The organism is Buchnera aphidicola (Floraphis choui), assembly GCA_039830045.1.
GTDB classification, from domain to species: Bacteria; Pseudomonadota; Gammaproteobacteria; order Enterobacterales; family Enterobacteriaceae; genus Buchnera_B; species Buchnera_B aphidicola_AX.
In genome coordinates, this window is record CP140044.1 from 57672 (window position 1) to 115342 (window position 57671).

The window sequence follows — 57671 nt, forward strand, 5'->3', positions numbered from 1 at the left end:
TTCTACTATTAATAATTTTTTAGGTTTTGGATTGTATTTTAAAATTTCAAATAGACCGTATAAATTTCGACTTTTTTGAAATATATTTGTTTCAGGAGAATTAATATATTTAGGAAAATTGTTGTTAGGTAATCTTCCTCCAAATCCAATAACTTTTCCGTTTTTATTACGAATTGGAAAAATTATTCTTCTTCGTAAACGATCATATTTATATCCTTTATTATTAATAATTAATACACCAATATCAATTAGTTCTTTTGTATTAAAATTATTAATTTTTTTTTCTGTATCAGACCAATTTGTAGGAGAAAACCCAATATTAAAAAATTGAATCATAGATTTGCTTATTCCACGATTAATTAAATATTGGTACGCGTGTTCCATGTTAAATATATTTTTATGATAGATATAAGATAACTTTTCTGTTAAATAATATAAGTTGTTACGTTGTTCATAGTTAAAGTCTTGAGAGAAATATCTTTTTTGATATGGTATTTTTAAACCATTAATATTTGCTAGTTCTTCTATACTTTCTACAAATGTTAATTTTTCATAATTTATTAAAAAATCAATAATATTTCCATGCGAATTACATCCAAAGCAATAATAAAATTGTTTTTCGTCACTTACAGTAAAAGATGGTGTTTTTTCTTCATGAAATGGACAATGTGTATTATAATTTTTTCCAATTTTTTTTAATGGAATTTTTGTGTTAATGACATTAACAATATTGGTTTGACGTAATAATTCATTAATAAAATATTGTGGAACTATTCCTTTCATGTTAATTTTCAATATTATATATGTATGTTGACCGAACTCTAAGGTAAGAACGGCCAGATAATTAATTTTTAAATAAATAAAAAAATTAATACATTCGAATTCGTTTTAGATTTTCTCTAGAAAGTTTTTTAGCTAATCTTTTTATTGCTGATGCTTTTGCGCGCTTTCGTTCAGTAGTAGGTTTTTCATAAAATTCTCTTCTTCGAATTTCAGCTAAAATTCCAGATTTTTCGCAAGATCTTTTAAATCTTCTTAACGCTACATCGAAAGGTTCGTTTTCTCGTATTTTAATAATAGGCATATATTAACCCTTTATTTATTGAAATGATGAATATTTTATATTTTTAAAAAAGTACGTTATATAAAGAAATCACATTTTAAAATATTAATGTTATGTAAAACAATTATAAATGAAAAGATGCAATAATTTATTGTACAATAATAATTTTAAATTAATATTTAATTGATGTATATATTATTTTTTATTTGTAAGAATTCTAATATAATATAAAGTATTAAATATTGTTGATTTCAACATAAAATTATAGTTATAAATATATATGCGAATACTAGGTATTGAAACTTCTTGCGATGATACTGGGATTGCGATATATGATAATATTAAAGGAATTATGTCTAATAAATTATATAGTCAATCTCATTTTCATAATTACTATGGAGGTGTTGTTCCTGAATTAGCTTCAAGAAAGCATCTTGAAATTTTAATTACATTAATTGAAGATATGTTAAAAGAATATAATATTGACAAACGTTCTATACATGCTATCGCTTATACTGCTGGTCCTGGATTAATAGGTTCTTTGTTAGTTGGTGCATCTTTAGCTACTGCATTAGCGTTTTCTTTAAATATACCTACTATTTTAGTTAATCATATGGAAGGTCATTTATTGACTCCTATGTTAGAACGTATAAAACCTAAATTTCCATTTGTAGGTTTATTAGTATCTGGTGGACATACTCAATTAATTAATGCATATGGTATTGGAAAATACGAATTATTAGGAAGATCTTTAGATGATTCTGTTGGTGAAACTTTTGATAAAATAGCTAAATTATTAGGATTAAATTATCCCGGTGGCCCTAGTTTGTCTAAATTAGCAGAGTCAGGAAAATTAGGTAGTTTTGATTTTCCAAGACCTATGATGAATCGAATAAATTTGAATTTTAGTTTTTCTGGATTAAAAACATTTATTTCAAATATTATAAAAACTAAAAATATTAATTTTCAAACGCGAGCAGATATTGCAAGAGAGTTTGAAAATTCAGTTACAGATGTTTTAGTTTTAAAAAGTAAAAAAGCTTTAAATAAATTAAACTATTCTACTTTAGTAGTATCTGGAGGTGTAAGCGCTAACGTAGTTTTAAGAAAAAAATTAAATGATATGGTTGAACATTTTAGAGGAAAAGTATTCTATTCAAAACCAGAATTATGTACTGATAATGGTGTGATGATAGCTTATACAGGCATGCTTCGATTTAAAAAATTTAGGACTTTTAATCTAGAAATCTCTGTATATCCTAAATGGTCTATTACTGATCTAAAACCAATATAATTATTTGAAATTATTACTGTATAAGAAAAAATTAATATCTTAAAAATTTTATTTTTTTAAACTTTTTTACTATGTATAATAGTAATATATTTCTTTAAATCTTGAATAGTTATAATCGGAATATTTTTTAGTTGTGAAAACTGAATAATTTCAGATAGTTTTGACATGGATCCATCTTTATTAGTTAACTCGCATATTATTCCAGCAGGTTTAAATCCAGCTAAAATTGCTAGTTCTATAGATGCTTCTGTATGCCCAGATCGTCCAAGTATACCATTTTTATGTGCTTGTACTGGAAACACATGTCCAGGTCGATTTAAATCTTGTGGTTTTGCATCATTTCGAATAGCTGTTCGAATAGTAGTTATTCTATCTTTAGCAGATACTCCAGTTGATACCCCTCGAGCAGCTTCTATAGTTATAGTAAAATTAGTTCCAAATTTACTAGTATTATTTTTCACCATAAATGGCAATCTTAGTTGTTTTCGTTTAGATTCAGTAATACATAAACATACGATTCCACTTCCATATCGAATAGTTAATGCCATTTGTTCTATAGTCATAGTTTCTGCTGGAAATATTAAATCACCTTCATTTTCACGATTAATATCATCTAGAACAATAACTCCGTTTCCTAATTTGAGAGATTTTATTGCATTTTCAATACGTTTTTGTGGAGTAATAGAAAAGAAAGATTGGTGCATTCTATTTAGCCTTTATGGTGATAATACTATAAATATTAAATAAATTAATTGATTATAAAGTGTATCTAAGAATTGTTTATTATGTATTTTAATATAATATAAATATTTATTTAAAACAAACATTTATTAGAAATATTGTTTAAAAAGTTATTAATTTGTTTATGAATTATATTGTTTAAAAGTATAAAGGATACGATTTATGAAAGTATATTTAGTTGGAGGTGCTATTCGAGATAAATTATTAAATATTCCAATTAAAGATAGGGATTGGGTAATTATTGGAGCTACGTCGGAAATGTTATTAAGTTTAAATTTTAGACAAGTAGGAAAAGATTTTCCTGTATTTTTACATCCAAAGAGTAAAGAAGAGTATTCTTTAGCAAGAATTGATAGAAAATATGGATTAGGGCATACAGGGTTTAAAACTAATTGTTCTAAAACAGTTACCTTGAAGGAAGATTTGATGCGAAGAGATTTAACAATAAATGCTATTGCTCAAGATAAAAATGGAAATTATATTGATTTTTTTAATGGTATACAAGATATTGAAAACAGAATTTTGAGACATATTTCACCTTCTTTTTGTGAAGATCCTTTAAGGATTTTTAGAGTAGCACGATTTTCTGCAGCTCTCAATCATTTTGGTTTTAAAATTGCAAAAGAAACTATGCAGATAATGATTGACATGGTTAAAACTAAAGAATTATTATATTTAACAAAAGATAGAATTTGGAAAGAAACAGAAAAAGCTTTAAAAACGCATAATCCTCATGTATATTTTCAAGTTTTATATAATTGTAATGCATTATCTATTATTTTTCCTGAAGTTAATTTAATTTGTCAATATGAATCAAAGTATGTTAATAAGTATCATCAACAAATTTATTTTAAATTTAATTTTTTTTTAGAAATTGCTAAAATTTCTAGTTTGAATAGAGAAATAGATATTAGATTTTCTTATTTATGTAATATAATTTGTCAGTATACGTCATTTAATTATAGTTTTTTTTCACATAAAATTTACAATGAAACTTCAAAAAAATTAGTTGAAACATTTTGTAGACGTTTAAATATTCCTTCTTATATAGGAGATTTATCTATTATTTTTTCTGGATGTTTCAAATTTTTGAGTTTGATTCATTTTCGATCTTCAAAAAGCATTATTATATTTTTTAATAAAATAGACGCATGGAGAAAACCTAATAGAATACGAAAATTATCTGTTCTAATTAATTTATATATGTTTTTTTCTATAGATATTAAAATTATAGATTCATATCAAAGTAATTTTTTAGAAAAAGTATTTGATGTTTCTAATAGAGTTTCTGTTAAGTCTATTTTACGTTTAGGATTTACAGGAATAAGAATACGAGATGAATTATTTCGTCTTAGGGTAATTGCAATTGATAAATGGAGAAAAGATTATAACAACTTAAGAACGATAAAAACATAAATAAATTATAATAGATAATATTAATCTGTAAATAATAAATGGTGTAAAAGAACAGACATTAATTATTTTTAAGAATTTGTTTATGCAAATTCTTGATGTAATAAATGAAGACAAAAAACCAACGCTTAAAATAAATAAGTTATGTAATTGTATAGTATGAATATTATTAATTATGTCTAAAATTGTTGCTCCAAAAAAAATAGGAACGGATATAATAAAAGAAAAATGCGTAGCTGTACGTTGATTAAGTCCTATTAAAACTCCTATAGAAATAGTAGAGCAAGATCGAGAAAATCCAGGCCATAATGCTAAACATTGAAAACAACCTATAGTTAGTGATTTAAATAAATTAATATTTTCATTTTTATATTTTATTTTTTTTTTGAATATTTCAGACAATGTTAGTAATATAGAACCAAATATTAATGATAACAATATACTTTTAGGATTAAATAAAGATTGTATATATTTGTAATAGTATGATCCGAGTAGTATTGTTGGAAATATCCCAAGAAATACGTGGTAACATGATAGATTATAATTATTAATACATTTTTTATGCGTCTTAAAAATAGAATCAAATAATTTAATAAATGTATTTTTAAAATATAGTAGTATAGATAACGATGCACCAAATTGCATAAATATATTTAAGAATTTTGCTTCGTTTTTATCTATTTGAAAAATATCAGAAAGAATAATGGTGTGGCTAGTTGATGAAATAGGAAAAAATTCTGTAATACCTTCAATAGTTCCAAGTATAATTACGATCAAAATGTGATAGATATTTAATATATGTGTATTCATATTATGTAAATGGTAATTTTCTTATTAGAGTTTTTGTAAAGATAGGTAAAACGGTATATATTAAAGTTATTCCGTTTTACCTATAAATGTTATTTTTCTATAGAAAAAATAATATTTTTTCCTGCAATAATTTGACCTGATCTTTTATATATTTTTTTAAATAATTCCATATTAGATATTACTACAGGTGTTAATATAGATTTAGCTGTATTTTTTAATAATGGTAAATTAAGAGAAATAATTGGATCTCCTATTTTTACAATTTGGTTTTCTTGAGCAATTTTTTTAAATCCAATACCTTTTAATTTCACTGTATCTATTCCAAAATGTACAAATAGTTCAATATCATCTTCTTTAGATTGAATTGAGAAAGCGTGTAATGTTGTAAATATTTTTCCAATTGTTCCATTAATAGGAGATAACATAATATTGCTATTTGGTAAAATAGCTATTCCATCTCCTACTATTTTTTTAGAAAATACAATATCTGGAACTTCTTCGAGATTAACTATGTCTCCAGATAGTGGAGCAAAAATATTTATTATTTTTCTGGATGTGATATTTTTGGTTTTAAAAAAATTAGAAAACAAATTCATATTTTTCCTGTTAACAATTTTTTGTTAATTATTTAAAACAAATTCATTAATAATATTTATTATTTCTTTTGATGTTGATTGGGATAAAACGTTTGTAGCTAAATTTTTAGCATCTAAAAAATTTGTTTTTCGAATTATTTTCTTCACTTTTGGAATAGTTGATGCACTCATGCTAAACTCATCTAAACCCATTCCTAATAATAATGCAGTAGCTTTTTCATTTCCAGCTAGTTCCCCGCACATCCCGGTCCATTTTCCAGCATTATGGGAAGCATTAATAACTTTTTTAATTAAATTTAATACAGAAGGACTCATAGGATTATATAAATGAGAAATCAAATCATTTCCCCTATCAACAGCTAGTGTATATTGTGTTAAATCATTACTTCCAATACTAAAAAAATCTACTTCTTTTGCTAAATGATTTGCTATTATAGCAGATGCTGGAGTTTCTATCATAATTCCTATTTCGATGTTAGAATTAAATTGTATTTTCTTGTTTCTAAGTATAACTTTTAATTTTTCTAGTTCTTCTTTTAAATTTCGTACTTCTTCTATGGAAATAATCATGGGAAACATTATTTTTACTTTTCCGAAAGCAGATGCCCTTAGTATTGCAGTTAATTGAGCATGTAAAATTTCTTTTTTATCCATTGCTATTCTAATAGCTCGCCATCCTAAAAATGGGTTATCTTCTTTAGGAATATGCATATATGAAAGATTTTTATCTCCTCCTATATCCATAGTTCTTATGATTATAGATTTTCCTTTCATTTTCTCTACTACTGCTTTATATGCATAAAATTGTTCTTCTTCAGTAGGAAAAGAACTGCGATTCATAAATAAAAATTCTGTTCGATATAGTCCGATACATTCTGCTCCGTTTTTTTTAGCACTTTTAACGTCTTGAATTGTTCCTATATTTGCTCCGATAATTACTTTATGTCCATCAATTGTAATTGCGTACAAATGTTTTAACTGTTTTAAATTGTTTTTTTCTAGTTCGTATTTTTTTTTTATTTTCTTTATTTGCTGTATTTTTGATAATTCTGGATTAATAAATATAGCATTGTTAATACCATCTAATATTAAAAAATCGTTATTATTTACCTTTTTTGTTATATTTCCAGTACCAACAATTGCAGGAATTTCTAAAGAACGAGCCATAATAGATGTATGTGATGTTTGTCCACCTAGATCTGTAATAAATCCTAATACTTTGTTTAGTTTTATTTGAGCAGTTTCTGAAGGAGTTAGATCTCTAGCTATTAAAATAACAGGGTTTTGAATATGATTTAGATCTATAATATTTAAATTAAGTATATTTCTAATTAATCTATTTCCGATATCTCTAATATCAATTGCTCTATTTCGTAAATATTCATCATCTAATTGCTCTAATGATTTAGCTTGTTTTTCTATTATAATTTGAGTTGCATATTCTGCTGACAAATACTTTTTTTGAATAAGTAATAATATACTTTCTTCTAGTTCTTCATCTTCTACTAACATTATATGTCCGTCGAAGATATCTTCTTTTCCGTTTTTAAAGGTTTTTTCTACTTGTAATTTAATACTTTTTAATTGGTTAATTGTTTTTAACCTTCCTTGAATAAATTTTTCAATTTCTTGATTAATTTCATTATTTTTAATTTTATTTGTATTAATAAAAATTTTTTCTTCTATTAGTAGTAATGCATGTCCAAAAGCGATACCAGGAGATGCTAAAATACCTGAAATCATAATATTACCCTTAACATAACAATGTGTTATATTTTTATGATAGTAATTTGTTGGTCTCAGGTAATATTATATTAATTAGTATATATTATCCGGAAGTAACGTTACACTTCCGGTAAAATTATACTATAAATAATATTTAATATTTTTAAGACACAAATTTTTTTATTTAAGTGTTGCTATAAATTTTTCTAGGCTTTCTACTGCTATTTTTTCATCTTCACCATTTGCTGAAATAGTAATTAAGCTATGTTGTACTAATCCTAACGTTTGTAATTTAAATAGGCTTTTTGCATTTACAGATTTTCCTTTGGAAATAATATTAATTTCTGAAACGAATTTTTTTGCTTCTTTTACTAATAGTGCAGCAGGACGAGTATGTAGTCCATGAGGATTAGTAATTGTAATTTCTTTTTGGAACATTTTTTCTCCTAAGTTTTATTGTAAATTGCTTAAATAGAATTATTATATAATATTCTAAAATATTTGTTGTTTTAATTTAATTAAATATAAATTTTATTATTTTGTGCTACTGTATTATTTTAACCTTTATATATATATGTTTTAAAATAATGTATTATTTTTAAAAGTAAACTATTTTAAAATATTATTAATTTTTTAATTTGAAATTTAGAAAACAACATTTTTTAATACATTTTATTAAAAGATAAAGGTAATAGTTGTATGTTTTAAATGAGTTTTTATAATTTTATACAATAAATGACTTTCCTACATGATGCATCTTGTAAAAAATCCCTTTCATGTTTTATTTATTTTTATTTAGTTAATGTATATTTTCTTAATTTGATAAAATAGTGATTGTAATTGATTAGATTCAGGATATATAAATTGTCTAGTATGAAACGTATATTTATCTTTTATATTTTATACGTTTATTTTAATTTCATAGAATTTAAGTATTAAATTTTTGTTAAGTAATTTTAAGTAATACTAATTAATATGTTTTTATACATTAAGGTATTTCTAAAATAGTATCTTTAATTTTAATATTTGATATGAAGACATTGCATTTTTTATTTACTCTGATTTACAATTTTTATTGTAAAGTTTATCTTAATTTATTTTTAGGTTTTTAAAGTTATTAATTTTCTTTATAAAGTATATATGTTTTAAAATGTTTTCATATGACATAGTTTACATATGATTTGATTTTTTTAAAGTTTTCCATTAATTTTACATCTATATTAAATATTTTAATATTTTATTAATTTAGTGTTTAGTGCATATATAATGTGATTTCATACTTTTCATAATGTGAAATAAAAATATTTATTTTTTTATTGTAATTGTTATTTTTAACGAGTTATTTTTATGAATTTTTTACATTTTTAAAAGTTATATATATTTATTTAATGATATATTTATATTAAATACATTTGTTTTAATATAATAAAATATTCATATTAAAGAGTGTTTATATATAAAGTTTTAAAATTAATTGACAATTATTTAAGCATATTTTTAATGATTCACACTATATATCGTATATCAAAGAACTGTAGTGCTTAGTGTTGTTTAATTAAGTATATAATAAAAAATATTATTATTAATGTAATTGTCAAATTATTAATTGAATATGTTATTTTTTTTATTTTATTATACGAGCTTTTAACTATATAAGAGATAAAAATATATTTTATTTAAAATATTTGAAAATATAATTATACCTGACTGACAAAAATGTATAGTTATAAAACTACGCTATGTTCAATAATATTGATTAGAATATTTTTTGTATTTTAGTTTAATAATCTGGAATTTTATGACATTTATAAAAAATTATATATTAAGATTACAAGAAAAAATTCGTTATTATGGATATTTATATTATTCTCTAGATTCTCCTGAAATTTCTGATTATAGATATGATTATCTAATAAAAAAGTTACATTATTTAGAAAACAAATATAAAGAATTTTTAGTAACAAAAAATTCTCCTACTCTTACAGTAGGTTCTCCTGGCATAGTTGGATTTAAAAAATGTAAACACATTACACCTATGTTATCTTTGAATCATGTAGTTAATGTTAATGATTATTTGGAATTTGATAAAAAAATTAAAATATTGTTATCAGAAGAAAAAGTGTCTTTTTGTTGTGAATTAAAGATTGATGGTGTAGCTATAAATTTAATATATAAGAAAGGAATTTTAATAAAAGCAATAACTAGAGGTAATGGAATTGAAGGAGAAGATGTTACTAATAATGTTCGGATGATTTCTTCTATTCCTAGTAAGTTACGCGGATTTAATATACCTAAAAAATTAGAAGTTCGAGGCGAAATTTTCATGTTAAAAAGTGATTTCGTTCAATTAAATAATAAAGCAATTAATAATTTTACGAAAATATTTTCTAATACTAGAAATGCCTCTTCTGGGTTGTTGCGTAAAAAGTACTCTAAAACTACTGCTATGAAAAATTTAATGTTTTGTTGTTATGGGTATGGTTATTATCCCAGATATATAAAAATTTTTAATCATTATGATAGGTTAGAACAGTTAAAAATCTGGGGGTTACCAATTAGTGGATATAATTCCGTATTTTTCTGTAGTCATGACATTTTAAATTTTTATGATAAAATTAAGAATATACGACAATTTTTAAATTTTGATATTGATGGAATAGTTATAAAAGTTAATTCTATTGTTTTACAAAATAAGTTAGGTTACATGAGAAGAGCTCCAAAATGGGCTATTGCATTTAAATTTTGTGATCAAGAACAAAATTCTAAAGTTTTAAATATTGCATACCAAGTTGGTAGAACGGGAGTAATTACTCCTGTAGCTAAAATTGATCCTGTTCGTATATCTGGTGTCATTATAAAGAGAGTGTCTTTATATAATTTTAATGAAATTAAAAGATTAGACTTGTATATAGGAGATATTGTTAGAATTAAACGTTCTGGAGATGTCATTCCTAAGATAGTTAGTGTTATTAAAAGTAATCGTTCTAATGACATAAAGAAAATAATGCTACCTAATTTATGTCCGTCTTGTAAATCTAAACTAAAGTTAGATGACCAATGTATTAAAGTACGTTGTATAGAAGGTATTAAATGTAAAGAACAACTTAAAAAGTTATTATATTATTTTTGTTCTAGAAAAGGATTAAATATTTATGGATTAGGTTTAAAAATTATTAGCAAATTAGTTGATAAGCATTATGTAAAAAATTTTTCAGATTTTTTTAATCTTAATTTTGATGTATTGGTTAAACTGAACGATTTAGGAAAAAAGACTGCACGAAATATCGCTAATTCCATTAATCAATCTAAAAATATTACTTTTTCTAAATTTTTATGTTCTTTAGGAATAAATGAGATAGGAATGATTAAATCAGAAATTATTGCTAAACATTTCATATCTTTAAACTCTCTGATGAATTCAACGTTTCAAGAGTTATCCTCATTAAAAGGAATTGGTCCTTACTCTGCACATAGTGTGTTCAGTTTTATAAATGAACAGTTTAATAAAGAGATTATTTTATACTTATCGAACAATTTAAATATATATTCAAATGATATACAATCTCATGATGTAATAAAAAAATTAAATCCTTTTTTCAATAAAAAATGTGTTATTAGTGGCTCTTTTCATCAATTTTCTCGAATTAAAATAGTGAGCATCATTAATGAATTAGGGGGGTATGTTACATCGAATGTTTCAAGAAATACGAATTATATTATAATTGGAGAAAACCCTGGTTCTAAATTAATTAAATCTAAAAAATTTAATATAAAGGTAATCTTAAAGCAAGATTTGTTAGAGATAATTAAAAAGTTTTATAATATATAATTTCATTGTGGGTCGTGCAGGACTTGAACCTGCGACCAATTGATTAAAAGTCAACTGCTCTACCAACTGAGCTAACGACCCTAACTTAAAATTTGGGTGATGACGGAATCGAACCGCCGACCTTCTCCGTGTAAAGGAGAAGCTCTACCAACTGAGCTAATCACCCTATTTATTCTATTGTAAAGAATAGAAATGTAGAGTCAATCTTTTTTATAAAAATTTATTAATTATTTTTTATATTTTTATTCATTATTAGAATTTTAAATTATAGATTGAGGATAGTATGTTAGTTAGAACAAGATTTGCTCCAAGTCCTACAGGTGATTTACATATTGGAAGCGTTAGAACTGCATTATATGCATGGTTGTTTTCTAAAAGCAATAAAGGAAAATTTATTTTACGCATTGAAGATACGGATATTAAGCGGTCTACAAAAGCTGCAATTTCAGAAATTATCAAGAATTTAAAGTGGTTAGGATTAGATTGGGACGAAGGACCTTATTTTCAAAGTAATAAAATTGAATATTATCAAAATATTATTAATTCTATGATTGAATCAAGATTAGCTTATAGGTGTTATTGTACTACTGAGAGATTATGTCATTTAAGAAAAAGCCAGTTATTAGTTGGAAAAAAACCCAAGTATGATCGAAGATGTAGAAATATTTTAAAAAGTAATAACACTGATTGTGAATATGTCGTTCGGTTTTGTAATCCTTTATATGGGATGGTATCATTTGTTGATGAAATTAGAGGAAGAATATTATTCGATAATAAAGAATTAGATGATGTTATTATTCAGAGAACAAATGGCATTCCTACATATAATTTTTGTGCAGCAATAGATGATCGTGATATGAAAATTACCCATGTTATTAGGGGAGAAGATCATATTAATAATACTCCACGTCAAATTAATCTTTTACAAGCATTAGGTTCACAAATTCCTATTTATGCTCATGTATCAATGATATTAGACATAAATGGAAAAAAATTATCTAAAAGAAAAGAAGTGGTTAGTATTTCAGAGTATAGATTACAGGGTTATTTACCAGAATCGTTACTTAATTATATTGTTCGACTAGGATGGGCGTATGGAAATCAAGAAATTTTTAATATTAATGACATAATAAAAGTATTTACATTAAATAGAATTAGTAAATCTCCTAGTCGTTTCGATATAAATAAACTATTGTGGTTAAATCGATTTTATATAAAAAATTTGCCTATAGAATATGTTAAAAAACATCTTCAATATCAATTTAAGAAAAAACATATTGATTATACGAATGGACTTGATCTAATTGATCTTATAAAATTAGTTGGTTCTCGATATAGCACTTTGCGGGATATAGTGGATTTTTCTCATTATTTTTACAGTAATTATATCGTATTTAATATAGACGCAGCTAACAAATATTTAGTAAAGTCTTCTATTATTGTTTTAGAATACATATATAATGAAATTTTAAATCTTAATGAATGGAATTTAGAAGAATTATCTATTATGATATATTCATCAGTAAAAAAGTTAAAAATGACTTTTAAAATGGTATCTATGCCTATTCGTGTTGCAATGACAGGTAACACTGTTTCTCCTAGTATTGATATTGTCATATATGGAGTAGGGAAACGCCGATCTTTATCAAGAATCAAAAATGCATTATCTTACATTAATGGTAATTAATATTATGATAAATGAAATTTTAGTAAATTTTTGATTCATTAATACGTTTATTTTTTAAGAAATATTGTTTATACATATATTTATTAAAAGGGGTTATAGTTCAATTGGGAGAACGTTTGCATGGCATGCAAAAGGTTAGCGGTTCAACTCCGCTTAACTCCAAAATAGATTGTCATTTTTTAACGAATATTAATTATAAGAAGTTAAACTGATTTTAATGACGTAGTTTTTATAACTTTGTTTTAACAAATTATTTGATAAACGTAGAACATATATTCTAATTTTTTATTAGGCTCTAATATATTAAATGTTAAGTGTTTAGACATTTAATATATTAGTAACGTTCAATAATGATTAAAGTATTAAATTTGTAAATTCATCATTTCTTGATAGCCTGATATTACTTTATTTCTAATTTGAACCATTGCTTCTGTTGATATTAGATTTTTTTGTAAACTTATTAGTACATCACTTAAAGTCATGTGCTTATTCTTATCTGATTCAAGTTCTTCAGGTTTTTGTTCTACTTCTTTTTGACCTAAATTAAAAAAACTAAGTGCTGCATCACTTATATTATTTGTAAATTTTTTTGATATGTTATCTTTGGTTTCGTTTATATCCATTAAGGAGCCAAGAGCAGTTATTATTTCAATACCATCTCGTATAGTGTCAATAAACATTGTCTTCTCTGAAAAAGAGTAATACGAATATAGTAGATATTAGCATAAGTTTGAATAGGATAAAAATATTTAAAGCAATTTTTTTATTTATTTTGTTATAAAAGTAATATTATTAACAATTATTTTTATATAATAGGTGATTTAGTTGATATATACAAAACTATACATAATTTTCGTAAAGGAATAGTTCATGAATGTTGGTTTTAAACATAATTCGAATGTAAAAGAAAAAAATAAGAAACGTAATTTTTCGTCTTTTTTCCCATTTAATTTTCGTATTGTTGTGACAATTACATCAATATTATCAATAATTATATTTTATATGTTCTTTTTTAGATCTTCTAATTATTGTGTTCTTTATGATAATTTGTCTAATGAAGATGAGAAATTAATTATTTCTCAATTAACGCATATGAATATCCCGTTTAAATTTAATAGTAATCATAGCACTTTGTTAGTTCCAGAAAGTGAGTTAAAAGAAGCTCAGTTCAGTTTATCTGAACAAGGATTGCCTAAGGGTAAAAGTGTTGGATTTGAGTTGTTAGATCAAGAGAAATTTGGAATCAGTCAATTTAATGAACAAATAAATTATCAAAGAGCTTTGGAAGGGGAGTTAGCAAGAAGCATACAGCAATTAGACAATGTAAAAATGGCTCGAATACATATAGCTTTACCAAAGCCTTCTTTATTTGTTCAAGATAAAAGGTTACCTTCAGCTTCTATAATACTAAGTATTAAACCAGGTTCAAATCTCGAATCAAATCAAATTAATGCAATTTTATATATGGTATCTGGCAGTATATCTGGGCTATCTATTGAAAATATTACCATCGTTGATCAGAAAGGAAGATTATTAAGTAACAATGATTCTTCTAACAATATTGATGATCTTAAATTAAGATATTATAATTTAATTGAAGAACGTTATAAACAGAGGATTGAAAATATTTTAATACCGTTAGTTGGTATGAATAATGTACACGCGCAAGTTACAGCTCAAATTAATTTTGATAAAGTAGAAAGTACGGAAGAAAAGTATAAACCAAATTATAAAAATGATAAAAAATCTATTAGATCTCATCAAAGTAATACTAATATAGAAAATAATGAAAAGGGATATATGAATAATATTATTCCTTCTGGTGTTATTTCTAAAAACTCTAACGTTTTATCTAATAAGTCATCTTCGTCGCATAATAGACTTGATAAACATTCTGATTATGCATTAATGTCACCAAAATCTAATACTAATCAAGACTATATTATTAATTATGAATTAGATCACACTATTTTGCATAGTAAATTTCAGGTTGGTGATGTTAAACGTTTATCAGCTGCTGTTGTAGTAAATTATATTCATGATAAAAATGGGGATTTAGTATCTTTAAGTCCATATCAAATAAATAAGATTGAAAATTTAATTAAAGCAGTAATCGGATTTTCTGCGGAAAGAGGAGATATTGTTTCTGTAGTGAGTTCATTATTTATCAAACCATCTGTTCATATTTATAAAAATCTTTCTTTTTGGAATAAACCTTTATTTTTAAATAACTTATTTAAATATGGATTGATTTTAATTATTGTAACTATGTTATATTTCTTATATAAAGTATGTTTTTTTAAAAAGACTTTAAAAAAAGACAAGTTACAAGATGATATTTTGCGAGATAAATTAAGAAACAATAACCAAGTATTAAATCAGTTAGAAAAAGATTCACGAATTTCTACAGATGGAGGATTTAGTAATTTATCTAAACATAATTCATACGTTATAGCCATGATGATTCGAAAATGGATGAGTGGTGATAAAAAATGATGATTCTAGATGGTGTTACAAAAAGTGCCATTTTATTAATTGCTGTTGGTGTAAATAAGGCAACTGAAATATTAAAAGAATTATCTTTTTCAGAAATTCAAGATCTGATTAAATGTATGTTAAATTTAAGGCAAGTTTCTTGTACAATAGTTGATCAAGTAATATCTGAATTTAATGATAATTTTTCTATAGATAATTCTACTTCTATAGTAGATAAAAATTATGTTATTACTCTATCTAAAAAAGTTTTAGGAGAAAAGAATGCAGAAATTTTATTGAATAAAATTAAAGATAACGAAAAAATTATTTGTGGGATTAAACAATTAAATTTAGTTGATCCGAAAGTTATTGCTAATTTGATAAAATGTGAACATGCACAAATTATTGCATCAATATTAGTATATTTGAATAGAAATCAATCAGCAGAAATTTTATCTTATTTAGAAGAAAAGTTAAGTTTAGACGTTATTTCAAGAATAGCCGAATTTACTGGTTTAGAAAAATCAGGAGAAAATGAATTAATTAAAATAATTAATTATTTATTAGAGAATAAGGAAAAAGTTATTTTTAATGAAAATGGAGTAACAACTATCATAGAATTACTAAAATTAATGGAGTACGATCAAGAAAAACGCATTATAAATGGTATTGAAGTATTTAATAAAGAGCTAGCTAATATTATTAAATCTAAAATTTTTGTTTTTGAAGATATAATTAATCTTGATGACGCTTGCATTCGACGTTTAATTCAGGAAACAACACTAGATGAATTGTCAATAGCTATAAGCAGGTCTAGTGAATTATTAAAAGAAAAAATTTTAAAAAATATGTCTAAAAAAAATGCTGATTATTTGCAAAACTTTTTTATTAAAAATTCTTCTATATCGATAGATGTTATTAAAGAAAAACAGAATAATTTGTTAAATATAATTAAAAAGTTTTAAATAATAATAAATTTGTCAGTATTTAAATATTAGGAGTATTTATGCATCAGCATATTCCAAACACGGCTTGGAAAAAATGGTATCCTGAAGAGATAGTAAAAGATAATAATGATAATCAAGAAAACAATATAAATTTAGGGAATGGTAAATATAATATAAAAAAAAAAATTAGATTATAAAAATAATGATTCTATCGAAAAAAAAGATACAAAAAATTCTATAGATGATGATAAATCTAATTATGAAATAGGTTTTTTTCAAGGACAAAAAGAAGGGTTTATTGCAGGGTTAGAAAAAGCGTCTTTAGAATTTCATAATAAACATAATTTTATATTAATTCAAATGGATAATTTATTATCTAGTTTTGAACAGTCATTAATAAAATTAGATGAAGTAATTTCTTCTCGTTTAGTAAATTTAGCATTAAATATTTCGAAAAAGGTGATAGAAAGTACTTCATTTTCTGAAGAAACAATTTTATTAAAAAAAATTAAAACAATACTTAAAAATGAAAAAATAGCTTTTAAGAAACCAAAGTTATTAATTCATCCAAGTGATAAAGAAATAGTTGAAAATTATTTTGGAAATATATTTGCTAAATACGGATGGACAATTTTTTATGATGAAGATATTTCTAAAGGAGGATGTATAGTATTTTCAGGAGACACTATATTAGATTCTACTATTTTAGGACGATGGACTGAATTGTGCAGATTAGTTTTAAAGAAGGAAAAATTATGAATTTAAGAATAAATAAATGGATAAAAGAATTATTAATCTGTGAAAAAGAAATAATTAATCTTCCCAATATAGTATATTATGGACGATTAGTAGGGTTTAATGGATCTATTTTAGAAGTTAGTGGATTACAATTATCTCTTGGTTCAATTTGTTGTATAAGAAAAACTTTAGATATTTACAATATTGATGAAGTAGAAGCTGAAGTAGTAGGATTTAAAAATGGCATATTATTTTTAATGCCATTACAAAGTATAGAAGGCATTGCTTTAGGTTCTCGGGTACGACCTAAAGTTTTAGGTGGTATTAATTATGTAGTTAATCAATTGCCAATTTATGAGGGATTGTTAGGAAGAGTATTAGATAGCACAGGAAAACCGTTAGATGATTTAAAAGAAATTGATAAAAAATATAGAAAAACACTATCTTATTCTGCAATTAATCCATTGCATAGGAATCCTATTAAAGATGTATTGGATACTGGAATTCGTGCAATAAATGCGTTATTGACTATTGGAAGAGGCCAGAGAATTGGGTTGTTTTCTAGTTCTGGATTAGGAAAAAGTATATTACTTGGTATGATGACTAAATATACTGGAGCAGATGTAGTTATATTAGGATTAATAGGAGAGCGTGGACGGGAGGTAAAAGAATTTATTGAGACTATTCTTACTAAAGAAGCTCTTAAAAAATCAGTAGTTGTCGCATCTCCAGCTGAATGTTCACCATTATTACAAGTTCAAGGAGCTAATTATGCTGTTCGTATTGCTGAATATTTTAGAGATAAAAATTATCATGTATTATTAATAATGGATTCTTTAACGCGTTATGCTATGGCTCATCGAGAAATAGCTTTATCTATAGGAGAACTGCCTGCTACTAAAGGTTATCCACCTTCTGTATTTTCTAAAATATTTTCTTTAATAGAAAGAGCTGGAAATGGTAGAAAACAACAAGGTTCAATTACAGCTTTTTATACAGTATTATCAGAAGAAGAAGAAACATATGATCCTATTTCAGATGCCGCACGATCTATTTTAGATGGACATATCATATTATCTCGAGAATATGCTGAATCAGGTCATTATCCTGCAATTAATATTGAAACATCTATTAGTAGGGTTATGTCAAATATCGTTGATTCTATTCATGATTCTAAGGCTCGTTATTTAAAAAAATTGTTATCTTGTTATCAGCGTAATCGTGATTTAATTAATGTAGGAGCATATGTTTCAGGTACTAATAAAGAGTTAGATTTGGCTATTTCTCTATTGCCTAAATTTCAAAAATTTTTGCAACAAGGAATGCACGAAAAAAGTACTTTTACTGAGTCTAAACAAGATTTATATGGACTTTTTAATTAAATAGGAAGATTATTATATGTTTAAAAATAAAAAATGTATTAGTTTATTGACAAACATTGATAAAAAAAAAATCAACAATTATCTCTTATTTTAGAAAAAATTATTTTAAATAAAAAAAAGATTCAAGAGCAAGTCAATTTATTATCAAAATATAGAAATGAATATCTCGTTAAATTAAATCATGAAACATCTTGTGGTATTTCTGGTTTTGAACTAAAGAATTATGATTGTTTTATTTCTTCATTGATAAATGGTATTAAAAATCAAAGACAAACTATAAAACAGTATGAAGAACAATATAAAAAATACTTTATTTTATGGAAAAATAATCAACATAGATTATACATGTGGAAAACAATATCTATGAAATTATTGCAGTATGATTTTAAAATTATGCAATTAGAAGAACAATTACAAATTGATGAATATGTTCAGAAATCTTTTTTTGAAAGAAAGTAGGTTGCTATTATTATGTTAAATATTATAAATTTAGTTAAAACTACTCCTTTATATAGACATGGACATAATTTTTGTAAGTTAACTTTAAAAAAGAGTTCAAAATTATTTTTTAATGTTTTAGATAAATATTGTATATCAAATAAGAATAATGTTGTAAAAAATATAGAAAATAATAAAACTACAATTAGTTCTTTTTTTGATATTATTTTATCAAAAAATAATTTTGAAAAAAAAAATTTTTAAAAATAAAAAAGATTGTTTTAATGATATATTTCTATATTTTTGTATGTCTTATAGAGATAATATAAATTTTTTAAAATATATAACACAATACGTTAAAATAGAAGGAAAATTAGATAATTTACAATTTTATAATCATATAAAAAAATATTTTTATTTCCTATTTGAAAGAAATATAAAACAAAATAAAGATGTAATATTAAATACGTTTAACAAAAAAATTAATTTTTATAATATTTTTGAACATTTACACCAATATAGTGATAAAAATATTTTAAAAAAAATAAATTTTATAAATTTTTACTCTAATTTTCTAAAATTTAAAAGTAATATATCTAAACTTACATTAGACGTAAACTCAATTATAGTTTCAAATGAGTTGTTTAAAAAAAAAATATATTATAAAAGATGTATTAGTTCTATTTTGAATTTTTTACAAATAATATATTCGTTTAATGATTTCATACATGTAAATTATGAAAATTATGTAAAGAAAATAAACCGTTATTCATCTGATGAAAAAAATAAAGATTTAGTTCAGAACAATTGGGTAAAAGCTATTCATAAACAATTATTAGTATTTTTTTTTAAAAGTAAAAAAGTTGTGGAACTATTCTTAGACCCGAAAAATTTGGGGTCTTTATTTATACGATTGAAGATAAAAAAGAAAAAACTAATTAAATTAGATTTAATTTCTAATAATAGTATTGCAAGAGAATTGCTAAAATTTGATGTTCCTAATTTACGGAATACTACTTTGAAGACTGGAATTAGATTTGAAGATATTACTATTCGAAGTCATAATTCTGAAGAAATAGATATTTTTAAAAATAATTATAATCATTATAATAAAATTAAAAATAATGAAAAATATACTATTTACAATAAAAAAATAAACGGATTGTATAAATTATTTTCGTTAGAATTATATAATTCTATTGCGCAGAAAAATATTGTTGATATTTACGTTTAATAAAAATACTATTGTTTATTAAATCGAATTCTTATTCATTAATTTATATAATTGTTGTAAGTTGTAGTTTAAGATGCAATTGATATTTATAGCGCTAATATATTTTAAATTTAGTATTTATTTTAAAGGTATTTTAATGGTTAATAATACTATTACTGAGATTAAAGAAAATAATATAAAACATGGAATAAAAAAATCTACTAAAGTTTGTATTTATGATTCAAAAATAGATTATTATACTATACATCAAACAAAAAAATCTTTAATGATGATTAGTAATTTTTTTTCTAAGCAAATTTCACTAGCTTTATTAGATAATATGAATCTTGAATTCGATATTGAATTAAATAGTATTCAATTAGAAAAGTATGATGATTTTAAAAGTAACTTCATAATAAAGTCGAAATTTTTAAATTCTTTCCAGATTATTCCATATTTTGAGACTGGAATAATAAGATTTTCTGATAATATAGTACCATCAATTATAAACTTTTTGTTTGGGGGAAAAAACTTTGTTGAAATTGCTAAAAATCGTATCCATGAATTAACAATTTCTGAAATAAATATAATGAAAAAGATGGTGGAAATTATTCAAAGTAAATATAGTGCTTCTTGGAAACAGGTTTGTGATATAGATATAAAATTTTCTGATTTTCAGTTAGTAAAAAATGTAAATTTTAAAAATATTATATTTTTATCTACTATATTTCAAATAAGATTTGGTAACATATTAGGATTTCTTAATTTAGGTTTACCATTAGTTTTAATTAAAACATTAAAAGATAAATTAACAAACAAGTATATAAAAAACGATTTAATAAAAAAAAAAACAAAATCAATATCGTGGCCAGTGATACACAATATAGAAATAAATTTAGATATTAAGTTAGTAAATTTTTCGTTACTATTATCTCGAATTTTAAAATTAAAAATTGGTGATATAATTTCTATAAAAATTCCAGAAGACATTATAGCGTATGTTGATGATGTACCTGTATTAGTTGGAAAGTATAAGATATATAAAGAAAAACGTGTTTTTTTCTTAAAATATTTTTTTAATTCAAAATAATTATTAGGATAGTATTAATGAACGACAAAAAAGATGTAATTAAAAACACAAACAATAATAGTACTAACGATCTTAAAATAGATTCGAATAAAAAAAAAATATAGAAAAAGATAGTAATACAACTGTTATAGAGCAATCTTTAAATGAAAATAATAATATGAACTTCGTTGTTGATATTCCAGTTGATATTACAATTGAGTTAGGTAAAATAAAATTAAAAATTAAAGATCTTTTAAATTTAAAAAAAGATTCTATATTATCTTTGAATAAATATTCAGGTGAGCCATTAAATATATTAGTAAATAATTGTATAATTGCAAAAGGAGAATTAGTTATTGTAGAAGAAAAATATGGAATTAGAATTATTAGTATTATTGACGACTCAAAGTATTCAAATAATTTAGGTTAACTTATTTAAAATTATGAGAAATTATCTGTGGATACTATATTTCAACCTACTATAATAGAAACGATATTTTCAAAAGTTGAAACTCCGTTTTTTAAAGTGATTATACTTTTTTTACTGTGTTGTTTTATACTCAAAAAAACTATTTTTGAACAAAAAATGATTCATAATTCATTAATAAAAATTATAGAAAAAGTATCAGTTGGATCCAATGAAAGTATTGTTCTTTTAGATTTAAAAGAAATTAGATTGGTTGTAGGTGTTACTTCAAAAAATATTTCATTATTGTATAAGTTGTCACCTATAAAAAAAGATGAAAAAACATCTTTAGTTAAAACTATTAGTACTAATAATATAAAAAAAGTTTATTGAACGATTTTGGAATAAAAAAATGATTTATCGAGTAATTCCGTTATTTTTATTATTGTTTTGTCCAATAACATATGCAGGAGTTCCTAATTTTTTTAGTCATCCATTGCCAGATGGGGGATCTAGTTGGTCTTTGCCAGTACAAACGTTAGTGTTTATTACGTCTCTGACATTTATTGCGCCAGTTTTATTAATGATGACTAGTTTTTCTAGAATTATTATTGTATTTAGTTTATTACGTAGTGCATTAGGAACACCTTATTCTCCTCCTAACCAAATTTTGTTAGGTTTGTCTCTTTTTTTAACTTTTTTTATTATGGCTCCAGTATTTGATAAAATTTATGAAGATGCATATTTGCCGTTTAGCGAAGATAAAATTAATATAGATGTAGCTATTATAAGGGGAATGAAACCTTTACATCAATTTATGATTCGGCAAACTCGAGAAAATGATTTAATTTTTTTTTCAAAGCTAGCTAATGTTTCTAAGTTTTCTAAAAAAGAAGAAGTTCCTATGAGAATTTTGTTACCATCTTTTGTTATAAGTGAGTTAAAAACAGCTTTTCAGATTGGATTTACTATTTTTATACCATTTTTAATAATTGATTTAGTAGTAGCTAGTGTGCTTATGGCTTTAGGAATGATGATGGTTCCTCCTTCAACAATATCTTTACCCTTTAAATTAATGCTATTTGTGTTAGTAGATGGTTGGCAATTACTGATTACTTCTTTAACTCAAAGTTTTTTTCACTAAATTTAGTAGAATTATTATAACATTATATATTTATTATTTTATAACTTTTAAAGCATGTAATATATTGAGGATATTTATGACGGTTGAATCAGTGATGACTCTTTTTCATGAAGCAATAAAAATTGCTTTAATGCTTGCTTCGCCTTTGTTATTAGCTGCATTATGTAGTGGTTTAGTGATTAGTGTTTTACAAGCAGCTACTCAGATAAATGAACAAACGTTATCATTTATTCCTAAAATTATTACAGTATTATTATCTATGGTAGTGTTTGGACCATGGATGTTAACTTTGATTTTAGATTATACGCGATCTTTATTTAATAATTTGTCTATGATAACTAATTAATGATAACTTTTAATATAAATGATTTAATACCTTTTTTTTATAATTTTTTCTTTTCAGTAATACGAATTTTATCTTTTATTATTGTTGCTCCATTATTAGGGGATAAATCGATTCCAAAAAAAGTAAAAATATTTATTTCATTGATTATGAGTTGGTGTTTTATGTTTTTTTTACCAATAATAAATATTGATTTTTTAACTATAGATGGACTTTTAATTTTAATTGAACAAGTATTTATCGGTATGTCTTTAGGATTTGTTATGCAGTTGATATTTTCTTCTGTTAAAATAGCTGGAGAAATTATCAGTTTTCAAATGGGTTTATCATTTTCTTCTTTGTTAGATTGGAATACTCGTTCTAATATATCTGTTTTATCTCGTTTTCTTTATGTATTTTTATTGTTATTATTTTTAGAATCTAATGGTCACATTTGGATGATATCTGTATTATTTGATACTTTTCATAAAATTCCAATACAACAAGTTAAACTAGATTCTAGTATGTTTTCAAATGTTGTTATATTTTCTAAGTTTATTTTTATTGATAGTTTTATGTTGATGCTGCCAATTATTATAATTCAATTAATGCTTAATATATCTATTGGTATTTTAAACAGGATTTCTTCTCAAATTTCTATTTTTTCTATTGGGTTTACTATAACATTATTTGTTGGGATATATACTTTATATTTATTCGTTCCTATAATTCCTCATGTTTTTAATAACGTTTTTAACCGTTTAACTTTTGCAGTGTCTATTTTATTAAGATAATATATATGAATCAAATTATTAAAAAGTATAATATATTTATTTTTATGAAATTTTGTTTTTATAAATTTTAAATAAAATTTAGAACTTTAAAAGTATAACATTCCATAAAATGCTAGTCTATATTTAATGTGATAACATAGTTTAGCATTTTATAGTTTTATATTTTTTATATTTTAAATTATTATTTAATCTTTTTTTCTTCGTATAATATATGTTTTTTAATGATTGGATCGTATTTTTTTAATTTTAGTTTCTGAGTTTTATTTTTTTTATTTTTAGTTGTAGTATAATAATGTTTACTACCCGATGTAGACACTAATTTTATTTTATTTCGAACGTTTTTTGCCATTTCTAAACTCTCTATTGTTTTTTAATAAGCAGTTTTTTTCTAATACTTTATTTAGTCCAATTTTATCCATACATCGCATACCTTTTGCAGATACTCTTAGTAATATAAATTTACTTTTTTTTACGTCCCAGAATTTGTGAAAATGTAAATTTGGAAAAAAACGTCTTTTAGTAGAATTCATAGCATGAGAGCGATAATTCCCGGTCATGGGTTTTTTCCCTGTTATTTGACATATTTTTGACATAATTAATAGTTTCCTATATTCATGAATAAATTTTTTAAAATTTTTATTTTAATATATAAAATATTTTTTAATAAATATGAAAATTTAATTAAATTTTTTATATATTTTATTTAACTTTTTAAAATTATAGATTAAATGTTATTAATAGGATTTATTTTAATGAATGTTTTTAAAAGATTGTTAATATCTATAATTTTGTTTTGTTTATCTTTTTTATGTAGCTTAATATTTTTAATTCATAGTCATATTGGATTTAATTTTATTTATTTTTTAGTACATCATTATATACCAGAATTAGAAATAAAAGAATCAATAGGTAAACTAAATAATTTTGTTTTAAAAGATGTAAAATATCATTCTTATAATAAAAGTTTTTTTATAAAAGAACTACATGTAAGGATGCATTTTAATTTCTATAAACGATTTTATATTGTTATAGATAAATTTTTATTTAAAAAATGTAATATACGTATTAATTACCCTATTTTAGATAAATTTCAATATAAAAAAAGATTGTTAAATTTAAATTTAACATACTTTTTTAAAATTCCTATTATTTTTAAAAATGTAAAGTTTGATAATTTTTCTTGTTTTATAGGAAATATTATGTTTATCGTAGATCACTTTTCTGGAAAATATTATTGGACTGGTAAAATATTGAAATGTTTTCGTAATAAAGCTCATAATATATATTTAAAAAAAATTAATTATATGAATAATGATAAAAATATATATAAAAATTTTAAGAAAAACAAGATTGTAGATTTTAAGGAATCTATAAAAGAATTTTTGGATTCTTTTAGAAAATTTATTATCGGTGTTTCAACAAACGTTGATATAAAACATTTTTCTAGTGATAATATTTATTTTTTAGGTAAAAATAATTTTAAGTTGTCTCAATTTTTTCTAAATTTTAAAATGATTAGTAATATAATACACATAAAAATACTTTTTCATTATAATGCTAATTTTAAAGTTAATATTTATGGAACTATTGATTGTAATAAAGAATTTTTTACTAAAATTATTGTTAATTGTATTTATTTTAAAAGCTATACACTAAATGAAAATGTTAAAATTATAATAACTGGATTTTTATTACAAAATTTAAATATATATTTTAAGTGTAATGGTGTTATAAATACAAATATGTATGTAAATATTGTATATAAAAAAACTCATTCTACTATAAATTTAAAATTATTCATTTCATATTTTATTTTGTCTGAAAGCGATCAGTATCATTTAATTTTAAAGAATGTAACATTTCAAATTATAGGAAATATGCATAATTATAGTTTTTTTGTAGATGGTATTATAAATATAAACAAATTTATTCCAATAAAATTAAATTTTTCAGGAGTAGGAAATTACTCAATTATATCTATTAATCAGATTCAATGTAAATTGACGGATAAAAAAATAATATTTGATTATTTATTCAATGTTTTTGAATATAAAAAACATTCTACGTTAATCAAATTAACTCAAAATAGTAAAAATCAGCATTATGCAAAAGATATAGTACAATATGTATTATACAACTTTTTTAATTTTAAAAAAAGTTATAATGTATCATTAGATATGCAATTATTATCTAGAAATAATTTCGTTAAAAGAAACAATTCAAAGTCAGGTTTAGTATTTTCTCAAATTTACAATAAATGGATTGTTTCTATAATTAGTAGAATTTTTATTAAAAAAGATATTTTTATTAAAAAAAATTGTAATAAAATATATGGTTTTAGTATAGTTTTTAAATTTAATCAGTTAAATAACCGATTTTTGAATTATGTTGGAAATATTATAGGAAATATTAAATTTTATAGTGTAGGTAGTCATTACAGAATTTTAATAAAATTTTTAGGAAATAATCTACAATCAAGATTTTTTATAATTGATAAATTAAATTGTTTGATAGTTTTAAAAAATGATAATAGTAATTCAATAAAAGTAATGTTATCAGCAAAAAACTTTTTTATTTTAAACTCACGCGTTTCTCATTTTTTTTTAGAGTTCAATACTTTTAAATATAACCATAATTTTTATTTAAGTATATCAAAAAAAAGTTGTTTAGTGAATTTAAGTATACAAGGAAAGTTTAATTCTTTTTCTAAAATATGGATTGAAACAATAAATAATTTTAATATTTCTACATCTATTTTAGATGTAAATATAAACAAAGTATTAATTAAATTTAGAAATAAAAAAGTAATAAATAATTTTAATGTATTATATATTACAGGAAATTTTATATTAAACAAAAATAAAAAAAATATTAATTATATTTTTTCAAAATTCAGATATTTATATAATATATCTAATAAATTATCTTTATCTAAAATTAAATTAAATTTTAATTATTATGTTAGTAACAAAAAACGGATATTAAAATGGAACTGTATAATAAATCAAGATAGAGATATTAATAGGATATTTATAGGTCATATGAATATTCGAAAAGTTAATAAAAGAGTTTTTATTTCTGGAAATTTTGTATTTAAAAATGTATCAATTTCTTTATTGAATTTTTTAATATTAAATGGGGAAAAAGTTTCTGGTATTTTAAATGGAGTATTATATTTTGACGAAAATACATATACTTTAAAGTTGTTTGGAAATTTGTTAATTCAAAATTTTTTTATAAATGATTACTTTTTTTTTAAAAAAGTGTATTTTAACCATATAAAATTATTTATTAATCATGATAATATGATATTTAATAGTTATATAGAAATTAATGCTTTTTTAAAATTTTCATTTAAATTAAACTATTTAAATGTTTGTTTGTTATCTAATAAAATAAATTCATTTCTAATCACTAGAGTTTGTCATATTTTGTCGTGTAATATTATTAGAAATTAACATGTATTCAAAGTTAGAACATTTTTAAAAATGTTTGGTCTTTTATAAAATAGTATTAAATTATAAAATATAATTAAGTGATTTTTATTATTTACGTTTTTATATCATTATATAAAGTTTATTTTAAAATTGTTTTAAGCTAAGAAACGAATATTTATTCTTAATATTTTAAAATATATTAAAACTTGATAAATATGTTTAAAAAATTTTTATTATAATCTTATAGGATTACTGTATATTTTAGATATTTGTGACTAATAGTTTTAAAAATTGTAAAATAAAATTATTTAATTATTGTAATGAAGACATAATTTCTTTATATGCTATGTTTTTATCGCCCCATTCAATAATTTTTGTCCATTTATTTTTTTCTAAATTTTTATAATGTTTAAAGAAATGTATAATTTGTGTTTTTAATAGATCTGGAAAATTATTAATATCTGTTATATAAGAATATTCTGGACATATATTAACGTTAGGAACAGTAATAATTTTATTGTCTATTCCAGATTCATCTAACATTTTTAGTATTCCTATTGGCCTACATTGTATTACTGAACTAGGGATTAAAGGGTATGGAGAATGTACTAGTACATCTATGGGATCCCCGTCGGAAGATAAAGTTTTATTAATAAATCCGTAATTACAAGGATAAAACATAGGAGTCAATATAAATCTATCTACAAATAAACATCCTGAATTTTTATCCATTTCGTATTTTACTGGATTAAAATGTGATGAGATTTCAATAATAACGTTTATATCATATGGAACGTTTTTTCCTGAAGTAATATTTTTTAGGTTCATTTTTTATTCCAAGTTCATTAATTAAGTTTGTTATTTTTATATCTTTATTAGTGTATAAAATTTCGTTTTTCTATCAGTGTACTATAATAAATAATTGGATATATTTGTGAGGAAAATATGAAGTTAGAACATAATTTTATATTAAAAGAAAAAGAATTTAAAGGTATAATTAGATATATATTAAATACAATTAAAATTTATTCAGCTACTGCTGAAGTGTTAATTTCGTATAATGTAGGAATTAATGTTGGAATAAGAAATAGTAAAACTGATTATATTGAATTTAATAATGATAATATTTTAACCATTACAGTTTATAAAAATAGAAAGAAAAGTGTAGTTTCTTCCACTGATTTTAGTATATTTGCAATAAATAAAATAATTAATTGTGCAATGGATGTTATTCGTAATACATCTCCTGATTTATTTTCTGGTTTACCTGATTTAAATTTATTAGCTATTGGAGATTTAAAAGATCTTAATTTATATCATTATTGGAAATGGAATATAAATGATGCTCTTGATTTAGTATTAAAAGCAGAGCAAGAAGCTTTTAAAGTAGATAAAAGAATTGTTAATACGGAAGGATCTAATTTTAATAGTTGCATGAGTATGAAAGTTTTTGGAAATAGTTATGGTATGTTAGAAAGTTATAACACTACTTTATACTCTATGTCTAGTTGTATTGTAGCTAAAGAAAAAAATGATATGCAAAGAGATATGTCTTATACAATTGCAAGAAATATTAATGATTTAATATCTTCAACACATATAGGCAAGACGAGTGCTAAAAAAGCTTTGTCTAGATTAAATGCTAAAAAATTGTTTTCTATAAAAAGTTCTGTAATTTTTTCTTCAGAATTATCGTCAGAGTTTTTTTCTTACTTAGTAAAAGCAATTAGTGGTAGCAATGTTTATAGAAAATCAACATTTTTGTTAAATAGTTTAGAAAAACAAATTTTTCCTGATTGGTTAAGTATTAAAGAAGACCCTCACATAGAAAAAGGACTAGGATCAAAATGTTTTGATTCGGAAGGTGTACGTACTTTATCTAAAACAATAATACATAATGGTGTATTAAAGACATGGTTGTTAGATAATTATTCAGCTAAAAAAATGAATTTAACTAGTACTGCTAATTTTGGGGGAATTCATAATTGGATAATATTTGGTTCATCTAATATGAATTTAAAAGAATTATTAACATTTATGAATAAAGGAGTGCTAATAACAGAATTATTAGGAAATGGTATGAATGTAATTACAGGAGATTATTCATGTGGTGCAGTAGGGTTTTGGATAGAAAATGGAGTTATTAAATATCCTGTTCGTGAAATTACAATTTCTGGAAATTTAAAAGATATGTTTAAAAATATTATATCTATAGGTAACGATATTGACACAAGAAAAAAAATATTGTCTGGATCAATTTTATTGTCTTCTATACAAATTTCTGGTTTATAAAATATTTATACTTTTAAAATTTAATGTAATATAATTTGTGTATTTATAAGTTATTATAAATTAGAAAGATATAAAATTGAAAAGTATATAATTTACTATAAAGTTCTTTAAAAGAAGCTGGCCTATAAGCCGGGTTCTGTGTTGGACAGTCATTTATCTAGAATAATAATCGCTTATTATTTCAAGCAGCCTACCCGAGTATGATTTATAAGGGTAAATTTTGTATACTCCTATTTGGCCTTGCTCCAGGTGGAGTTTACCAAACCATACTAGTTACCAAGTATGTGGTGAGCTTTTACCTCGCCTTTTCACCCTTTCCTTTATTAATTTATTAAAATAAAGGTGGTTTTTTTTCTGTTGCACTAGTCGTAAGCTTGCGCTTCCCAGATGTTATCTGGCACCTATTTACCCTTTGGAGCCCGGACTTTCCTCTTCTATTATTTTTATTATTAGAACAATAGCAGCGACTGTCTGGCCAGCTTCTTTTAAAATGTTTATATTGCTTTTACTTATTTTTTAATATTATAATTGTATAAAAAATTTTTAGATAATTTATGCAATTTTGCTGTTATTTGTATAGCTTCTTTTAATGGTAAATGTAATTTTAGTATTTGTAAAGTTTCTAATGCTATTTCAGAAATAGTATTTGCTTTAATTTCTTGAAAACCTGATATTATTATTGTAATTTCTCCTTTTTCTTTAAAATTGTCGTTATTTAGCCATGATAATATACTTTCTGATGTACCTCTTTTTATGCATTCCCATTTTTTAGTTAGTTCTTTCGCTAATATTATATATCTATTCGGTCCTAGTTCTTTGACTATATCATTCATACTTGAAATGATTCTATGAGGGGTTTCATAAACTATAATTGTTCGTGTTTCTTTGTTTAAGCTGTTTATTAATTTTCGTCGTATTGTATTTCTAGATGGGAAAAATCCTTCATAGCAAAACTTTCTATTAGATAATCCTGAAGCACTGAGAGCTGTTATAGCTGCACATGGCCCTGGAAGTGGTATTACTTGTATTTCATATTCATAACAATTATTTATTAAATGATTTCCTGGGTCATTAATTGTAGGTGTTCCAGCATTAGAAACTAATGCAATATTTTTTCCATTTCTTAATTGTATAATTAATTTTTTATATTTGGTTTTTTCGTTATGTTTGTTAAAGGAAGTAATATGTGTAAAAATATTATATTTTTTTGTTAGTATTTTAGTATGATTTATATTTTCTGCTGCGATTATATCTACTGCATTTAGTGTAGATATCGCTCGATAAGTAATATCAGCTAAATTTCCAATAGGAGTAGGTATAATATATAATATTCCTTTCGTATTATTTAATTGTTTCATGATTATTTATTAATTTATTTAAAACCTAAGTATTTTAATATAGCCATCACTATAATAAAGATATTTACATATTTATGGATTTATTATAAATAATCAATATGTAAATATGTAAATACAATTTTATTTTTTACTTTATTATTCTAAATGATATAGTTTTATATATAAAATTATTTATATTTTAATGCTCATTAAAAAGTAGCGTTTTAATATGAATATTTTGAACATTATAAATTTTTAGTTTAATACATTATGTGATGAGGTAGTAATGGTAAAAAGAGCGGTCATTACTGGTATAGGAATAATTTCTAGTATTGGTAATAATAAATCAGAAGTATTAACTTCATTATTGCATACTAAATCAGGCATTTCTTTTTCAGAAGAAATGAAACAATTTGGTATGCGAAGTCATGTATGGGGAAACATAAAAATAGACAAATCTCAGTGTATAAGTCGTAAAATAATGAGGTTTATGAGTGATGCATCTATTTATTTGTATTTGGCAATGGAAGAAGCTATAAGAGATGCAAAGTTAACTCCTAGAATATATCAAAATAATTCTAGAATAGGAATCGTAGTTGGTTCTAGTTCTGGAGCTCCAAAATGTCAAGTAGATGGAATACGTTTTATAAAATCAAAAAAATTAAAATTAATTAGTCCTTATACGGTAATTAGATCTATGACTTCTAATACGTCTGCATGTCTAGCTACTTCATTTAAAATACATGGAATAAATTATTCTATCAGTTCGGCGTGTTCTACTTCTGCTCATTGTATAGGAAATGCTATAGAATTAATACAATTAGGTAAACAAGATATTATATTTGCTGGAGGAGGTGAAGAAATAAGTTCAGAATTAGCTTGTACATTTGATGCTATGGGGGTTCTGTCGACTAATTACAACTTTAGTCCTACTATATCATCCAGAGTATTTGATTTTTATCGAGATGGATTTGTTATTTCGGGAGGTGGAGGAGTAATTGTAATAGAAGAATTAAATTACGCATTATCTAGATCAGCTCATATATATGCAGAAATTATTGGATATGGTACATCTTCAGATGGTTTTAATATGGTTGTTCCTTCTGGAGATGGAGCTATTCGTTGTATGAATTTAGCTGTAAAAAAAATAAATAAAAAATCTATTGATTATATAAATGCACATGGTACATCTACTAAGTTAGGTGATATAATAGAATTGAATGCTATTCGAAAAGTATTTGATAAAATTAACATGCCAATTATTTCATCAACTAAATCTATTACTGGGCATTCATTAGGCGCATCAGGAGTACAAGAAATAATTTATAGTCTGTTAATGCTAGAACATAATTTTTTAGTTCCTAGTATTAATATTACAAAGTTAGATCCTCAAGCTAGAAGTTGTAACATTTTAACTAATATTGTTAAGAAAAATATTTCTATAATTATGTCAAATAGTTTTGGATTTGGAGGTACTAATGTTACTCTAGTTATAAAAAAGTATTCTTAATATATAGTGATAATGAATTTTTGGATATAATTGATTAATATTACAGAAAACATAAAACTAAACTATGAAAGGATATTAGCTTCATTTTTGAGTTGTATTTTTAATGATATATATGAATGTAGTGCGTATTGTATTCGATTTAAGGTAATCAATTAAGTATGCTATTTATTTTAATTTTAATAAAACATTTATATTATTAAAAATGTACATATTATTTAACTGTAGATTTAAAAAGTAATACTTATTCATAAAATTAGTTCTCATGTTTTATTTATTCTAAAGATAAAATATTTAGTAATTTCTTTAGTTATGAATTTATTTTATAATATTAATTACAAGTGTGTTTATTAACTTATCTAATTTTTCTTAAATTTTTATTTAATCAAGTTATAATAGCATGCTTTGTTATGTTCAAATACTATTTATTATTTTTAGTAAAAAATTTTATAATAAATATATTTTATTATGAAAAGTTTTAGGAATTAGTTTTAAAGTTTATTAGTTGTTTAGGCATGTAAACAACTTATGATAATATTTTATTTTATTAGACTTTTGGAATTATATTTTAAAAATTGCAAACTTTATATGTTTAAAATACGTATTAAATAGCAATTTTAAAATGAAGTTTATTATTATATTAGTAGATGGTTTAGATAAGCATTAAACGCATTAGTGTTAATATATATTTTATTTAATATATATTTGTTAAGTTATATTTTTAAAATTAAATTTTGTATATATTGCAGTTTGTAACTTTTTAAGAGGAATGTAATAAATTGAATCAATTAGAATCACTAAAAAAATATAGTAAAATTGTAGTAGATAGTGGAGATATGGAGTCAATACGAAAATACCTTCCCGAAGATATTACTACAAATCCTTCTCTTGTTTTAAAAGTTATCATTTTACCTTCATATGAATATATTATTAATAATGCGATTACTTATTCGAAAAAGAAGGGAGGTACGTATGAACACCAGGTATGTAATGCTGTAGATAAAGTATCTGTTATGTTAGGTAAAGAAATTTTAAAAATTATTCCTGGAAAAGTGTCTACTGAAATTGACGCACGTTTATCGTTTAATACTGATTTGTGTATTAAAAAATCACAGAAAATTATTTCTATGTATGAAGAAGAAGGAATTAATAAATCAAGAATATTAATTAAATTAGCTGCTACTTGGGAGTGTATAGAAGCTGCAAAAGAATTAAAGAAAATTGATATTAATTGTAATTTAACATTATTATTTTCTTTTGCACAAGCAAGAGCATGTGCTGAAGCTGAAGTGTTTTTAATTTCTCCTTTTGTTGGTCGAATTTATGATTGGTATAAATCTAAATCACTAATAAAAAAATATTCAGTTAATAAAGATCCTGGAGTGAATTCAGTTAAAAAAATATACGATTATTATAAGAAATATGGATATAAAACTATCATTATGGGCGCTAGTTTTAGAAATGTTCAACAAATTTTAGCACTTTCTGGTTGCGATTATTTAACAATTTCTCCTAATTTATTACAAGATTTAAAACTAAATAGTGGTAATATTGAAAGAAAATTATATTGTCTAAATGTTGTAAATAAGCCTACTGAAACATTATCTAGAAGTGATTTTTTATGGTTACACAATGAAGATCCTATGGCTGTAGAAAAACTATCTGAAGGAATACGTCAGTTTGGGAAAGATCAAAAAGATTTAGAGAAAATAATAAAAAATAAAATGTAAATAATTTGATTATGATTAAATTTTATATAAAATTATATCATTGTTAACTACGTTTAAGAGAAAATTAGATTATGCATTCAAGAAAAAAATTAGCTGATGCTATTAGAGTATTAAGTATGGATGCAGTACAAAAAGCACAATCTGGTCATCCGGGGATGCCTATGGGTATGGCTGATATTGCTGAAGTATTATGGAGAGATTTTTTAAAGCATAATCCACATAATCCATCATGGGAAAATAGAGATCGTTTTGTTCTTTCTAATGGTCATGGATCTATGCTTTTATATAGTTTGTTACATCTTACTGGATATAATTTATCAATTGAAGAAATAAAAAATTTTAGACAATTGAATTCAAAAACTCCTGGTCATCCTGAATTAGGATGTACTCCAGGAGTAGAAATAACTACTGGCCCGTTAGGTCAAGGTTTAGCGGCTGCAGTGGGTATGGCTATTGCTGAACGCACATTAGGTTCAGTTTTTAATAGACCAAATTATTCTATAGTAAATCATTATACTTGGGTTTTTGTTGGTGATGGATGTTTAATGGAAGGTATTTCTCATGAAGTATGTTCATTAGCTGGTACTTTAAAATTAGGGAAATTAATTGTATTTTATGACGATAATGGTATATCGATTGATGGAAATGTAATTGATTGGTTCACTGATAACACAAAAAAACGTTTTGAATCTTATAATTGGCATGTTGTATCTAATGTAGATGGACACAGTTCTGATGATATTTCTAATGCAATAAAAGAATCTATATCAATAAGCAATCAACCTTCTTTAATAATGTGTAAAACTATTATTGGTTTTGGTTCACCTAATAAATCGGGTACAGAAGAGTCTCATGGATCTCCATTAGGTGAGTCAGAAGTAAATTTAACAAGAAAAAATTTAAAATGGAATTTCCCTCCATTTTTCATACCTCAAGAAATTTATGATAATTGGAATTTTTTAGCACAAGGAAAATTATTGGAGGATAAATGGAATAAAAATTTTTCAGAATATAAAAAAGAATACCCTGATTTGGCAAAAGAATATACTCGACGTATTCATCGAATTTTACCAGATAAGTGGGAAGAAATTTGTAGAAATTTTATTAATCAATTATGTCTTGATATTAAAAATATATCTACTAGGATGTCTTCTCAAAATTCTTTAGAATTTTTTAGTACGTTATTATCAGAATTGATTGGTGGATCTGCTGATTTAGCTCCAAGTAATTTAAGTATGTGGTCTGGTTCTAAGTCTATCAAAAATAATTGGTCTGGAAATTATATTCATTATGGAGTTCGTGAATTTGGCATGACTGCTATTGCAAATGGATTGTTTCATCATGGAGGGTTTATTCCTTACACTTCTACTTTTTTAATTTTTACTGACTATGCTCGAAATGCAGTGCGTATGGCTGCATTAATGAAAACGCAGCATATTTTTATTTATACTCATGATTCTATAGGATTAGGTGAAGATGGTCCTACACATCAACCTATAGAACAATTATCTACCCTTCGTTTAATTCCCAATGTAAATGTATGGCGACCTTGTGATCAAGTAGAAACTGTAATAGCTTGGAAATTTGCATTAGAAAATAAGCTTGGTCCAACTGCATTAATATTATCTCGTCAAAACTTACCACAGATTTCTAAAAGTGAAGTAGACATAGATAACATTAAACGAGGAGGATATATTTTAAAAAATAATAGTAAGGTTGATGGAGGTCTTAATGCGATAATTATTGCTACAGGATCAGAAGTTAATATTGCAATTTCTGTTTACGATAAATTAGTTAAAAAAGGTTATTTTATTAGAGTAGTTTCTATGCCATCTACTAGTGTTTTTGATCAGCAAGATGATTTTTATAAGGAATTAGTATTACCTAAATTAATTATTAATCGCGTGTCTATTGAAGCAGGAGTATCTGATTATTGGCATAAATATGTAGGACTAAATGGAATAATTATTGGAATAGATTCTTTTGGAGAATCGGCTCCTGCTGATATATTATTTAAAAAATTTGGATTTAATGTAGATAACATAGTAAATCGAATTATAAAATTATTAAACTCTTAAGTTTTTAATGATTTGTAAAATATATATCATTTTTAAAAACAGTTTTTAATAATTTTTATATGTATATTTATAACTTTATATAATTAGTATTTTATATATATTATATTAAGATAAAATTATGTAGATTAATAAGAAATAATCATTAATATAAAACTGCTATAAAAGGAACACTTATGGTTTGTTCGGTAATAGACTTAGCAAAAGAACTTATTGCGATTCCTTCAATTAGTCCTAGAGATTTAGGATGTCAAAAAATAATATCTGAGCGTTTAATTAACTCAGGATTTTCTGTTGAATGTATGGATTATCGTGATACATGTAATATTTGGGCGTATAAAGGAAAAGGAACAACGTTAGCTTTTTCTGGACATACAGACGTTGTGCCTTCTGGAGAAAATAATAATTGGAAATTTCCTCCTTTTGTCCCTACTGTATATAATGGTTGTTTGTTTGGCCGTGGCGTTGCTGATATGAAGGGTGCATTAGCAGCAATGATTATCGCTTCTGAAGAATTTGTAAAAAAACATCCTAATCATACTGGAAGATTAGCATTCTTAATTACTTCTGATGAAGAATCAAAAGCTATTTATGGAACTAAAAAAATTGTTGATAATCTAATTTCTATACAAGAAAAAATTGATTATTGTTTAATAGGAGAACCATCTAGTGTCAAGTTTTTAGGAGACTCTATTAAAAATGGTCGAAGAGGTTCTTTAACTGCATATTTGCGCATTTACGGTATACAAGGACATGTTGCATATCCTAATTTAGCTAATAATCCTATTCACAATATTTTACCGTTTTTATCTGATTTAGTATCCATTAATTGGGATTCGGAAAGTACTTTTTTCCCTCCGACTAGTTTACAAATTTATGATATTCAGTCTGGATCTGGTTTTGATAATGTTATACCAGGTCAATTATTAGTAAAATTTAATTTACGTTTTGGGGATACAACTAATGTTGATGTTGTTAAAGATAGAATTCAAGAATTATTAATTAAGTTTGGTTTAAAATATGATATAGAATGGAAATTATCAGGAATGCCTTTTATTACTAAATCTGGTTTATTAATAGATGTAGTTTCAGATATTATTCAGAAAATGTGTGGTATTAAACCTAATTTATTAACTACTGGAGGTACATCAGATGGACGTTTCATTTCAAAAATGGGATCTCAAATATTAGAATTAGGTCTCGTTAATAAAACTATACATCAATCAAATGAGCATATTAAGATCTCGGATTTAAAATTATTAAGTCGTATATATGAATGTATTATTGAAAAGTTATTATTACACGATTTAAAGGCATAAAAAATTTTATTTGAAAGTGTTAAAAATATATTTATAAACGTAAAATAACAGAGTATCAAATGTTTAACACTCTGTTTTTAGGATTAATATTAATTTAAATAATTTTATTTACATTTTTTTGATTATGTATAAGATTTATTTAAATGTTTATTGAATCAGTATTAATATATTAAATAGTGTTTATAAATATGTATATTTTTAACTATTTTTTCTTAAAGTAAGAATAATTTATTTTTTTTAAAAATGTTATGTGTCAAGAATATTAGAATATTTTAAAGCTTTTTCTAAAATAAAACGTGTTTTTTTTGAAATAGGAGTTAGTGGTAAACGCAAAGTGTCTGTTGTGATTAATCCAAGTTTTTTCGCTAGCCATTTAACAGGGATAGGATTTGGTTCTCTAAATAAGTTTTGATGTAATAACATCAAACGATTGTTTAGTAATCGAGCTGATGTAAAATCTTTATTTAAAGCTAAGTCGTATATTTTAGTCATTGTTTTTGCTGCTATATTAGCAGTTACTGATATAACTCCTTGTCCTCCTAATCGTATAAAATCTAATGCTGTAGCATCATCTCCACTAATAAGTAAGAAGTTTTTGTTTACTGAACTTTTTATTTTTTGTACTCTGGATAAATCTCCTGTAGCTTCTTTAATTCCTACTATATTATGTAATTTAGATAATCTAATAACTGTATCTGGTATTAAATCACATCCAGTTCGTGTTGGAACATTATACAAGATTTGAGGTAAATTTGTATTTTTTGCAATTGCTTTAAAATGTTTATATAGTCCTTCTTGAGTAGGACGATTATAATAAGGAGTGACAGTTAAACATGCGGATACTCCTGATAATTCAAATTTTTTAGTTAATAAAATAGCTTCTGATGTAGCATTTGATCCTGTTCCAGCTATAATTGGGATTCTGTTTTTAGATATTTTTAGTGTAAGCATTATTACTTCAACATGTTCTTCTTGACTTAATGTAGCTGATTCTCCAGTTGTTCCAACAGATACAATTGCTTTTGTTCCATTTTCAATATGATAATTAATTAGTTTTTTTAGACTGGTTTGACAAATATTACCTTTTTCATCCATTGGAGTTATAAGTGCGACAATATTTCCTTTAAACATATTTTAATTTCTCTTATAAATATATTCTTTGTAATACGTTTAATAAGATTTTGACATCTTTCAAACGATATGATTTAAGTATTAGGTTTAATGTAGTTTCTTATAAAAATTATATTGTAGAACCTTAAAATATTATTATTTAATTTATAAAATTTTATTAATTATGGAAAAATGTTTTAAGTATATCTAAAATTTTTATTTTTTATAATGTAATTTATATTTAATTTAGTATTTAAAATTTAAATATAATTAATCATAAAAAATATTTATATGTATCATATACAATTTCTTATAAAAATAAATATTAAAAAATATAGAAATTTGGTTATTTTATATACTAGACAGTTTTTTATTTAATAAAGTTTTTATTAAATTATTTTTATATAAATATTTACTATTCGTTTAAAGTAAGAAATATTAATTTTAAGTAGAATATTATTTAAATTGATTAAATCATAATTAAGTTAATATATTATTTATTTTTTATTAAATAGTGTATGGAAGTTATTTTGAAATTTTATTTAATATAATAAGTTTATTTAAATGTATTAGTTTATTTTTTTGTGCATTGGGCGCGATATCGTAATAAATGGTCCATAATTGTTATAGCAATCATAGATTCTGCTATTGGAACAGCTCGTAATCCTACACAGGGATCGTGTCGTCCTGTAGTGACAATATTGTGCTCTTTACCATCATGGTCAATAGTTTGACCAATCTTTCTTATGCTAGATGTTGGTTTTAGTGCTATTTTTACGATAATGTTTTCTCCATTACTAATTCCTCCTAATACTCCACCTGAATGATTACTCATGAATCCATTTTTATTCATTTCATCACGGTGTTGACTACCTTTTTGATTGATTACTGAAAATCCATCTCCAATTTCTACACCTTTAACAGCATTTATACTCATTAGTCCGTGAGCTAAATCAGCATCTAATCGGTCAAATACAGGTTCGCCTAATCCTACAGGAACGTTTTTAGCTATTACTACAATTTTAGCTCCAATGGAATCACCTTCTTTTTTTAAAGTTCTTATAAGAGTATCTATTTTTTTTATTTTTGTTATATCTGGACAAAAAAACGGATTTTTTTCAATTTCATCCCATGATTTTAATTTACAAAAGATATCTCCTATTTGTTCTAAATAGCCACGAATAATAATACCATAGTTTAAATAAAGATATTTTTTAGCTATAGCACCTGCAGCAACTCTCATAGTAGTTTCACGAGCAGATGATCTTCCACCTCCACGAGGATCTCTAATCCCATATTTTTTTTGATAAGTATAATCTGCATGACCAGGTCTAAATAAAGTTTTTATATTTTCGTAGTCATTTGGTCTTTGGTCTGTATTATGTATTATTAATCCAATACTAGTTCCGGTTGTAATTCCTTTGAATGTTCCTGATAATATTGTAACGTTATCTGGTTCAGATCTTGGAGTAGTATATTTAGACTGTCCCGGTCGTCTTCGATTTAATTCTTTTTGGAGATCAGAGTTAGAAATCGCAGTTCCTGGTGGCATTCCATCAATTATGCATCCTAATGATAGTCCATGAGATTCTCCGAATGTTGTTACACGAAAAAGTTTTCCAATAGTGTTTCCAGCCATTTTATTTCCTTAATATTAATCAATTGAAAGCTTTATATTTTTAGTTATATGTTTTAGTTTAAACGTTTATAAAATATATATCAATTTTAAGAAAAATATTTATTTTTATTTATTGATTTTTGGTAACTTTGGTTATAGATATTTTATTATTTTTAGCACTTAAATTTATATATTTTATATATTTATCAAATAGTATAGATTATGTTTTTTAAGTTATGCAATCTCTCTTGAAATTTAGTATAATTTTATGACATAAAACGATAATTTCAACTTTTTATAAGTATAAAATACGTGATATTAAATTTTTATTTCTAGTTTTTATTAAAATATAACATTTGGTACTAATATTAGAAATATCTACTGTAATGGTAATTGATAAAAATGAGTAAAGATGAGTTATTATTTTCTAAAGGTTTATTTTTGTTTCGTAAAGAGTTAAATGGGATTAAGAAAATAAAACAAGATACTATTTTTCATGCACGGCATTATAAATTAAAAAGGAATCCGATATCAAAAAGAAACGTTTTTGAACAGGATGCTCATTGTCACTATTTTTCTTGTAATAGGTCAAAATTTTTATTTAACACAAATCCAATTCATTATATTAGAAGTAATGTTTATTTTAATGAATTAAAAAAACTTAAAGTAGGGGCATATATTCCGGATATTGTGTTAGATTTACATGGTTTAACACAATATCAAGCTAAAAGAAAACTGGGTGAATTAATTTATATTTGTTATAAAGAAAAATTATTTTGTGCTAATGTGATCCATGGACATGGAGAAAATGTTTTAAAACAACAAATACCATTTTGGTTGTCAAAGCATCCTAATATAATAGCCTTTCATCAAGCACCTAAAACGTTTGGTAGTGATGCAGCTATTCTTGTTTTAATTGATCTTAAAGTTTAATTAGCATTATATAAATTAAATTTTTTAAGATGAGTATGTAGTAATATTTATTTTTATATTAAAACTTTGTGGTATTTTATTATTTAATGTTTTAATAATTTTGTATTAAATTTTAAAATTTAATGTTTAGAAGGTTTTAATCTCATTACATTTTATAATTTATTTTAGTTTTATGAATTGTTTAGATTTTTCTATTTAGTGATTAATTTACAACTATGTCTTATTTGTGATGTATGGATGAAGTGTAATATACGTTTTTTAAAATTATAAATCTCATACATAATAAAATTTTATAATTTGACTGTTTATTATCAACGAAAATATGTAATTTTTTGTTTAGATAGGATATTTTTTGTAAATATTTGTTTTTAAATAATAATGTATTTTTAAATTTTTAATTTTTACTAAATAAATGTTTTAGAGAGAATCTTGGAATATATTTATGTTATTTAAATATAATATAAATTTATTGTTTTTAAGATATATAATTAAATTATAAGTGTGCACAAGGATTAAATATGATTCATCATAATCGTTTACGAATAGTAATGCAAAAAACTGGAAGATTAAGTAGTGATTCCAAAGATTTACTTACTCGTTGTGGAATTAAAATTAATTTGTATAAGCAAAAATTAATTGCTTTCTCTGAAAATATGCCAATAGATGTAATGTATGTACGTGATGATGATATTCCTGGATTAATTATGGATGGTGTTGTAGATATAGGAATTGTTGGAGAAAACGTTTTAGAAGAAGAAGTACTTAGTCGAAAATTTAGATCAGATAATGTAGACTATATAAAATTAAAACGCTTAGATTTTGGAATTTGCAGATTATCTTTAGCTATACCAATTAATAAAGAATATTCAGATATTCGTTGTTTAAATAACTCAAGAATAGCTACTTCTTATCCACATTTATTAAAAAAATATTTTGATAAAAAAAATCTTAAATTTAAGTCATGCATGTTGAATGGGTCAGTAGAAGTAGCACCTCGTGCTGGATTATCTGATGCTATATGTGATTTGGTTTCTACCGGAGCTACTTTAGAATCTAATGGATTGCGTGAAGTTCAAGTAATATTTTTCTCTAAAGCTTGTTTAATTTGTAAAACTGGTAATATTTCTGTAGAAAAACAAAATGTTATTAATACATTAATGACACGTATTCAAGGTGTGATTAAAGCGAGAGAATCAAAATATATTATGCTTCATGCACCTATAAAAAAATTAGAAGAAGTAATTAACTTATTACGCGGTGCTGAACGACCTACAATATTGAAATTAGCTGGAGACGATACTCGAGTGGCTATGCATATGGTTAGCAGTGAAACTTTGTTTTGGGAGACAATGGAAAAGCTGAAATTGTTAGGAGCTAGTTCTATCTTAGTATTACCAATTGAAAAAATGATGGAGTGATTATATGCCATATAATTTAAAAATTATTTATTGGAATAATTTTAATCATGAAGAAAGAAAAAAGATATTGTCTAGGCCTGTATCAAGTAATTATAGTAATGTTAAAGAACAAGTTAAAAAAATTGTTTCTAATGTTAAAAATTTTGGAGATAAAGCTTTATATAATTATACAAATAAATTTGATAAAATAAAATTAAATGATATTAAAGTATGTGAAAAAGAAATTAAAAATTCAGGGATATATATAAAAAAAGAGATAAAAGATGCTATTAAAGTCGCCATGAACAATATTAAGAAATTTCATATTACTCAGAATATAGAAATGATAAATCAAAATCATGATATTAAAGAAGATATATATTGTAAACAGATAATACGCCCAATTGAACGTGTAGGTTTATACATTCCAAATGGTTCAGCACCTCTTTTATCTACGGTGTTAATGTTAGCTATTCCAGCTAGTATTGCAGGATGTAAGAGAGTAGTATTATGTTCTCCACCGCCTATTATGAATGAAATATTATATGCTAGTAAAATTTGTGGTGTAAAAGAAATATTTCAGGTTGGTGGTGCTCAGGCAATAGCTGCTTTAGGTTTTGGAACTGAAACAATACCAAAAGTTAATAAGATTTTTGGTCCAGGAAACATTTATGTTACAGAAGCTAAGTCGCAGATTAGTAAATCTTTATATGATGTGGGTATTGACATGCTCGCTGGGCCGTCTGAAGTATTAATTATTGCAGATTCTCAAGCTAATGCTGATTTTGTTGCGTCTGATTTGTTATCTCAATTAGAACATGATAATGATTCTCAAGCGATATTAATAACCTATGATATCACTTTAGCTAAGGAAGTATTAATAAAAATTAAAGAACAAATGAAAATTTTGTCAAGATATAAAGTTATTATGCAAGCGTTAAAACATACTAGAATAATTATAGCAAAAGATTTATTAGAATGTTTCAATATATCTAATGATTATGCTCCTGAACATTTAATGATTCAATGTCATCGGTCAAAAAATTTATTGCAATATGTTACAAATGCTGGTTCTATTTTTTTAGGTTATTGGTCTCCGGTAGCAGGAGGTGATTATGCTATTGGTTCTAATCACGTTTTACCTACTTATGGTAGCGCTAGTGTACATTCTGGACTTAGTCTTGTTGATTTTTATAAAAGAATTACAGTACAAAAATTAAGTAAGCAAGGATTTAAAGATATTTCTTCTACTATCATATCTTTATCAACAGTAGAAAAGTTAGATGCTCATACACAGTCAATTAAAATTAGATTGGCTTCACTTTCGGATAGATATAGTTATGAATATTGAGAAGTTAGTTCGGAAAAATATATGGAAATTAATACCTTATCAATCTGCACGAAGAATAGGTGGAAAAGGTGATGTGTGGTTGAATGCAAATGAATGTCCTGTTCCTAATTATTTTCAGTTAAATCATATGATGCTAAATCGTTATCCAGAATGTCAACCTGAAGCATTATTATCTTGTTATTCTTCATATACAGGCATTAATAAAGAGAATATATTAATTACTCGAGGCTCCGATGAAGCTATTGAATTATTAATAAAGACTTTTTGTGAACCAAATCTTGATAAAATCGTTTTTTGTCCGCCTACTTATGACATGTATAGTATTAGTGCATATATTCTGGGTATTGAAAGTCATAGAGTGCCACTGTTAAATCTTTCTTGGCAACTAGATGTTAATAGTATTATTAAATGTATTAACGATTCTAAATTAATTTACATATGTAATCCCAATAATCCTACTGGTAATTTAATTAATATTGAAGATATCATTATTTTGTTAAAAGCTTCTTTAGGAAGAGCATTAGTAATAGTTGATGAAGCATATATTGAATTTTCTCCGATTAATAGTTTGACAAATTTAATAAATATATATCCTAATTTAGTCATATTAAGAACATTATCTAAAGCTTTTGCTTTAGCCGGATTGCGATGTGGTTTTATATTAGCGAATGTTAATGTAGTAGATGTGTTATTAAAAGTTATAAATCCTTATCCTATTTCTATTCCTACTTCGAGTATAGCTATTCAATGTTTGAGTAAAAAAAATATTAGTGATATGAGGAGTAAAGTATTTAATTTAAATCTAAATCGTTTATGGTTTATGAATCAATTAAAATTAATGAACTGCTGCATAGATCATGTTTTCTGTAGTGTTGCCAATTATATTTTAATTCGTTTTTTTAATTCTAAAAAAGTGTTTAATATGTTATCAAAAGAGGGAATAATAGTTAGAGATCAAGGTAGTAAGTTGTATTTAAATAATTGTATAAGAATATCTATAGGTACTAGTAAAGAATGCATAAAAGTTATTCATATTATTCGAAAAATTAATAATTTATATGCTGGTTAAGGAGGTAATGTGGATAAAAATGTTTTATTTATTGATCGAGATGGAACTTTAATTTCAGAACCTGTTAAAACTTTTCAAGTAGATGACATACATAAATTGATATTTGAAAAAGATGTTATTTCAACTTTAGTAGAATTAAAAAATTTTGGTTATGTTTTTGTTATGATAACTAATCAAGATGGGTTAGGTTCTGAAAAGTTTCCTTTTTCTTCTTTTTCTATACCACATCAATTTATGATAAACGTTTTTTTATCACAAGGTATAGTATTTGAAGATATTTTAATTTGTCCACATGAAGAAAGTTATAACTGCGATTGCCGAAAACCGAAATTAGGAATGGTCAAACACTGGTTACGTAAAAATAAATTAAATATAAAAAATAGTTATGTTATTGGTGATCGTTACTCAGATATGGAATTAGCAAAAAATATGGGATTATCTGGATTACACTATGGAAAGTATGGACATACGTGGAATTCAATTAAAATTAAATTAACAAATCACAATAGATACGCTTGTATCTTACGTAAAACAAATGAAACTGAAATTAGAGTAGAGGTATGGTTGGATAAATTTGGTAATAATTTCATTGATACTAAGTTGCATTTTTTTAATCATATGTTAGATCAAATAGCTACTCATAGTAATATTAGAATGAAAATCATCTCTGATGGCGATATTAATGTTGACGATCATCATACAATAGAAGATGTTGGAATTGCTTTAGGAAAAGCTTTAAATCGAGCGTTAGGCAGTAAAATAGGTTTGAATAGATTTGGATTTATTTTACCAATGGACGAAAGTATTGGATTTTGTTTATTAGACATTTCTGGGCGTCCTTTTTTGAAATTTAAGTCTTGTTTTAAATTTCAGTATTTAGGAGATATAAGTACAGAAATGATAGAACATTTTTTTAGGTCATTAGCATTTTCTATGAAAGTTACTTTACACTTAAAAAGTACAGGTATAAATGATCATCATAGAGTTGAAAGTTTATTCAAAGCATTTGGAAGAACATTAAAGCAAGCTATTCATGTAAATGGGTTTGTTTTACCTAGTTCTAAAGGATTATTATGACGCGTGTAGTTATTATAAATACTGGTTGTGCTAATTTATCTTCTATAAAGTATGCTGTTTGTAGGTTAGGATATAATCCTATAATTAGCACATCTAAAGAAGATATATTAAATTCTAACAAAATGCTACTTCCTGGTGTAGGAACAGCGTATTCAGCAATGTGTATGTTAAAAAAATTAAATTTATTAAATTTAATTAAAGATTATCAACAACCATTATTAGGAATTTGCTTAGGAATGCAATTATTATCTTCCTTTAGTAGTGAATCAAAAGGTACATATATGTTAAATATCATAAATTCTCCTGTGTATCTTCTTAATTCTAATTCGTTACCTCTTCCTCATAATGGATGGAATAATGTAGAAATATGTACAAATAATATATTATTTCATGGAATTGAAAATAATTCTAAATTTTATTTCTTACATAGTTATGCATTTTATATTAATAAATATACTATAGCAAAAACATTATATAATATTTATTTTAGTGCTGCTATACAAAAAAATAATTTTTTTGGAGTTCAATTTCATCCAGAAAAATCTGGAGAATTAGGATTAAAAGTATTAAAAAATTTTTTGGAGATATAAAATTGATTATACCGTCTATAGATTTAATTAATGGAAAAATTGTTAGGTTATATCAAGGAAAATATAATTGTAAAACTTTTTATGAAGATTATATCAATGACATAATATTAAATTATTATTCCCAAGGAGCTAGTACTATACATTTAGTAGATCTTGATGGAGCATTAGATCCTAAAAAAAAGCAAACTCACATTATTCAAGATTTGTTGTCTTATTCTAATATTAGTTTACAAGTAGGAGGAGGAATTCGAAATTGTGAAGATGTAGATTTATTGTTTTCATTAGGTGTTAAGAGAATAGTCATTGGAACATCTGCGATAAAAACTCCAGAAAAAGTAAGCATGTGGCTAGAAAAATATGGAGGTGATGCTATTATACTAGCCTTAGACATAAATGTTTCTAGTAATGGCTGTAAAGACGTAGTAATTAATGCATGGAAAAATAGTTCTGGAATTAGTTTAGAAGAATTGATATACAAATTTTCTCCTTTAGGATTAAAGCATGTTTTATGTACTGATGTATCTAAAGATGGAACATTATTGGGTCCTAATGTAAAACTGTATGAAGATATTTCTACTTCTTTTAGTCATATTCACTTTCAATCTTCTGGTGGAATAGGATCTTTAAATGACATTGCTTCTATTAAAAAATCTGGAGTTAAAAGTGTAATTGTTGGCCGTGCTTTATTAGAAAAGAAATTTAGCTTAGTAGAGGCTATTAAATGTTGGCAAAACGAATAATTCCGTGTTTAGATGTTAAATCAGGATTAGTAGTAAAAGGTATACAATTTAAAAATCATAAAATAGTAGGTGATATAATTTCATTAGCTAAATATTATACTGATCAAGGAGCTGATGAGTTAGTGTTTTATGATATTGAAGCTTCATCTAAAAACAAATTATTAGATAAAAAATGGATTATAGAAATAGCAGAAATTATAAATATTCCGTTTTGTGTAGCAGGAGGAATAAAAAGCGTAGATGATGTTAAAGATATTTTGTCTTTTGGTGCAGATAAAATTTCTATTAATTCTCCAGCGTTATCAAATCCAAATTTGATTAGTCGTATTGCTGATAATTTTGGTACACAATGTGTAGTTGTAGGAATAGACTCATGGTTTGATAAAGAAAGTAATAATTATCTAGTATACCAATATACTGGGAGTGAAAATAGAATAATACAAACTAAATGGAATACTTTCGAATGGATAAAAAAAGTACAAGAATTAGGAGCTGGTGAAATAGTATTAAATGTCATGAATAAAGATGGAATGAATAATGGATATGATTTACAACAATTGAAGTTAGCAAGAGAAATATGCTATATCCCGTTAATTGCTTCAGGTGGTGCAGGGAAATTAGAACATTTTTACGATGTTTTCTATGAATCTAAAGTTGATGGTGCGTTAGCTGCTTCTGTATTTCATGAAAATAAGATAAGTATAAAAATACTCAAAAATTTTTTAATCGATAAGGGTTTAGAAATTAGGAAATGTTAAATAAAATAAATGTTCGTGATATCAATTGGAAAAAAGTTAATGATATGCTTCCTGTTATTGTTCAACATAATACTTATGGTGTAGTTTTGATGCATGGAATGATGAATCAACAAGCTTTTCTAACAACATGTGAAAAAAAATATGTTACTTTTTATTCACGTACAAAAAAACGATTATGGACTAAAGGAGAGATGTCTGGAAATTATTTACAAGTAATAGATATGGTTCTTGATTGTGATAAAGATTCATTATTAATTTTAGCAATACCACAAGGTAATACATGTCATTTAGACAATGTAAGTTGTTTTAATTCGGTTTATTCAGATTTAACCTTTTTTTATAATCTTGAAAATTTATTAAAATCTAAAAAAATTCATTGTTCTAAAAATTCTTATACTTCAAAATTGCATAGTATGGGAGTAAATAGAATATCTCAAAAAGTTGCTGAAGAAGCAGTAGAAGCAGTTATTGCAGCTGTTACTAACAATAAGGTAGAATTTATTAATGAAGTTACTGATTTAATTTATCATTTACTAGTATTATTACATCATCATGATTTAGATTTTAACACAATCGTAACTAATTTGAAAAAAAGAAGTAAATGAAAATATAGTAAAATACAAAATAGTTGATGATACTTTCTAGGGTATTATTTATAAATTAAAATTAGCATTTTGAAATGTGTATTAATATTAATTCAATTGAGATGAATAGAATGAAAAAAAATCAAATTGGTATTATAGGAATGGCGGTAATGGGTAGAAATTTAGCTTTAAATATAGAACGTAATGGATATACTGTTTCGATATTCAATCGATCGTCTGAAGTTACTAAAAAGTTTGTTTCTGATAATGTTGGAAAAAACATATTTCCTTTTTTTTCAATTGAAGAGTTTATTAAGTCTTTAAAAATACCTCGATGTATCTTTTTGATGATTAAATCAGGAGCACCTATCGATGCAATTATCGCATTAATGAAAAAATATTTGTGTAAAGGAGATATCATTATTGATGGGGGTAATACTTTTTATAAAGATACTATACGTCGTAGTAATGAATTATTTAAAGAAGGATTAAATTTGATAGGAGCAGGTATTTCAGGAGGTGAAGAGGGTGCGTTGTATGGTCCTTCTATTATGCCCGGAGGACAAAGAGAGGCTTATGATTTTGTTGCTCCTATGTTGAAAAAAATTTCTGCACAATTTAAAAGAAAGCCTTGTGTTAGTTATATTGGTACCGATGGATCTGGACATTATGTTAAGATGGTCCATAATGGTATTGAGTATAGTGATATGCAATTAATAGCAGAATCATATTTTTTAATAAAAAATATATTGAAAATAGACAATGATGAATTATCTAATATATTTCTTAAGTGGAATCAAGGAGAATTAGATAGTTATTTAATTTCAATTACTATAGATATTTTAGTTAAAAAAGATTGCAATGATAATTATATATTGGATTACATTTTAGATGAAGCTAGTAATAAAGGAACGGGAACATGGGCTACTAAAAGTGCATTAGATCTTAATGAACCATTGACTTTGATAACTGAATCAGTTTTTTTTCGATATTTATCTTCATTAAAATCACAACGTTTATTAGCTTCAAAAATATTATCCGGACCAATCGAATCTAACCTATCGCATGATAAGTCAGATTTTATTGAGAAAGTCCGACAAGCTCTTTATTTAGGAAAAATTATATCTTATTCCCAAGGATTTTCACAGTTAAATAGTGCTTCTAAAAAATATAATTGGAATTTGAACTGTTCAGAAATAGCTAGAATATTTCAATCTGGATGTATTATCCGTGCTAAACTCTTAAAGTATATTAATCAAGAATATTTAGAAAATAAAAATGTTATTAATCTATTATTAACTTCTTATTTTAAAAATATTGCTAATAGTTACCATAATTCATTACGATATATTGTATCTATTGCTATTAATTTTGGAATTCCAGTACCTGCATTATCATCTGCTATTGCATATTTTGACTGTTATCGATCTGCGCATTTGCCTGCAAATTTAATTCAAGCTCAAAGAGATTATTTTGGAGCGCATAGATATAAGAAAATTGGAAATTTTAATTTTTTTCATACTAATTGGAAAAAATAATAATGTACTAAGAATAAAACACTACATTTTATATCATATGTCTTTGTTTTATAACGCAATTAAATTTATATTCGTTTTTATATAATTAAATAACATTATAAAGTTATTTTAATGAGATTGAGTGATAGAGATATTAAAACATGGTTATAAAAAGCTAATAATTATACCTGTTCCATATACAAAATTAATTCATGGAGTACCTATTGATATTCGCCTAGGAAATAAATTTTGTACTTTTTGTAAAAATAAAGGTCAGTGTATTGATTTAAGTAAATCAAAAAATTAAACTTCCTTAATATTGACAAGAATTATGAGTAAAAAAATTGTACCTCATCATAAAGCATTTTTATTGAACTCGGATCATTAGTATTACAGTTACTTTCGATAGAATCATTATTCCAAATGATTGAATAGGTTTTGGATAGATGGCTACTCGTCTTTAGCATGTTTGGGATTGATGATATATGTTGCTTCGTATTGTATAGATTCAGGATGAAGTGGAAATATTGTTTTAGAGTATTTCAATTCTGGAAACATTATTATTATCATTGTATTCAGGAATGATAATAGCAGCGTTGAGTTTCAAAGCGTTATCTAGTACTTCTATAAAATTATATAATATAAGAAAAATGTTAAGTATTTTGGTTAAAATAGTGTGATATTAAGTAAAATATATAAGAATTAAATAGAATTACATTGAAATAGTGTATTTTTAAAATGTAATAAATATTTATATAATTTTATGAAATATAAATATATTTATAAATACTTTTATATAAAAATTATCATTATAAATGATCTTTTATTTTATTATATTATGATACGTTTAGAAAAATTAATTTTTAATATTTATTAAAATAGTTATATACTTATAGTTTTTGTTATGTATAATATTTTCAATGTTTTCATTATTCGTGCATATTAATAATAGTATTATTTTATTTAGTATTGCATACAAATTAATAATTGTTGATGTATTATGATAAAAAAAAAATTTTAGTAACTTGTGCTTTGCCATATGCTAATGGCCCAATTCATATTGGGCATATATTAGAACATATTCAAGCTGATATTTGGGTACGTTATAAAAGAATGAAAGGTCATGAAGTATGGTTTATTTGCGCAGATGATGCACATGGCACTCCAATTTTGTTAAAATCCAAACAACTTGGAATAGATCCAGAAAAAATGATTTCTTCTATTAATAGTGAACATATTAGAGATTTTTTAAAATTTAATATAAATCATGATAATTACTATTCTACACATAGTCCAGAAAACTTGTTTTTTTTAAGAAAAATATATAAACGTTTAGAAAAAAAAGGATTAATTCATAAAAGAATTATATCTCAATTTTTTGATTGTGAAAATAATATTTTTTTACCTGATCGTTTTGTAAAAGGGTCATGTCCTATTTGTTTGGCTAAGGAACAATATGGTGATCATTGTGAAAAATGTGGAAGAATATATTCTGCTTCTGAGTTGATTAACCCAAAATCGGTTTTGTCAGACATTCGACCTGTATTAAAGGATTCATTACATTTTTTCTTTAATTTACCTTATTTTAGTTCTATGTTAAAATCTTGGATTTCTTCTGGAGTATTAGAGTGTTCTGTAGTTAAAAAAATTATGGAATGGTTTAAAATTGGGTTAAGAGAATGGGATATTTCAAGAGATAGCCCATATTTTGGATTTAATATTCCTGGATTTTTAGACAAATATTTTTATGTTTGGTTAGATGCCCCTATTGGATATATTAGTACTTTTAAAAATTTATGTGATAAAAAACCTAATTTAATTTTTAATGATTTTTGGAAAAAAGATTCAAAGAACGAGTTATATCATTTTATTGGAAAGGATATTATATATTTTCATAGTTTGTTTTGGCCAGCAATATTAGAAGGAAGTAATTTTCGAAAGCCTACTAAAATTTTTGTTCATGGTCATGTCACTATTAATGGACTTAAAATTTCTAAGTCTAGGGGATCTATTTTTTCAGTAGATAATTGGATTAAAAATTTAGATTCAGATAGTTTAAGATATTACTATGCTACTAAAATTTCATCAAAAATCCAAGATATTGAAATCAATCTTGAAAATTTTGTACAAAAATTTAATTCTGATATTATTAATAAAATAGTTAATTTAGCGTCAAGAACCGCATATTTTTTATCTAATAAATTTAATTGCTATTTATCTAAAAATATTGATGATAAAATTTTGTATAGTTCGTTTATTGGTAATACAAAAGAAGTAGAATCTTATTTAGAAAAAAGCGAATTTAATTTAGCTATTGTTGTTATCATGAAGTGTGCAGATATAGCTAATAGTTATATTGATGAAAAAAAACCATGGATAATGATTAAAAATATTAAAGAATATAATAATCTTCATAATATATGTACTACAGGAATAAATTTTTTTAGAATATTAATGACATGGTTAAAACCTGTTATGCCTGATTTAGCTAAAAGAACTGAATCTTTTTTAAAAATTAAGTTAACGTGGAATAATATTTATTGTCCTCTTATAAATCACAAAATTTCTGTTTTTAAGCCGTTGTGTTCGAGACTTAATAAATCTCAATTAGATTTTACTATTTCTTAAATAAAATATATTTTAATTATTAAAATATATTTTTTAACTTTTATAAAATTTGCAATGATTGATTTTTTATGTTATTTAGTATTTATGTTATTTATCCACGATAAACTCCATTGATTGCGTTGATTTTGTTCATCATAGTTTTTTGTAATTACATTGAATATTCCTAATGCACTTATTAAATTATTATTATAAAATAGCAGAGGGATATTATTTCGATCCCATGGAGCAATTCTGTTCTCTTTCCATATTTGTTTAATTAGTTTTCTTTTTGTATGATTTTGAATTAAAAATTTTCCTGAAATTTGAAAGCGAATATTGATTATTTCATTATTTTTGGGATAAGGAACTTTAATTCCAAATTGGTTTTGGACAATAAATCCTAAATTGTTAGGTAGTTTTAAATCATTCCAAGGTCGATGCCATATCAAAATTAAATTTTTTATACAAGGTGAAATATTTATAAAATATAAATAATTCCTATATCGTTTTATTTCATAGTTATTAATTTTTATTTTTGCTTTAGAATCTGGTTTAGACAAAATAATTTCATAATATATATTTTTTATAATTTTATATGAAGGCATAGTATTATTATTAATTTTAATCCATGTCCTTAGTAAGGAATTTCTCATTTCTGGTTGAATTTTTTGGAAATTTTTAATGTTTAGAATAGAATTAGATATAAGGTATTGATTAAGTTTTTTATTTATTATAGAGTCTAAAATATTTTTTTCTTGCTTTAAAATAAATGCACTATTTGCACATTTTTTAATAAAACTTGGCCATCTTCGTATAAGTAATGGTAGTATTTTATGTCGTAAAAAATTTCTGTCATAAGTAGTATTATAATTACTATCATCTTTAATCCAATGTATTTTGTTTTTAGTCATCCAGGATTTTATTTTAGATCTAGTAATATGTAATAATGGCCTAATAATTGTGTTTTTGTTAAATAATTTACTTTCATATGACATTCCACTTAAACCAGTAATGCCACTACCTCTTTTTAAAGCTAACAAAAAAGTTTCACATTGATCATTTAAATTATGAGCTATTAAAATAGTTTCTTGTGGATGTGCTTCTGCATATATCATTTTATATCGCTGTAGTCTAGCATTTGCTTCTATTCCTATTTTTTTTTTATTTATTATAACTTTTTTTATTATTAAAGGAATATCATATTTTTTACATGTTTTTTTACAATGTTCACTCCATTGATTTGAATTTCTATTTAGTTGATGATTTATGTGAATTGCTCTAAATTTTATCTCTTTTTTAATTTTTATTATTTTTAATAATTGATAAAACAGGAAAGTAGAGTCTAAGCCTCCACTATATGATAATAAGAACGAACATTTCATTGTTTTTTCTATGTATTTTATAATCATATATCTAATAAGTAATGTAAAATAGTGAAATTAAAATTCATTCTAATATATCTTAATGTGTCCGAGTGGATTTGAACCACTGGCCTCTACCTTGTCATGGTAGTACTCTAAACCAACTGAGCTACGGACACAATATAATAAAATATTATAATATTATATATAATTTTTTTTATTTTAAAATAAAAAAATTAAATAAAATTTTTATATTTTTTTAAAAAGTGTTTGAATAGACAATATTCTATATAAGATCATTAAAGATGATGTAGCCAATGCTATAAGAATTCCTATCCAAAACCCAGTTGCTCCTATTTTTGGAATAATTATATCAGTTAATGCTAGCAAATAACCGATAGGAAAACCAAATATCCAATAGGATATACATGTAATGATAAAAATTGTATGAGTGTCTTTATAACTTCTTAAGATTCCGTTTCCTATAATTTGAAAGAAATCAAATATTTGATACATTGCAGCAATTATTATTATTTTTTCAGTTTGTTTTATAATAAGATTGTCTGTAGTATATAAAGCTATTATTTTATGATAAAATAAAAAAATAGATATCGTAATTATAGTAGACAAAATAAATCCCATGGTTTGTGAAGATATGATAATAGTAGAAATTTTATTTAAGTTTTTTTTTCCTAAATAAAATCCAATACGAATACTGGTCGCAGTTCCAATTGAAAGTGGAAGAATAAAAATAAATGAACTGATGCTTAAAACAATTTGATGTGCAACAATTTGAGAAATATCTAAAGATGCTATCAGTAATGTTATTAATGTAAACAATGTAACTTCAAAAAATAGTGATAATGCAATGGGTAATCCTATTTTTAATAAGTTCCAAATTATTTTAAAATCAGGAAAATATTTGTGATTTCTCGAATATACTATGTTATATATATCAATATCGTTTTTAGTTATTATTTTCATAAAGATAAACATAAACCAATAAACGATAATTACTGAGAGTGCGCATCCTATATTTTTAAAGTAAAATGATAATATTTGTTTATATACTAATAAATAGCTTATTATTATGTTTAAAATTAATCCTATTAATCCTGAAATCATAGCTGGTTTAGGTTTTAAAAATCCTTCACATTGGTTTTGTATTACTTGAAAATATAAATATCCAGGAGTACTCCATAACAAAACTCTAATGTAATTAATACTTTTTTTTTCTATAATTGGATTAATGTCTTTCATAATATTAATAATATAATTAGCATTCCACAAAATAATCATAATAATTATTGAAATAAATGTAGCTAGCCAATATGCATTTATGATTTGATTTGGAATATTATTTTTTTGTTCTGATCCGTTCATATATGATACAATAGGCACTAAAGATAATAATAATCCATGTCCAAACAAAATAATTGGATACCAAATTGATATTCCAATTGATATAGCAGCTATATCAGTATTGTTTAGTGATCCCATCATAATACTATTAATAAATCCCATACTCATTTGCGATATTTGCGCTAACATAATAGGAATAGTAAGTTGTAACAATATTTTTATTTCTTTTAAATATTTGTTCATTCCTAACCTTTTAGTGTGGTATTTTATTTTTTATAGAATTTTAAAATATAAATTGCTTAGTTATCTTGTTATTCTATATTTTTTATATTACAAAAAGTAATGAGTTCATAGTTTATAAATATTTTTAATTTTTTAGATTTCAATTTAGAATTAGTATAAATGTGTTTGTATTAAAATATAATTAATATTAATTTAATAAATTAAAAATATTTATTTTGAATAGTATTTTGTTATTTTATAATAGTTTTATTTATACTTAATTATTTAAGGTTTTTATGTTTACTGGGATTATTCAAGATATTGCAAAAATAGTTTGGATAAAAAAATGCAGAAATTATTTTCAATGGGTTATACAATTGAATAATATTGATACAAATACTTTGTTATTAGGATCGTCTATATCATGTAATGGTTGTTGTTTAACTATTAAGACTATTATAAACAATAGAGTTAGTGTAGATATTATAAAAGAAACTTTACGAGTTACTAATTTGGATTCCTTTTGTGAAGGACAACATATAAATGTTGAACGATCTGTAAAGTTTGGAGAAGAAATTGGAGGGCATTTAGTCTCTGGACATGTTATGATTACTGCAAAAATATTTAAAATTGTAATATGTAATAATAGTAAGAAATTATGGATTGAATTAAATGATATTATTTTTATGAAATATGTCTTTTACAAAGGTTTTATATGTATTGATGGTATTAGTTTAACTATTGGTAATGTTGAAAAAAATACGTTTTGTGTATTTTTGATTCCAGAAACGATATTTAATACTACTATTGGAAGTAAGAATGTTGGAGATTTAGTTAATTTAGAAATAGATTATCTTACTAAAATTACTGTGGATAGTATAGAAAGATTAGTGTTAAAATTTAATAGGTAAAACATTTTATATTTTTTGTATAATGTATATGTTTTGTGTTAGCTATAGTATAAAAATACTTTTGAATGTTATTATATGATTATATTAACATTAGTATAAGTATATCCTTTATATTGTATATTTAAATTAAGTAATAAATTTAGAAGTTTTTAAAAGTGATTAGTGTTAATTTTATTAATTAAATAAATAATTTTATTTTTTGATTTTAGATAATATTCTAGAATTTAATACTATTTAGATAAATAAAATTATTAATAAGGTTATGGCATTAGATGCAAAATGCTATGAGTTTACATAATTTTAAAAATTTTATTAAATTAAACTATTTTTAATAATAATTATTTTATAGAATAATTATAAATTACTATTTAAAATTAATATTTTATCTTTTTTGAATTACATGCTAGAGTTAATATGAAAGTATATTATTTAATTTAAAATATTGTTTTATATTGATGATATAATTTATAATGTAAAAAGTATTTTAGTAAAATACAATTTTAAGAATCTACTTGGATGTGTTTCCTAACGTTTAAATTTGTTTAAGATAGTATAAAATATTATTAGTAGTTATTAATAAAATAACAAGTATATAGGTTTTATAGTGATTTATTTTTCATTTTTTTTAGGTAATTTATTAGTTAATAATTTAGTTTTAGTGCAGTTTTTAGGATTGTGTCC

54 protein-coding genes, 4 tRNA genes and 1 other RNA gene (2 of these 59 cut by a window edge) are annotated in these 57671 nt (G+C 24.0%); 39 read left to right on the top strand and 20 right to left on the bottom strand.

Features of this window, described 5'->3' with window-relative positions:
• Together dnaG and rpsU are read right to left on the bottom strand one after the other, a co-directional pair.
• Positions 1-783, bottom strand: partial view of a DNA primase gene (dnaG, locus tag UAT33_00245; protein XBC43896.1) — the 5' portion only. Its footprint begins 957 nt before the window's first position; the window shows 783 of its 1740 coding nt (coding positions 1-783); its start codon is at positions 781-783; its stop codon lies off the left edge, out of view.
• A gap of 85 nt (positions 784-868) precedes the next feature.
• On the bottom strand, positions 869-1084 hold the full coding sequence (gene rpsU, locus UAT33_00250; GenBank protein XBC43897.1) for a 30S ribosomal protein S21: 216 nt from the start codon (positions 1082-1084) through the stop codon (positions 869-871).
• 259 nt (positions 1085-1343) lie between these two features.
• Between rpsU and tsaD the strand changes: the two genes are divergently transcribed.
• On the top strand, positions 1344-2357 hold the full coding sequence (tsaD, locus tag UAT33_00255; GenBank protein ID XBC43898.1) for a tRNA (adenosine(37)-N6)-threonylcarbamoyltransferase complex transferase subunit TsaD: 1014 nt from the start codon (positions 1344-1346) through the stop codon (positions 2355-2357).
• A gap of 56 nt (positions 2358-2413) precedes the next feature.
• Here the strand turns inward: tsaD and ribB are convergent, their stop codons facing one another.
• A complete protein-coding gene (gene ribB / locus UAT33_00260) occupies positions 2414-3061 on the bottom strand; it encodes a 3,4-dihydroxy-2-butanone-4-phosphate synthase (GenBank protein ID XBC43899.1) in 648 nt (215 codons plus the stop codon).
• Between the two features lie 199 nt (positions 3062-3260).
• On the opposite strand from ribB, the gene UAT33_00265 reads away from it, so the two are divergent.
• Positions 3261-4514, top strand: coding sequence for a tRNA CCA-pyrophosphorylase (locus tag UAT33_00265; protein XBC43900.1), 1254 nt, complete (start codon positions 3261-3263; stop codon positions 4512-4514).
• Here the strand turns inward: UAT33_00265 and UAT33_00270 are convergent.
• The 4 genes from UAT33_00270 to UAT33_00285 form a co-directional block, all read right to left on the bottom strand.
• The gene (locus UAT33_00270) at positions 4494-5321 is read right to left on the bottom strand and encodes an undecaprenyl-diphosphate phosphatase (GenBank protein XBC43901.1); all 828 of its coding nucleotides are present in this window, start codon (positions 5319-5321) and stop codon (positions 4494-4496) included. The genes UAT33_00265 and UAT33_00270 overlap by 21 nt on opposite strands.
• Positions 5322-5410: 89 nt before the next feature.
• Positions 5411-5917, bottom strand: a complete 507-nt coding sequence (gene crr, locus UAT33_00275; protein XBC43902.1) for a PTS glucose transporter subunit IIA — start codon at positions 5915-5917, stop codon at positions 5411-5413.
• Positions 5918-5941: 24 nt separating this feature from the next.
• Positions 5942-7660: a phosphoenolpyruvate-protein phosphotransferase PtsI gene (gene ptsI / locus UAT33_00280; protein ID XBC43903.1), complete on the bottom strand. Its 1719-nt coding sequence runs from the start codon at positions 7658-7660 to the stop codon at positions 5942-5944.
• Positions 7661-7822: 162 nt separating this feature from the next.
• Positions 7823-8080, bottom strand: a complete 258-nt coding sequence (locus tag UAT33_00285; GenBank protein ID XBC43904.1) for an HPr family phosphocarrier protein — start codon at positions 8078-8080, stop codon at positions 7823-7825.
• A 1360-nt stretch (positions 8081-9440) separates the two neighbouring features.
• On the opposite strand from UAT33_00285, the gene ligA reads away from it, so the two are divergent.
• The gene (gene ligA, locus UAT33_00290; protein XBC43905.1) at positions 9441-11471 is read left to right on the top strand and encodes an NAD-dependent DNA ligase LigA; all 2031 of its coding nucleotides are present in this window, start codon (positions 9441-9443) and stop codon (positions 11469-11471) included.
• Positions 11472-11479: 8 nt separating this feature from the next.
• Here the strand turns inward: ligA and UAT33_00295 are convergent.
• Positions 11480-11552, bottom strand: a tRNA-Lys gene (locus UAT33_00295).
• A 12-nt stretch (positions 11553-11564) separates the two neighbouring features.
• Positions 11565-11637 (bottom strand) — tRNA-Val (locus UAT33_00300).
• A 117-nt stretch (positions 11638-11754) separates the two neighbouring features.
• Here UAT33_00300 and gltX point away from each other — a divergent pair.
• Both gltX and UAT33_00310 read left to right on the top strand, forming a co-directional pair.
• Positions 11755-13158, top strand: coding sequence for a glutamate--tRNA ligase (gene gltX / locus UAT33_00305; protein ID XBC43906.1), 1404 nt, complete (start codon positions 11755-11757; stop codon positions 13156-13158).
• Between the two features lie 89 nt (positions 13159-13247).
• Positions 13248-13320, top strand: a tRNA-Ala gene (locus UAT33_00310).
• A 200-nt stretch (positions 13321-13520) separates the two neighbouring features.
• On the opposite strand, the gene UAT33_00315 is transcribed toward UAT33_00310, so the two are convergent.
• Positions 13521-13838: a flagellar hook-basal body complex protein FliE gene (locus UAT33_00315; GenBank protein ID XBC43907.1), complete on the bottom strand. Its 318-nt coding sequence runs from the start codon at positions 13836-13838 to the stop codon at positions 13521-13523.
• A gap of 190 nt (positions 13839-14028) precedes the next feature.
• Between UAT33_00315 and fliF the strand changes: the two genes are divergently transcribed.
• The 14 genes from fliF to fliR all read left to right on the top strand — a co-directional run bounded on the left by fliF (position 14029) and on the right by fliR (position 24086).
• On the top strand, positions 14029-15654 hold the full coding sequence (gene fliF, locus UAT33_00320; protein XBC43908.1) for a flagellar basal-body MS-ring/collar protein FliF: 1626 nt from the start codon (positions 14029-14031) through the stop codon (positions 15652-15654).
• Entirely contained in the window at positions 15651-16598 is a 948-nt protein-coding gene (locus UAT33_00325) for a FliG C-terminal domain-containing protein (GenBank protein XBC43909.1), read from the top strand. Before fliF ends, UAT33_00325 begins: the two co-directional genes overlap by 4 nt.
• Positions 16599-16639: 41 nt before the next feature.
• The gene (locus UAT33_00330) at positions 16640-16777 is read left to right on the top strand and encodes a hypothetical protein (GenBank protein XBC43910.1); all 138 of its coding nucleotides are present in this window, start codon (positions 16640-16642) and stop codon (positions 16775-16777) included.
• A 163-nt stretch (positions 16778-16940) separates the two neighbouring features.
• Positions 16941-17339, top strand: a complete 399-nt coding sequence (locus tag UAT33_00335) for a flagellar assembly protein FliH (protein ID XBC43911.1) — start codon at positions 16941-16943, stop codon at positions 17337-17339.
• Positions 17336-18700 (top strand): FliI/YscN family ATPase, encoded by a 1365-nt coding sequence (locus tag UAT33_00340; GenBank protein ID XBC44126.1) that lies wholly within the window; start codon positions 17336-17338, stop codon positions 18698-18700. Before UAT33_00335 ends, UAT33_00340 begins: the two co-directional genes overlap by 4 nt.
• Before the next feature lie 102 nt (positions 18701-18802).
• The gene (locus UAT33_00345; protein ID XBC44127.1) at positions 18803-19159 is read left to right on the top strand and encodes a flagellar FliJ family protein; all 357 of its coding nucleotides are present in this window, start codon (positions 18803-18805) and stop codon (positions 19157-19159) included.
• Positions 19160-19171: 12 nt separating this feature from the next.
• A complete protein-coding gene (locus tag UAT33_00350) occupies positions 19172-19402 on the top strand; it encodes a hypothetical protein (protein XBC43912.1) in 231 nt (76 codons plus the stop codon).
• Complete coding sequence (locus UAT33_00355; GenBank protein ID XBC43913.1) at positions 19383-20372, top strand: hypothetical protein; 990 nt, start codon at positions 19383-19385, stop codon at positions 20370-20372. Before UAT33_00350 ends, UAT33_00355 begins: the two co-directional genes overlap by 20 nt.
• A 136-nt stretch (positions 20373-20508) precedes the next feature.
• Positions 20509-21441: a FliM/FliN family flagellar motor switch protein gene (locus UAT33_00360; GenBank protein ID XBC43914.1), complete on the top strand. Its 933-nt coding sequence runs from the start codon at positions 20509-20511 to the stop codon at positions 21439-21441.
• A 157-nt stretch (positions 21442-21598) separates the two neighbouring features.
• A complete protein-coding gene (gene fliN, locus UAT33_00365) occupies positions 21599-21850 on the top strand; it encodes a flagellar motor switch protein FliN (protein ID XBC43915.1) in 252 nt (83 codons plus the stop codon).
• Between the two features lie 27 nt (positions 21851-21877).
• Complete coding sequence (locus tag UAT33_00370; GenBank protein XBC43916.1) at positions 21878-22219, top strand: flagellar biosynthetic protein FliO; 342 nt, start codon at positions 21878-21880, stop codon at positions 22217-22219.
• 19 nt (positions 22220-22238) lie between these two features.
• Positions 22239-22970: a flagellar type III secretion system pore protein FliP gene (fliP, locus tag UAT33_00375; protein ID XBC43917.1), complete on the top strand. Its 732-nt coding sequence runs from the start codon at positions 22239-22241 to the stop codon at positions 22968-22970.
• Between the two features lie 76 nt (positions 22971-23046).
• A complete protein-coding gene (gene fliQ / locus UAT33_00380; protein XBC43918.1) occupies positions 23047-23316 on the top strand; it encodes a flagellar biosynthesis protein FliQ in 270 nt (89 codons plus the stop codon).
• Positions 23316-24086: a flagellar biosynthetic protein FliR gene (gene fliR, locus UAT33_00385; protein XBC43919.1), complete on the top strand. Its 771-nt coding sequence runs from the start codon at positions 23316-23318 to the stop codon at positions 24084-24086. The genes fliQ and fliR overlap by 1 nt, the downstream gene beginning before the upstream one ends.
• Before the next feature lie 181 nt (positions 24087-24267).
• On the opposite strand, the gene rpmG is transcribed toward fliR, so the two are convergent.
• The gene (gene rpmG / locus UAT33_00390; GenBank protein ID XBC43920.1) at positions 24268-24435 is read right to left on the bottom strand and encodes a 50S ribosomal protein L33; all 168 of its coding nucleotides are present in this window, start codon (positions 24433-24435) and stop codon (positions 24268-24270) included.
• Entirely contained in the window at positions 24413-24679 is a 267-nt protein-coding gene (gene rpmB / locus UAT33_00395; protein XBC43921.1) for a 50S ribosomal protein L28, read from the bottom strand. The genes rpmG and rpmB overlap by 23 nt, the downstream gene beginning before the upstream one ends.
• 159 nt (positions 24680-24838) lie before the next feature.
• On the opposite strand from rpmB, the gene UAT33_00400 reads away from it, so the two are divergent.
• Positions 24839-27544, top strand: a complete 2706-nt coding sequence (locus UAT33_00400; protein XBC43922.1) for a hypothetical protein — start codon at positions 24839-24841, stop codon at positions 27542-27544.
• Positions 27545-27835: 291 nt separating this feature from the next.
• On the opposite strand, the gene ppa is transcribed toward UAT33_00400, so the two are convergent.
• A complete protein-coding gene (gene ppa, locus UAT33_00405) occupies positions 27836-28351 on the bottom strand; it encodes an inorganic diphosphatase (protein ID XBC43923.1) in 516 nt (171 codons plus the stop codon).
• 117 nt (positions 28352-28468) lie between these two features.
• On the opposite strand from ppa, the gene pmbA reads away from it, so the two are divergent.
• Positions 28469-29815, top strand: coding sequence for a metalloprotease PmbA (gene pmbA, locus UAT33_00410; protein XBC43924.1), 1347 nt, complete (start codon positions 28469-28471; stop codon positions 29813-29815).
• Positions 29816-29924: 109 nt separating this feature from the next.
• Here pmbA and rnpB read toward each other — a convergent pair.
• An RNA gene (gene rnpB, locus UAT33_00415) (RNase P RNA component class A) lies at positions 29925-30298 on the bottom strand.
• 26 nt (positions 30299-30324) lie between these two features.
• Positions 30325-31173 (bottom strand): 16S rRNA (cytidine(1402)-2'-O)-methyltransferase, encoded by an 849-nt coding sequence (gene rsmI, locus UAT33_00420; GenBank protein ID XBC43925.1) that lies wholly within the window; start codon positions 31171-31173, stop codon positions 30325-30327.
• Between the two features lie 265 nt (positions 31174-31438).
• Here rsmI and UAT33_00425 point away from each other — a divergent pair, with 265 nt between their 5' ends.
• The 4 genes from UAT33_00425 to dapE all read left to right on the top strand — a co-directional run bounded on the left by UAT33_00425 (position 31439) and on the right by dapE (position 37783).
• Complete coding sequence (locus UAT33_00425) at positions 31439-32662, top strand: beta-ketoacyl synthase N-terminal-like domain-containing protein (GenBank protein XBC43926.1); 1224 nt, start codon at positions 31439-31441, stop codon at positions 32660-32662.
• Between the two features lie 776 nt (positions 32663-33438).
• Positions 33439-34389, top strand: coding sequence for a transaldolase (tal, locus tag UAT33_00430; protein ID XBC43927.1), 951 nt, complete (start codon positions 33439-33441; stop codon positions 34387-34389).
• A 71-nt stretch (positions 34390-34460) separates the two neighbouring features.
• Positions 34461-36467: a transketolase gene (tkt, locus tag UAT33_00435; protein ID XBC43928.1), complete on the top strand. Its 2007-nt coding sequence runs from the start codon at positions 34461-34463 to the stop codon at positions 36465-36467.
• Between the two features lie 173 nt (positions 36468-36640).
• Positions 36641-37783, top strand: a complete 1143-nt coding sequence (gene dapE / locus UAT33_00440; protein ID XBC43929.1) for a succinyl-diaminopimelate desuccinylase — start codon at positions 36641-36643, stop codon at positions 37781-37783.
• A gap of 246 nt (positions 37784-38029) precedes the next feature.
• Here the strand turns inward: dapE and dapA are convergent, their stop codons facing one another.
• Together dapA and aroC are read right to left on the bottom strand one after the other, a co-directional pair.
• Positions 38030-38914, bottom strand: coding sequence for a 4-hydroxy-tetrahydrodipicolinate synthase (gene dapA / locus UAT33_00445; GenBank protein ID XBC43930.1), 885 nt, complete (start codon positions 38912-38914; stop codon positions 38030-38032).
• A gap of 553 nt (positions 38915-39467) precedes the next feature.
• On the bottom strand, positions 39468-40532 hold the full coding sequence (aroC, locus tag UAT33_00450) for a chorismate synthase (protein XBC43931.1): 1065 nt from the start codon (positions 40530-40532) through the stop codon (positions 39468-39470).
• A gap of 381 nt (positions 40533-40913) precedes the next feature.
• Between aroC and smrB the strand changes: the two genes are divergently transcribed.
• From smrB to metG, 12 genes are all read left to right on the top strand, one after another.
• Positions 40914-41444 carry an endonuclease SmrB gene (gene smrB, locus UAT33_00455; protein XBC43932.1) on the top strand — a complete coding sequence of 177 codons (531 nt, stop codon included), beginning with the start codon at positions 40914-40916 and terminating at the stop codon, positions 41442-41444.
• A gap of 518 nt (positions 41445-41962) precedes the next feature.
• Positions 41963-42862 (top strand): ATP phosphoribosyltransferase, encoded by a 900-nt coding sequence (gene hisG / locus UAT33_00460; protein XBC43933.1) that lies wholly within the window; start codon positions 41963-41965, stop codon positions 42860-42862.
• Between the two features lie 4 nt (positions 42863-42866).
• Positions 42867-44192 carry a histidinol dehydrogenase gene (hisD, locus tag UAT33_00465; GenBank protein ID XBC43934.1) on the top strand — a complete coding sequence of 442 codons (1326 nt, stop codon included), beginning with the start codon at positions 42867-42869 and terminating at the stop codon, positions 44190-44192.
• Positions 44176-45261, top strand: a complete 1086-nt coding sequence (hisC, locus tag UAT33_00470; GenBank protein ID XBC44093.1) for a histidinol-phosphate transaminase — start codon at positions 44176-44178, stop codon at positions 45259-45261. Before hisD ends, hisC begins: the two co-directional genes overlap by 17 nt.
• Before the next feature lie 9 nt (positions 45262-45270).
• Positions 45271-46338 (top strand): bifunctional histidinol-phosphatase/imidazoleglycerol-phosphate dehydratase HisB, encoded by a 1068-nt coding sequence (gene hisB, locus UAT33_00475; GenBank protein XBC43935.1) that lies wholly within the window; start codon positions 45271-45273, stop codon positions 46336-46338.
• On the top strand, positions 46335-46928 hold the full coding sequence (gene hisH, locus UAT33_00480; GenBank protein ID XBC43936.1) for an imidazole glycerol phosphate synthase subunit HisH: 594 nt from the start codon (positions 46335-46337) through the stop codon (positions 46926-46928). Before hisB ends, hisH begins: the two co-directional genes overlap by 4 nt.
• 2 nt (positions 46929-46930) lie before the next feature.
• The gene (gene hisA, locus UAT33_00485; GenBank protein XBC43937.1) at positions 46931-47668 is read left to right on the top strand and encodes a 1-(5-phosphoribosyl)-5-[(5-phosphoribosylamino)methylideneamino]imidazole-4-carboxamide isomerase; all 738 of its coding nucleotides are present in this window, start codon (positions 46931-46933) and stop codon (positions 47666-47668) included.
• A complete protein-coding gene (hisF, locus tag UAT33_00490; protein ID XBC43938.1) occupies positions 47650-48426 on the top strand; it encodes an imidazole glycerol phosphate synthase subunit HisF in 777 nt (258 codons plus the stop codon). The genes hisA and hisF overlap by 19 nt, the downstream gene beginning before the upstream one ends.
• Positions 48420-49031, top strand: a complete 612-nt coding sequence (gene hisIE / locus UAT33_00495; GenBank protein XBC43939.1) for a bifunctional phosphoribosyl-AMP cyclohydrolase/phosphoribosyl-ATP diphosphatase HisIE — start codon at positions 48420-48422, stop codon at positions 49029-49031. Before hisF ends, hisIE begins: the two co-directional genes overlap by 7 nt.
• A 110-nt stretch (positions 49032-49141) precedes the next feature.
• Entirely contained in the window at positions 49142-50548 is a 1407-nt protein-coding gene (gene gnd, locus UAT33_00500; protein XBC43940.1) for a decarboxylating NADP(+)-dependent phosphogluconate dehydrogenase, read from the top strand.
• Between the two features lie 121 nt (positions 50549-50669).
• Complete coding sequence (locus UAT33_00505) at positions 50670-50834, top strand: hypothetical protein (GenBank protein XBC43941.1); 165 nt, start codon at positions 50670-50672, stop codon at positions 50832-50834.
• A gap of 686 nt (positions 50835-51520) precedes the next feature.
• A complete protein-coding gene (metG, locus tag UAT33_00510; GenBank protein ID XBC43942.1) occupies positions 51521-53155 on the top strand; it encodes a methionine--tRNA ligase in 1635 nt (544 codons plus the stop codon).
• Positions 53156-53226: 71 nt separating this feature from the next.
• Here the strand turns inward: metG and tilS are convergent, their stop codons facing one another.
• The 3 genes from tilS to UAT33_00525 all read right to left on the bottom strand — a co-directional run bounded on the left by tilS (position 53227) and on the right by UAT33_00525 (position 56100).
• The gene (tilS, locus tag UAT33_00515) at positions 53227-54516 is read right to left on the bottom strand and encodes a tRNA lysidine(34) synthetase TilS (GenBank protein ID XBC43943.1); all 1290 of its coding nucleotides are present in this window, start codon (positions 54514-54516) and stop codon (positions 53227-53229) included.
• A gap of 83 nt (positions 54517-54599) precedes the next feature.
• Positions 54600-54674 (bottom strand) — tRNA-Val (locus UAT33_00520).
• A gap of 70 nt (positions 54675-54744) precedes the next feature.
• On the bottom strand, positions 54745-56100 hold the full coding sequence (locus tag UAT33_00525; GenBank protein XBC43944.1) for an MATE family efflux transporter: 1356 nt from the start codon (positions 56098-56100) through the stop codon (positions 54745-54747).
• Between the two features lie 275 nt (positions 56101-56375).
• Here UAT33_00525 and UAT33_00530 point away from each other — a divergent pair, with 275 nt between their 5' ends.
• Positions 56376-56990, top strand: a complete 615-nt coding sequence (locus tag UAT33_00530) for a riboflavin synthase subunit alpha (protein ID XBC43945.1) — start codon at positions 56376-56378, stop codon at positions 56988-56990.
• Positions 56991-57591: 601 nt separating this feature from the next.
• A protein-coding gene (rsxA, locus tag UAT33_00535; protein XBC44094.1) for an electron transport complex subunit RsxA crosses the window boundary here: on the top strand, positions 57592-57671 show its start. Its footprint extends 502 nt past the window's final position; 80 of the gene's 582 nt are visible here — the first part of the coding sequence; its start codon is at positions 57592-57594; the stop codon falls past the right edge of the window.

Coding starts and splice junctions, on each gene's coding strand:
- ligA (XBC43905.1), top strand. CDS start 9,441: ATGACATTTATAAAAAATTATATATTAAGATTACAAGAAAAAATTCGT.
- hisG (XBC43933.1), top strand. CDS start 41,963: ATGATTCATCATAATCGTTTACGAATAGTAATGCAAAAAACTGGAAGA.
- fliF (XBC43908.1), top strand. CDS start 14,029: ATGAATGTTGGTTTTAAACATAATTCGAATGTAAAAGAAAAAAATAAG.
- rpmB (XBC43921.1), bottom strand. CDS start 24,679: ATGTCAAAAATATGTCAAATAACAGGGAAAAAACCCATGACCGGGAAT.
- UAT33_00265 (XBC43900.1), top strand. CDS start 3,261: ATGAAAGTATATTTAGTTGGAGGTGCTATTCGAGATAAATTATTAAAT.
- metG (XBC43942.1), top strand. CDS start 51,521: ATGTATTATGATAAAAAAAAAATTTTAGTAACTTGTGCTTTGCCATAT.
- UAT33_00335 (XBC43911.1), top strand. CDS start 16,941: ATGGATAATTTATTATCTAGTTTTGAACAGTCATTAATAAAATTAGAT.
- smrB (XBC43932.1), top strand. CDS start 40,914: ATGAGTAAAGATGAGTTATTATTTTCTAAAGGTTTATTTTTGTTTCGT.
- UAT33_00325 (XBC43909.1), top strand. CDS start 15,651: ATGATGATTCTAGATGGTGTTACAAAAAGTGCCATTTTATTAATTGCT.
- hisH (XBC43936.1), top strand. CDS start 46,335: ATGACGCGTGTAGTTATTATAAATACTGGTTGTGCTAATTTATCTTCT.
- aroC (XBC43931.1), bottom strand. CDS start 40,532: ATGGCTGGAAACACTATTGGAAAACTTTTTCGTGTAACAACATTCGGA.
- UAT33_00315 (XBC43907.1), bottom strand. CDS start 13,838: ATGTTTATTGACACTATACGAGATGGTATTGAAATAATAACTGCTCTT.
- UAT33_00360 (XBC43914.1), top strand. CDS start 20,509: ATGGTTAATAATACTATTACTGAGATTAAAGAAAATAATATAAAACAT.
- dapE (XBC43929.1), top strand. CDS start 36,641: ATGGTTTGTTCGGTAATAGACTTAGCAAAAGAACTTATTGCGATTCCT.
- UAT33_00270 (XBC43901.1), bottom strand. CDS start 5,321: ATGAATACACATATATTAAATATCTATCACATTTTGATCGTAATTATA.
- fliN (XBC43915.1), top strand. CDS start 21,599: ATGAACTTCGTTGTTGATATTCCAGTTGATATTACAATTGAGTTAGGT.
- tsaD (XBC43898.1), top strand. CDS start 1,344: ATGCGAATACTAGGTATTGAAACTTCTTGCGATGATACTGGGATTGCG.
- UAT33_00400 (XBC43922.1), top strand. CDS start 24,839: ATGAATGTTTTTAAAAGATTGTTAATATCTATAATTTTGTTTTGTTTA.
- UAT33_00340 (XBC44126.1), top strand. CDS start 17,336: ATGAATTTAAGAATAAATAAATGGATAAAAGAATTATTAATCTGTGAA.
- hisD (XBC43934.1), top strand. CDS start 42,867: ATGCCATATAATTTAAAAATTATTTATTGGAATAATTTTAATCATGAA.
- hisF (XBC43938.1), top strand. CDS start 47,650: ATGTTGGCAAAACGAATAATTCCGTGTTTAGATGTTAAATCAGGATTA.
- hisIE (XBC43939.1), top strand. CDS start 48,420: ATGTTAAATAAAATAAATGTTCGTGATATCAATTGGAAAAAAGTTAAT.
- UAT33_00530 (XBC43945.1), top strand. CDS start 56,376: ATGTTTACTGGGATTATTCAAGATATTGCAAAAATAGTTTGGATAAAA.
- ptsI (XBC43903.1), bottom strand. CDS start 7,660: ATGATTTCAGGTATTTTAGCATCTCCTGGTATCGCTTTTGGACATGCA.
- fliP (XBC43917.1), top strand. CDS start 22,239: ATGATTTATCGAGTAATTCCGTTATTTTTATTATTGTTTTGTCCAATA.
- fliR (XBC43919.1), top strand. CDS start 23,316: ATGATAACTTTTAATATAAATGATTTAATACCTTTTTTTTATAATTTT.
- tilS (XBC43943.1), bottom strand. CDS start 54,516: ATGAAATGTTCGTTCTTATTATCATATAGTGGAGGCTTAGACTCTACT.
- pmbA (XBC43924.1), top strand. CDS start 28,469: ATGAAGTTAGAACATAATTTTATATTAAAAGAAAAAGAATTTAAAGGT.
- UAT33_00285 (XBC43904.1), bottom strand. CDS start 8,080: ATGTTCCAAAAAGAAATTACAATTACTAATCCTCATGGACTACATACT.
- UAT33_00350 (XBC43912.1), top strand. CDS start 19,172: ATGTTAAATATTATAAATTTAGTTAAAACTACTCCTTTATATAGACAT.
- rpsU (XBC43897.1), bottom strand. CDS start 1,084: ATGCCTATTATTAAAATACGAGAAAACGAACCTTTCGATGTAGCGTTA.
- dapA (XBC43930.1), bottom strand. CDS start 38,914: ATGTTTAAAGGAAATATTGTCGCACTTATAACTCCAATGGATGAAAAA.
- UAT33_00330 (XBC43910.1), top strand. CDS start 16,640: ATGCATCAGCATATTCCAAACACGGCTTGGAAAAAATGGTATCCTGAA.
- gnd (XBC43940.1), top strand. CDS start 49,142: ATGAAAAAAAATCAAATTGGTATTATAGGAATGGCGGTAATGGGTAGA.
- UAT33_00425 (XBC43926.1), top strand. CDS start 31,439: ATGGTAAAAAGAGCGGTCATTACTGGTATAGGAATAATTTCTAGTATT.
- UAT33_00525 (XBC43944.1), bottom strand. CDS start 56,100: ATGAACAAATATTTAAAAGAAATAAAAATATTGTTACAACTTACTATT.
- rsmI (XBC43925.1), bottom strand. CDS start 31,173: ATGAAACAATTAAATAATACGAAAGGAATATTATATATTATACCTACT.
- tkt (XBC43928.1), top strand. CDS start 34,461: ATGCATTCAAGAAAAAAATTAGCTGATGCTATTAGAGTATTAAGTATG.
- rpmG (XBC43920.1), bottom strand. CDS start 24,435: ATGGCAAAAAACGTTCGAAATAAAATAAAATTAGTGTCTACATCGGGT.
- gltX (XBC43906.1), top strand. CDS start 11,755: ATGTTAGTTAGAACAAGATTTGCTCCAAGTCCTACAGGTGATTTACAT.
- crr (XBC43902.1), bottom strand. CDS start 5,917: ATGAATTTGTTTTCTAATTTTTTTAAAACCAAAAATATCACATCCAGA.
- ppa (XBC43923.1), bottom strand. CDS start 28,351: ATGAACCTAAAAAATATTACTTCAGGAAAAAACGTTCCATATGATATA.
- fliQ (XBC43918.1), top strand. CDS start 23,047: ATGACGGTTGAATCAGTGATGACTCTTTTTCATGAAGCAATAAAAATT.
- ribB (XBC43899.1), bottom strand. CDS start 3,061: ATGCACCAATCTTTCTTTTCTATTACTCCACAAAAACGTATTGAAAAT.